Raw genomic sequence first — 56,060 nt, forward strand, 5'->3', positions numbered from 1 at the left:
AACGACTACGGCGCCTTGGGCGACACCTCGACCCTCGCCGACCCCTCGGTCGTCGACGACCTCATCGAAAACCGCGCGAACAAGGGGTGAGCGAGATGGAGGCAACCACCGTGACCCGCGCCCCCGTGCTCATCCTTCTCGGCCCTCCGGGGGCCGGGAAAGGCACCCAGGCGCGCAAGCTCGAGGACAAGTACGGGCTGGTGCAGCTCTCGACCGGCGATCTGCTGCGCGCCGCCGTGGCGCAGGGCACCGAGGCCGGCAAGGCCGCCAAGGCGGTGATGGAGGCCGGCGGGCTGGTCAGCGACGAGATCGTCATCGCCATCCTGCGCGACCGCATCAAGGCGCCCGACTGCACCAGCGGTGTGATCCTCGACGGCTTCCCGCGCACCACGGTGCAGGCCGAGGCGCTCGACGCGCTGCTGGCCGAGAGCGGGCAGAAGATCAACGCAGCGATCAGCCTCGAGGTGGACGATGCCGCCATGGTCGAGCGGATCTCGGGCCGCTACACCTGCGGCGCCTGCGGCGAGGGCTATCACGACAGGTTCAAGACGCCGAAAGAGGACGGCGTCTGCGACAATTGCGGCGCGACGGAAATGAAGCGCCGCGCCGATGACAAGGCGGAAACGGTGGCCTCGCGGCTCGAGGCCTACCACGCTTCGACCGCCCCGCTCATCGGCTACTACGAAGGCAAGAACGCCCTGAGCCGCATCGACGCGATGGGCAGGATCGAGGAGGTCGCCGCCGGGCTCGGCGCGATCGTGGAGAAAGCGACGGGCTGACCGTCGACGGCCGCTCAAAGGAGGGGCGGCTGCATTTTCAGGAGGAGGAACCGCCATGGCGGATCAATCAACGCACCATGCGCATGGCGCCGAGGAGGCCGGCAAGGCCTACTGGTCGGCCAACCTGCGCCTCATCTACATCAGCCTGGTCATCTGGGCGCTGTGCAGCTTCGGCTTCGGCATCCTGCTGCGCCCGATGCTCTCGGGCATCAAGGTCGGCGGGTCCGACCTAGGCTTCTGGTTCGCCCAGCAGGGCAGCATCATCGTCTTCCTGGCGCTGATCTTCTTCTACGCCTGGCGGATGAACAAGCTCGACCGTGAATACGGCGTGGACGAGGAGTAAGGCGCCATGGATCAGTTCACCATCAACCTGCTGTTCGTGGGCGCCTCCTTCGCGCTCTACATCGGCATCGCGATCTGGGCCCGCGCGGGCTCCACGTCGGAATTCTACGCCGCCGGGCGCGGCGTGCACCCGGTCACCAACGGCATGGCGACGGCGGCGGACTGGATGTCCGCGGCCTCCTTCCTGTCGATGGCGGGCCTCATCGCCTTCACCGGCTATGACAACTCGGCCTACCTGATGGGCTGGACCGGCGGCTACGTGCTGCTGGCGCTGCTGCTTGCGCCCTACCTGCGCAAGTTCGGCAAGTTCACCGTGTCGGAATTCATCGGCGACCGCTTCTACTCGCCGACCGCGCGTCTCGTGGCGGTGATCTGCCTGATCATCGCCTCGACCACCTACGTGATCGGCCAGATGACCGGCGTCGGCGTGGCCTTCGGCCGCTTCCTCGAGGTGGACAGCACCACCGGCCTGCTGATCGGCGCAGTGATCGTCTTCGCTTACGCGGTGTTCGGCGGCATGAAGGGCGTGACCTACACGCAGGTCGCGCAATACGTCGTGCTGATCCTCGCCTACACCATCCCGGCGATCTTCATCTCGCTGCAGCTGACCGGCAACCCGATCCCCGGCCTCGGCCTCTTCGGAACCGACCAGGCCTCGGGCGAGCCGCTGCTGGCCAAGCTCGACCAGATCGTGCGCGAGCTGGGCTTCGGCGAATATACCGCCCACAACGGCGACACGCTCAACATGGTGCTCTTCACCCTGTCGCTGATGATCGGCACCGCCGGCCTGCCGCACGTTATCATGCGGTTCTTCACCGTGCCCAAGGTGGCCGACGCACGCTGGTCCGCCGGCTGGGCACTGGTCTTCATCGCCCTGCTCTACCTGACGGCCCCGGCCGTGGGCGCGATGGCACGCCTCAACATCACCCAGCAGTTCTGGCCGGAAGGCACCGAGGGCAAGGCCGTCTCGATCGAGCAGATCGAGAACGACCCGGCCTATGACTGGATGGCAACCTGGCAGAAGACCGGTCTGCTGACCTGGAACGACACCAATGGTGACGGGCTGATCCAGTACTACAATGACAAGAACCCCGCGATGCAGGAAAAGGCCACGGCCGAAGGCTGGGCCGGCAACGAGCTGACCAAGTTCGACAACGACATCCTCGTGCTCGCCAACCCCGAGATCGCCAACCTTCCGGGTTGGGTGATCGGCCTCGTCGCTGCCGGTGGTCTTGCCGCCGCGCTGTCGACCGCCGCCGGCCTGCTGCTCGCCATCTCCTCGGCGGTCAGCCACGACCTGATCAAGGGTCAGATCAACCCCGCAATCTCCGAGAAGGGCGAGCTCATGTCGGCCCGCGTCGCCATGGCCGTGGCCATCGCCGTCGCGACCTGGCTTGGCATGAACCCGCCGGGCTTCGCGGCGCAGACCGTGGCGCTGGCCTTCGGCCTTGCCGCTGCCTCGATCTTCCCGGCGCTGATGATGGGCATCTTCTCGAAGGTGAACAACAAGGGCGCCGTGGCGGGCATGATCGCCGGCCTGCTGGTCACCCTGGTCTACATCTTCCTGCACAAGGGCTGGTTCTTCATCCCCGACACGGCGAGCTACTCGGACGCCGATCCCATGCTCGGCACGATCAAGTCGACCTCGTTCGGCGCAGTCGGGGCGCTGGTGAACTTCGTGGTGGCCTTCACGGTCTCGGCGATGAGCAAGCCGATCCCGCGCGAGATCTCGCAGCTGGTGGAAAGCGTGCGCATTCCGCGCGGTGCCGGTGCAGCCCAGGATCACTGAGCGGTGACCCCGCGCGGGGGCGCAGGCGCGCCCTCGCCCTAGGCAAATGTCCCGTCCCGCGCTATGCCGGGGCGGGATTTTTTCTTCCGCGATTGCCCCTTATCGCACCACCGGAGCGCCAAAATGCCGATTGAGCCCGACGACCTGCGCCGTTTCCTGACCTCGGTGCACCCCTATGACGCGCTGGACACCGATGCGCTCGACGTGCTGGTGCCGCAGTTCCTCACGCGCAGCTACAAGCCGGGCGAGGAAATCTACGCCGTCGGCGCGCAACTCGAGGGGCTCTACCTCGTCCACAGCGGCCAGGTGGAGATTCGCGACGAGAACGGCGTCGCCGTCTCGTTGCTGGGTCCGCGCAATTCCTTCGGCGAGCGCGGGCTGATGCGCGAGGGCCTGGCTGCCACCACCGCCAGCTCGCTCGATGACACGGTGCTGCTGCTGCTGCCCGCCTATGCCTTCCGCGAGCTGGTGGCCGAACATGCCGCCGCCCGCCGCTTCTTCGACCGTTCGCGCGCCGCGCGGCCGCGCAAGTCCGACCTCGCGCACAGCCGGGTCGAGACGCTGATGGCCCGCGCCCCGCTCACCGTGCCCCCCGAGACCCCCGCCCAGCAAGCGGCCCTGATGATGCGCGAAGAGGCGGTGTCGTCGCTCTGCGTCACCGAGGGGCGCGACCTCATCGGCATCGTCACCATCCGCGACATCTCGGCCAAGGTGGTTGCGGGCGGCATGGACATCAACGTCCCCGTCTCCGAGATCATGACCCATTCGCCGGTCACCCTGCCGCCCTCGGCGATCGGCTCGGACGTGCTGCACACGATGGTCGAACGCGGCATCGGCCATGTGCCGATCACCGACGCCGGGCGGCTAGTGGGCATCGTCACCCAGACCGACCTCACCCGCTTCCAGGCGGTCAGCTCGGCCGAGCTGGTCGCCGCCATCGCCCGCGCCCGCAGCCCCGAGCAGATGGCCGAGACCACCGCCCGCATCCCGCAGTTGCTGGCGCAGCTCGTCGCCAACGGCAATCGCCACGAGGTGACGACGCGGCTGATCACCGACATCGCCGACACGGTCACCCGCCGCCTGCTGGCGCTGGCCGAGGAGGACTTGGGCTCGGCCCCGGTGCCCTGGCTGTGGCTGGCCTGCGGTTCGCAGGGACGGCAGGAACAGACCGGCGTGTCGGACCAGGACAATTGCATGATCCTCGACGACAGCGCCACCGAGCGCGACATGGAATACTTCGCGGAGATGGCGAAGTTTGTCTGCGACGGCCTTGATAAAGCGGGATATTTCTACTGCCCTGGTGACATGATGGCGACCAACCCGCGCTGGCTGCAGACGCAATCGGTGTGGCGCAAGTACTTCCGGGGCTGGATCGAGACGCCCGACCCCGAGGCCCAGATGCTGGCCTCGGTGATGTTCGACCTGCGGCCCATCGGCGGCAGCAAGTCGCTGTTCGAGGACCTGCAGGCCGAGACGCTGGACGCCGCCTCGAGGAATTCGATCTTCACCGCCCACATGATTTCCAACTCGCTCAAGCACACCCCGCCGCTCGGCCTCTTGCGCGGCTTTGCCACGATCCGCTCGGGCGAGCACAAGAACACCGTCGATCTCAAGCACAACGGCGTGGTGCCCGTGGTCGATCTGGCGCGGGTCTACGCGCTGCAGGCACGGGTGCCCGAAGCCGGCACCCGCGCCCGGATCGAGGCGGCGATCGCCGCCGGCACCGTTTCCGGCTCGGGCGGTCAGGATTTGCTCGATGCCTATGATCTGATTGCCGAAACCCGCCTTGAGCATCAGGCAGCTCTGGTCAAGCGCGGCGAAAAGCCCGACAACTATCTGGCGCCGTCCGACCTGTCGGATTTCGAGCGCAGCCACCTGCGTGACGCCTTCGTGGTGATCAAGTCGATGCAATCGTCGATCGGTCACGGGCGCGGCATGCTGGGCTAGGGACCTGAGGGGGGAGAGATGTTCTACGAATTGATTGCCGTGCTGGTGGCCGGCCTTGCCGGGGCCGGCGTGGTGATGCTGCTCAGTCGCGCGACGGGCGGACGGCTGCCGCGCTGGATGATCCCCCTGGGAGCCGGGGCGGCGATGCTGATCGCCTCCATCGCCAGCGAATACAGCTGGTACGGCAGCACCGCCCAATCGCTGCCGGAGGGCTTCGAGATCGTCGAGACCCATGCCTCCACGGCGCTCTGGCGGCCGTGGACTTATGCCGTCCCGATGACCGACCGCTTCATCGCGGTGAACGCCGGCGGGCGGCGCGAAAATGCGCAGACGCCGGGCCTCTACCTCGCCGATCTCTATTTCTTCGCGCGCTGGCAGCCGACGCAGGTGGTCGAGGTCATGGTCGATTGCCCCGGCGGACGCCGCGCCGACCCCATGGGCGGCGATGGCGGCACGCCGCGCTGGCGCGAGGTCGGGTCCGAGGACAGCATCGTCGCCGCGGTCTGCCCGGAGGCGCGCACGTGACCCATCTGAGCCTGCGCCTGCGCATCTTCCTCTTCTTCGTCCTGATTGCGGTCGGCGGTGCGGGGATCATGGCGCTGGCGCTCTGGCTCGGCTACGGGCGCGCGCTCGGCACCACGCCCGGCAACGGCTTTGTCTTTGCCGGCATTCTTGCCATCTTCGGCCTGACTGCGCTGACCGTCGGCGTCTGGCTGCTCTTCGACGAGAATGTCGCCAAGCCGGTCGAGCGCATCGCCTCGGAGATGCGCGTGCGCGCGCATGCGGGGGTCGAGCGGCAGGTGGACACCCATGCCGCGCGCTACCTCGGCGATCTGGCGCATGCGGCCGAGGCGGTCTCGGCCCGGCTGACGGAAACCGCGCTGGCCTCGGCGCAGCGGGTGGCCGAGGAGACCGCGCAGCTCGCCGCCGACAAGGAACGGCTGACCGCCCTGCTCACCGAGATCCCCGTGGCCACCCTCATGGTCAGCCCCAATGGCCGCATCGTGCTCTACGATGGGCAGGCCGCCGAGGTGCTCGCCCAGATCCACGTGCCGCGGCTCGACGCGGCGGTGACCGATTATTTCCTCGCAGCCGGGGTCGAAGCCGCGGTGCGCGAGATGCATCGCACCGGCCGCGAGGTCACGCTCACCCTGCGCTCGGTCGACGAGGCGCAAAGCTACCTGGGGCGGATGAAACCGCTCGACGCAGGCGGCTATCTGCTGATCATCGAAGAGGCCGAGGCGCGCCTTCCGCCACAGGCCGAGCGCCCGATGGTTTTCGACTTCTCGCTGCTCACCGCACCGGCCCCTGCCGCGCTGGAGGACACGCCGCTGCGGGCCTTGACCTACGTGGTGTTCGACACCGAGACGACGGGACTGCTGCCGCACAAGGACGAGGTGGTGCAGATCGGTGCGGTGCGGGTCGTGAACGGGCGCATCGTTCCCGGCGAGCAGATCGACCAGCTGGTCGATCCCGGCATCCCGATCCCGCAATCCTCGACCAGGGTGCACAAGGTGACCGACGCCATGGTGCACGGCCAGCCGGACATCGCCGAGGCCGGGCGGCGCTTTCATCACTTCGCCCGCAACGCGGTGATCGTGGCGCATAATGCGCCCTTCGACATGGCTTTCCTGCGCCGCCACCAGTCCCGTATGGGGATCGACTGGACCAATCCGATCCTCGACACGGTGCTGCTGTCGGCGGTGCTTTTCGGCGCGAGCCAGACCCACACGCTGGATGCGCTCTGCGACCGGCTCTCCGTGTCCATCCCCCCCGCTCGGCGGCACACCGCGCTCGGCGATGCGCAGGCCACCGCCGAGGTGCTGGTCAGGATGCTGCCGATGCTGGAAGCGCAGGGAATGGCGACCTTCGGCGCGGTGCTGGCGCAGACCCGGCAGCACGGGCAACTTCTGGAAGACCTGAACTGAGGCTGTCGAGCGCCGCCTGCACGGCCTCGCGCGGAGCGGACCCAGATGGCAGCCGCGCCAGCGCCGCCAGCCGCGGCTCGAGGGCGCACATGGCGGCGTGTAGCGCGACCGCGCGCGGGATCACCCGGCCCGCACCCGCCCGCGGCAGCGGCCAGTAGGCGCAGACCGGCGGCGGCATTTGCGAACCGAGCGGCAGGGCATCCGCCGCGACGGTGTCGAGGGCGATCACCATATCCGCACCCCGTTCCATCGCGCCGCGCGGAACGTCGCCGGGCGGCGGCAGTCCCCAGACCCCGAGCAGCGCCAGCAGCAGCGGATCGAAGGCACAGGCGGGGTCAGCGCCCGCCGCCGACACGCGCGCCCCGCCCCTGAGCCGCCGCCGCGCCAGCGCCGCGGCCAGCGGCGACAGCAGCGCGCCGTCCGAGCAGAGAAACAGCAGCCGCGCCCTGGCCGACCTGCGCCTGCCCGGAACCTCGCGCTCCGGCACCGCGCCGGCCCGCCCCAGCGCCACATCCGCCCCGAGCCAGTCGATCACATGCGCCAGCGCGCCCGGCACCGCGTGGTAGAGCCGCAGCGGCCCCTGCGCACGCTGCACCAGCAGCCCCGCGTCGCAGAGCGCCGCCAGATGCGCCGAGAGCGTCGAGGGCGGCACCGCCAGCGCGCGCGCCAGATCGCCCGCAGCCAGGGGATGCGGCAGATGGCGGATCAGCAGCCGCAGCACCGTGACGCGCAGCGGGTTTCCGAGCAATCCGAGACGGGCGAGACAAAGCGGTTCCATGTCCTTCCGCATAGCTCAGGCGCCTTGAAGGCAAGGTTAACGCCACCGGCCCGCCTGACCTCCTCACGCGCCCACTTGACCTTTCCCCGGCGCGGCCCTAGCGCTCTGGGCATGGCACAGGCACCCCTTCTCCAGCTCTCCGACATCGCGCTCACCTTCGGTGGCGAGCCGGTGTTTTCCGGCCTCTCGCTCAACGTCCAGCCCGGCGACCGCGTCGCGCTGGTCGGCCGCAATGGCTCGGGCAAATCCACCCTGATGAAGGTCATGGCGGGCTTCGTCGAGCCCGACACCGGCGAGCGCATCGTGCCGCCGGGCATCTCGGTGGGCTACATGGAGCAGGAGCCGGACCTCTCGGGTTTCGAGACGCTGGGCGATTATGCCGCCGAGGGCCTCGGCCCGGCGGAAATGTACAAGGTCGAGGCAGCGGGCGAAGGGCTCGGCTTCGACCCCGCCCGCCCCGTCGCCACCGCCTCGGGCGGCGAGCGCCGACGCGCCGCGCTCGCCAAGCTGATGGCACAGGACCCGGACGTCATGCTGCTCGACGAGCCGACGAACCACCTCGACATCAACGCGATCGGCTGGCTCGAGGACGAGCTGAAGCGCACCCGCAAGGCCTTCGTCCTGATCTCGCACGACCGGCGCTTCCTCGAGAACCTCACCCGCGCCACGCTGTGGATCGACCGCGGCGCGGTGCGCCGTCAGGAGCAGGGCTTCGCTGCCTTCGAGGTTTGGCGCGACAAGACCTGGGCCGAGGAGGACGAGGCCCGCCACAAGCTCGACCGCAAGATCAAGGCCGAGGCGAAATGGGCGGTCGAGGGCATCTCGGCCCGCCGCACCCGCAACCAGGGCCGCGTGCGCGCGCTGCAGGCGCTGCGCGCAGAGCGCTCGTCGCAGATCCGTCGCCAGGGCACCGCGGCAATGGAGCTGTCCTCTGGCCCGACCTCGGGCAAGAAGGTGATCGAGGCCGTGGCGCTCACCAAGGGCTTCGGCGACAAGCAGATCGTCAAGGAGTTCTCGCTGACCGTGATGCGCGGCGACCGCGTCGCCTTTGTCGGTCCGAACGGCGTCGGCAAGACCACCCTCATCCGCATGCTGATGGGCGAGATCGCGCCCGACGCCGGCAGCGTCAAGCTCGGCACCAACCTGATGCCGGCGATCTTCGACCAGACCCGCGCCCGGCTCGACCCCGAGATGACGCTCTGGGAAAGCCTCACCGGCGATCCCGAGATGCGCGTTTCCGGCAAGGCCGACCAGGTGCTGGTACGCGGCCAACCCAAGCATGTCGTCGGCTACCTCAAGGAATTCCTCTTCGACGAGCGCCAGGCCCGCGCGCCCGTGCGGTCCCTCTCGGGCGGCGAGAAGGCCCGGCTGCTGCTGGCCAAGATCATGGCCAGCGAAAGCAACATGCTGGTGCTCGACGAACCGACCAACGATCTCGACGTGGAAACGCTCGACCTGTTGCAGGACCTGCTCGGAGACTATGACGGCACCGTGCTGCTGATCAGCCATGACCGCGACTTCCTCGACCGGGTGGCCAGCTCGACCATCGCCATGGAGGGCGACGGCCGTGCCGTCGCCTACGCCGGCGGCTGGAGCGACTACCAGGCGCAGAAGGCCGAGGCCGAGGCGGCGAGCGCACCGAAGGAGAAGCCCGTCGCCAAGCCCGGCAAGGACAGCTCCGCCGCGCCGAAACCCAAGGCGCAGCAGAAGGGCATGAGCTTCAAGGACAAGCACCGGCTGGAGGAACTGCCCGGCCTGATCGACCGGCTGACCGCCGAGATCGGCAAGCTTGAAGGGCTGCTGGCGGACCCCGAGCTCTTCACCCGCGAGCCGATGAAGTTCAAGAAAGCCACCGAGGCGCTGGACGAGCGGCAGGAAAAGCTCGCCGCCGCCGAGGAGGAATGGCTGGAACTCGCGGAGAAGGCCGAAGCGGCAGGCTGAACCCGCCGTCGCCGGCCAAATCTCTTCGAAGAGATTTGCAAGAGCCTTCGAAGGCTCTTGCCTCTTACTCGCCCGGCTGGTGCAGCGGCAGGCGCTTCTCGGCAATCACCATGACCCCCACGGTCAGCAGGATGCGCACCACGTGGTGCAGGCTGACCAGCGCCGGGTTGGCGGCAAGCGACAGCGCGATGATCGACATCTCGGTGACGCCGCCCGGCGCATAGGAGATCATCAGGTGCAGGAACGGGATGTCGGTCGCCCAGGTCAACCCCAGCGCGAAACTGCCGCCGAGCGCCAGCATCCACAGCACCGACAGAAAGCTGAGCCCGGCCGAACGCCGCAGCATCGCCGCGGTCATGCCGGTGAAGCGCACGCCGAGCGAGCTGCCCACCACCACCTGCGCCGCGGCGATCAGCCAGAACGGCAGGTGCATGTCCACTAGGCCGGACAAGGTCAGCGCCGCCGAGAGCAGCAGCGGCCCGGTGATCTGCCCCGCCGGCAGCTTGATCTTCGAGGCCACGAAGAGCCCGGCGAGCGCCGCCAGAACGACCACGAGCAGCTCCGCCGCCGTGGCGGGCCCCGTGGGCATGACGCTCTGGCCGGCGGCGCTGCCGACCGGATGACCGACCCACAGCGACAGCGCCGAGGGCAGGATCGAGATGACCAGGATGATGCGCAGGAACTGCTGCGCGGTCAGCAGCCGCAGATCCGCTCCCGCCCTCTCGCCGAGCACCAGGCTTTCCATCAACCCGCCCGGCGCGCCGGCGTAAAAGGCCGTTGCCCGATCATAGCCGCCAAGACGGTGGAAGATCAGGAAGTTGCCGAATTGCGCCAGCACCACGAAGGCGGCCAGCATCGACAGGGTCAGCGGCAGTTCGGGCAGCAGCGCGAAGATCTCGGGCGTGACCTGCGTGCCGATCATCACGCCGATGAGCCCGATGAACAGTGTCCGGAACCGCATCGGAAAGGCGTAGTCCGCCAGCGCGCGCCGGTGGAACAGCGCCACCGCGGCACCCGAGGTGAAGAGCGAGCCGAGCATATAGGGCATCGGCAGATGCGCCAACTGCGCGAGCCAGCCGCCAAGGCTGCCCGCAACCAGCAGGCAGCCGGTGGTGAGGATCATCCGGAGGGAGAGCGTCGAAAGGGTCATGTCCGGACATAAGCGCAACCCGCGGGAAGGTGCAACGGCGCAATCCCGGATCGCGCGACGAGGGGGCTCCGCCCCCGCCCTGCGGGCTCCCCCGGCGTATTTTGGAAGAGAAGAAGAGGCCTCCGCTTCTTCTCTTTCCAAATACGCCCTTGCCGCGCCGGTGCCGGGCGCGGCAAGGGGTCAGCGCGCCAGGTCGCTGGCGATGCGGGTGGCGAGCTGGTCGGTGGCACTGCCCGCCGCCGCGGCGATTCCGGCGGCGCTGGCCGCGGCCAAGGGTACGGTGATCTCGAAGCGGTTGACGCGTTCGCGGATCACCCTGTCGTAGGACGACAGCGCGTATTGCCCCTTGAGCCGGAACGTTCCCGCCTCACTCGCCACCGCCTCGGACACGCGCACATGCACCGCCGCCTGCGCCGGTTCCTCGAGCGGCCAGGGTTCGGCGGCCACGGTCGCGCCGCTGATCTGCCCGAGGCGCTCGGCCAACGCCTGGGTCATCGCGCGGCGCGGATCGTCGGCCCAGAGCGCACCCTCGACCTGGTTCATCGCGCCGGAGGTCTCTTCGAGCAGGATCTCGGAGGCATCGGCATAGGCCGGCAGCGAGACCTCGCGCACTTCGAGCGTGCCCACGGCGAGACGGACGCTGGCGGTGGGCGGGGCGGTCTCCATCCGGTAGCGCGGCTCGGAGCCGCAGGCGGCGGCAAGAAGCGGCAGCAGCAGAAGCGGGAGGGTCGTCTTGAGGCGCATTCGGGGTCTCCTGTCAGCGGCCGAAGAGCAGCGAGTTGGGGTTGCGTTCGATCGTGCGGGCAAGTTTGTTCAACGCCTCGGCGGCGGTCTGCACCTCGCGCAGGGCCGAAACGGTCTGGCGGTTGAAGGCAGAATTGCCGTCATAGCCCTTGATCACCTGCTCCGCCTCGGCGACGAGGCGCTGGATGCGCGCCGAGAGGTCGGGCAGCGTGGCCGCCGCCTCCTCCACCGCCGCGGCGGCGTCGCGCGCCGAGGCCAGCGTGGCATTGGTGTTCTCGATCACCCCGCCGGCGCGCAGCTCGGAAAGCGCGCCCTGCGCCTCCTGCAGCATGGCCGAGAGATCGGCGGGCAGCTGGCGGGTGCTGTCCTGGTCGACGAGCTTGCCCGCCCCGTCGAGGAACTGCCCGGCATCGGCCAGGAAGCTTTCCAGGTCGAGCGCCGTGGCCTTCTGAGTGAGCGCCCGCAGATCGGCGAGCAGGTCGGGCACGCCGGCCATGCTCTCATCCACCGAGCCCGCCACGCCGGTGACCTCTTCTGCCGCGGCCTCGGCCGCCTCGAGGGTCGACACCAGTTGCTGCACCGCGCCGGCGGCGCGCATGTCCTCGATCACCCCGCGCAGCTCGGCGACGGTGCCGCGCAGCTCGCCCGGAATGGCCTGGATTTCCTCGTTGCCGATCAGCCCGCGGGCGTCTTCGAGCAGGCCGATCACCGCCTCCGGGGCGTCGCGCAGACGCGGGTTGGCGGTGAAGTTCTCGATCGAGGCCAGGGTGTCGATCGCCTGGTCGAGCAGGTCCTCGACCGGCAGGTCGTTGATCCTCTGGAACAGGCCCTCGGCGGTGGCGGTGATGTCCGGCAGGTCCGACTCGACCGAGGGGATCAGCGGCGCGTCCTGGGCGAAGACGCCGAAGGTCGCGGGCTCGGCGTCCGGCACCTCGGCCAGTTCGACCACCAGCGACTGGCTGAACAGGCTCTGCGAGGCCAGCCGGGCGCGCAGCCCGTTCTTCACCGCGTTGGACAGGAAGGCGATGGTGTCGGACTGCGGCGCCTCTTCCTCGAGCCCCAGCGCGCGGGGATCGATCGAGAGCGTGGTGCGCAGGCGCACGGTCTGCTGCTCGCCCTCGCCGTCGATGAAAGCCCCGATGGCGGTGACCCGGCCAACGCGCAGCCCGCGGTAGGTGACCGAGGATCCGACCTCGAGCCCGCGCACGGATTCGTCGAATTCGGCGGTCAGCTCCACCGCGTTGGAAATGCTTTCCGAGAACAGGCTGTCGCGGGCCGCCGCCTCGTCATCGTAGAGGTCGAAGGCGTAGCCCGCCGGCACCGCGTTGCCGCCCGAGACCACGGTGTCGAAGGCGATCCCGCCGCGGATCAGCGCGGCCACCGAGCCGACCGAGAGGTTGAGACCCGATGGGCCGATGTTGACCGAGAAGCCCGAGGTGTCCCAGAACCGCGTTGCCGTGGTGATGCGGCGATCGTTCGGGGCCTCGATGAAGGCATCGACGACGACGCCGTTGCCGCGCTCGAGCAGCCGCGGGGTCTCGATCCGGCCGACCTCGATGCCGCGGTAGAAGATCGGCGCGCCGGCCGAGAGCTGCGTGCCATCATCGGCGCGGATGGTGATGCGCGTGCCCTTCACGCCGGGGCGCACCAGCGGGCTGGTGTCGAGGCCGCGGAAGCTGCGCGCAGTGGCCCCCTCCTCGGGCGCGAAGCCCGCCTCGATGTAGACCCCCGAGAGGACGGTCGAGAGCCCGGTGATCCCGGAGGTCGAGACCTCGGGGCGGACCACCCAGAACTCTGCGTCAGACGGCAGCGAATCCGCCACGTTGCGGTCGATCCGCGCGGTGACGCGCACCTCGGCCAGGTCGTCCGAGAAGACCACGTCCTCGACCGTTCCGACGACCACGTCACGGTAGCGGATGGTGGTCTCTTCGGCGGTGATCCCGGCGGCGTTCTCGAAGGTGATCTCGATCTTCGCGCCGCGTTCGGCAAAGCTCTGCCAGGCGATGAACAGCGTCACCGCGATGGCAGCCATCGGCACCAGCCAGACCAGCGAGAGGTTGCGCCAGACGGAGCGGCGCTTGGGCTCGATCTCCATCTGGGCCGGTTTCGGATCACTCATTGCTCGGGTTCCTCACTCGCGTCCCAGATCAGCCTCGGGTCGAAGCTCTGCGCCGAAAGCATTGTGAATGCAACGGAAAGCGCGAAACTGATCGCTGCTATTCCAGGATTGATCGCGGCGGCGAAGTCCAGTTGCACCAGCGATGCGAGGATGGCCACCACGAAGACGTCGATCATCGACCAGCGGCCGACGAATTCCACCACCTCGTAGAGATGCTGGCGCTTGCCGGGCGAGAGCTTCACCCGGTGGGTCACGCTCAGCGCCAGGTAGGCGATGGCGATGAACTTGGCGACGGGGATCATGATCGAGGCGAAGAAGACGATCCCGGCAATGCCGTAGGAGCCGTGGTGCACGAGATCGACCACCCCGCCGAAGATCGTGCTGTTGGTGGTCTTGCCCAGCAGCGTGGTCTTCAGCATCGGGTAGACATTGGCCGGCACGTAGATCACCAGCCCCGCCCCCAGCCAGGCCCAGACCCGCTGCAGCGAGGTCTCGTCGCGGCTCGACAGGCGCGAGCCGCAGCGGTCGCAGCGCTCGGGGCCCGGCACATGCACCTTGCCGCATTCGGTGCAGGCGATCATGCCCGCGCGGCGCGCGGTCAGGACCGGCGCGTCTCTAGCGTCTTCCATACGGTGACCCTGCACATGAAATTGTCCTTCAGCACGGTGACCAGCACCAGTGCCACGAAGGCCCAGAAGGCCGGGCCGATCGACAGATGCGCCAGCCCCGCCACCTTCACCAGCGCCACCGCGACGCCGACGATGAACACCTCGGCCATGGCCCAGGGGCGCAGGTGGTCGGCGAGGCGGAAGAAGAAATCGGCGTGCCGCGCCGGGCGGTGGCCAAAGGCCATCGGCGCCAGCACGTAGACCAGCGACAGGAAGCGCACCGTCGGCAAGATCACGATCAGCGAGGCCATGGCGATGGTCAGCGGCGCGGTCATCCCGTTCGAGAAGGCGAGGATGGTGTCGAGCAGCGAGCTGCGCTGCACCCGCCCCGCGACGGAAAGCTCGAGGAATGGAAAGAACATCGCGGCGATCATCAGCACCAGCGCCGAGAGCGCGAGCATGATGATCCGGGTCATCGCCATGCTGCGCGGCTGCTCCAGCACCGCGTGGCAGCGGGCGCAGCGGGCGGTCTCGCCCGTGGCGATCTCGCGCTCCTCGTGCAGCGCGTCGCAGAGCGGGCAGGCAATGAGGTGTCCGGCCTGCTCCGCGGTGAAAGCGGGCGGCGGGAGGGCCGGGTTGATCTGCGGCGGCAGCTCGGAGGCGACGACGTCGGCGAGGCTCATGCGCCCAATCTAGAGTGCGGCGAGCGGCATGGAAAGGGCTGTGGGGACAAAGCCTTCGCCCTGCCCGCCAAGCAGGCATTCAGGACGCACCGGCCGGATGTTGCGGAGCGCTCCATCGACAAGCGCAGGGGCGGCCTGCTACCACCAAGGGCAGAAAAACACTGCACCAAGGAGGTCGAGCCAGATGAAATGCTTCTACGCCCCGGAAACCGAGGGGCACGACCCGAGCTTCCGGCTCACCCACGGCACGGTGGTGCGCAACGCCGAGCGCGCCGAGCGCGCGAAGCTGCTGCTCAAGGGGCTGGACCAGCTCGGCCTCGGCACGGACAGCCCGCCCGAGGCGCCGCGCGCCGCGCTCGAGGCGGTGCATACGGCCGAGTTCCTGCGCTTTCTCGAAACCGGGTGGGACGCGTGGCAGAAGCTGCCGAATGCCGGCCCCGAGGTGGTGCCCAACGTCTTTCCGCGCGGGCCGGTGACCACCTACCCCGAAACAATCGTCGCCCGCGCCGGCTGGCACATGTCCGACACCTCTGCCCCGATCGGCCCGAAGAGCTGGGAAGCCACGCGCCGCGCCGCCGATTGCGCCGTGGCCGCCGCCGAGGCGGTGATGGCGGGTGAACGCGCCGCCTACGCGCTGTGCCGCCCGCCGGGGCACCACACCACCGCCGACGTGGCCGGCGGGCACTGCCTGATGAACGTCACCGCCATCGCCGCGCAGCACCTGCGCCGGGCACACAGCCACGTCGCGGTGCTCGACATCGACGTGCACCATGGCAACGGCACGCAGGCGATCTTCTACGACCGCGCCGACGTGCTGATGGTTTCGGTCCACGCCGAAACGCACGACTACTACCCGTTCTATACCGGTTACGCCCATGAAACCGGCATCGGCGACGGCAAGGGCTTCAATCTCAACCTGCCGCTGCCGCGCAGCACCACCACACCCGGCTGGCTCGCCGCCGTCGATCAGGGCATCGACCGGATCAGGGCCTATGCCCCCGGCGCGCTGGTCGTCAGCCTTGGCCTCGACGCGCATGAGAATGACCCCCTTGACGGCATGAAGGTGAGCTTCGATGGTTTCGCCGAAGCGGGACGCCGGATTGCCGAGGCGGGGCTCCCCACGGTGATCGTGCAGGAAGGCGGCTACCTGTCGCCCGACCTCACCACGTCGCTGACCTCCTTCATGGGAGGGTTTCTCGGCAAGGACCCGCGCGCAGCCTGATGGCGCGTCACACTGGAATTCGGAGTTAACAGATGAACAAGATCCCCAACTCGCTGCACGCCTCGGACATTGCCCACAGCATGCACCCCTACACGAACATGCGCCTCCACGAGGAGCAGGGGCCGATGATCATCACCCGTGGCGAAGGCGTCCACGTCTACGATTCCGAGGGAAAGGAATACATCGAGGGTCTTGCCGGCCTCTGGTCCGTCGCCGTCGGCTTCTCGCAGCCGCGTCTGGTCGAGGCCGCCGCCAAGCAGATGGCCGAGCTGCCCTACTACCACAGCTTCGCGCACAAGGCGCATGAGCCGTCGATCCGTCTGGCCGAGAAGCTTGCCGAGATGACCCCCGAGGGCATGGATCGGGTGTTCTTCACCAACTCCGGCTCCGAGGCGAACGACACCGTCATCAAGATGGTCTGGTTCTACAACAACGCGCTCGGCCGCCCCGAAAAGAAAAAGTTCCTTGCCCGCAACAAGGGTTATCACGGCATCACCATCGCCTCGGGTTCGCTGACCGGCCTGCCGGCGAACCACAAGGATTTCGACCTGCCGGCGATCCCGGTGACCCACCTCACCTGCCCGCACTACTGGAAGTGGGCCGAGGACGGCGAAACCGAGGCCGAGTTCACCGCGCGCCTGCTGAAAGAGGCCGAGGACACGATCCTTTCCGAGGGCCCCGAGACCATCGCCGCCTTCATCGGCGAGCCGGTGATGGGTGCCGGCGGCGTGATGACCCCGCCCGAGGGCTACTGGCCGGGCATCCGCGCGCTCTGCGACAAGTATGACATCCTGCTGGTCTCGGACGAGGTGATCAACGGCTTCGGTCGCTGCGGCACGCCCTTCGGCTGCCAGAAATACGGCTTTACGCCCGACATCATGGTGACCTCGAAGCAGCTCACGTCGTCCTACATGCCGCTGGCGGCGATCATCGTGAACGACAAGGTGTACAACACCATCGCCGATCACACCGCCAAGCTCGGCACCTTCGGGCATGGCTTCACCGGCTCCGGCCACCCCGTCGCCTGCGCCGTCGGCCTCGAGAACCTGAAGATCATCGAGGAACAGGACCTGATGGGCAATGCCGCCCGTCTAGAGGCAAAGTTCCAGGAGGGTCTGCGCAAATTTGCAGATCACCCGCTGGTCGGCGAGGTGCGTGGCGTCGGCCTCATCGGCGGCATCGAACTGGCCAAGGACAAGGAAAAGCGCCTCAGCTTCGAGCCCGCGGGCAAGGTCGCGCCGCAGGTGGTGAAATTCTGCGCCGAGGAAGGGCTGATCCTGCGCGCGGTCTACGAGACCGTCGCGCTCTGCCCGCCGCTGATCGTCACCGAGGAAGACATCGACCAGATCCTCGCCCGCCTCGGCCGCGCGCTCGACCGCGGCTGGGAGTGGGTGCAGGCCGAAGGGCTGGCCTGACCTGCCGCCGTACCGCATGCAGTGACAAGGGCGCCCCTCGGGGCGCCCTTCTTGCAAGGGTTTGGCACAGGGCTCGGCGCCGCCTCGTCCCAGCATCACACCCGACAGCCATCTCGCGCAGCTCGGTGTCGTTGCCGGGGTGCCCGCGCCTTGCTTCAGCGTTCTACTTCAGCCTGAAAAAGATCTCACGCTCCCCCGACAGGTTGAGATCGTCCGCACAGCCGATTTCGCGGGCGTCGCAGGTTCGCAGGAGGGCCCGCATCGGAAAATTCGACGCCTCCGTGGAGGTGTAGAGCCGGAGCCAGCGCGAGGCGGAGGTGGCAGCCGCCACCAGCTCCCGACCTATCCCCTGTCTGCGCGCAGCGGGTGAGACACAAACGATCGACAGCAGCGGCCAGCCCAAAAAGTCGCAAGGCGCAACCTTTGCATAGCCGGCGACTGCGCCTTGCAGCGTCGCGACCATGAGGCTGCCTTGTTGCATGTCCATGCGGCGGTCCCCGATGAACTCGTCAAAACTCTTGAGCGCCCGGTAATCGCGCATTTCACAAGGTCTGATAATCGTGCCTGGTCGCATGGGCCCTCCGCACGCCACCTTCACGCTTGCCGCCCGGAGATGCAATCTGAAGCCCTGCGCTCAAGCCCGGTCGATGCGCCGCGCCTATTCCGGGCGCTCGCATGAGCCGAGCCGTTCACCACGAGGGGCGAAAAGGGCTCTGCCCGCCCGCTCAGCCGACCTCTGGCCAGCGCGGGTGCAACGCGTCGATCCGGTAGTCATGCGCGTGCCGATGCCCGCCATCCGCCACCGGGTGCTCTTGCAGGTGTGGATGGTCGCCGGGCAGTTCCGGATGGTCGTGCGCCCTTGCCAGCGGGTCGCGCGCCGGCCAGACGCGCAGCGCCATCAGCGCGCCAGCCGCCGCGGCCAGCCCCAGGATCCCCAATGCATGCTCGGGGGCAAGCGCCGCGCCCAGCCAGCCGGCCAGAGGATAGGCCAGCAGCCAGCCCGCATGGCTGAGCGAGAACTGCGCCGCGAAGACGGCGGGCCGGTCGCCCGGTTGCGCCGAACGCGCCAGCACCAGCCCGCCCGGTGTCAGCACCAGCGACGAGACCGCGCCGAAGCCCGCCCAGAGCGCCAGAAGACCCGCCATCGGAAGGCCGGGCAGCAGGGCCAGGACTCCGCCCAGCAGCGCAAAGCCGATCACCCCCGCGGCCATGCAGAGCCGCTCCTCCAGCCATGCTACGAGGCGCGGGACCGCCAGCGCCCCGAGCGCCGCGCCGACCCCATACGCGGCCATGAGCCTTGTGTAGTGACGCTCGGCATCTCCTAGCCTCGCCCCGGCGAAGACCACCGTGTCAACGATCACCCAGGCCATGACCAGCGACAGGGCGACGTTCAGCACGAAGAGCCCGCGCAGTCGCGGCGTGTGAATGAAGATGCGCACCCCCTTGCCCAGCCGATCGAGAAAAGGCGCCTTCAGCGGCGCGACCCCGGCCGGAAAGGCCGTCAGCACCAGCAGCAGCGCCGAGCCGGCAAAACAGGCTGATGCAAGGAAGAACAGGTCAGATGCCGCGAGCAGCAGCAGCGCCGCCCCGGCGATCACCGGACTCAGAATCGATTCCAGCGTATAGGCCAGCCGCGACAGGGCCAGCGCGCGGGAATAGCGCTCCGGTTCTGGCAGCATGTCCGGCAGCACCGACTGAAAGAGCGGTGTGAACCCCGCCGAGACGGCAAAGAAGACGAAGGCCAGCGCCGCGATCTGCCAGGGGCCACCGGCAAGGCCCATCGCGCCAACCAGCGCCAGCCGGGCCAGATCGAGCGCCACCAGCGTGCCCCGGCGCGGCAGCCGCGACAGCAGTGCCTCGGCCAGGGGGGCGATCAGCACGTAGGCGATCATTTTCAGCCCCAAGATGCCGCCCAGAATCGTCCCACCCGATTCCGTGCCACCGACCGCGTAGGCGCTCAGCGACAGCGAGACCGTCATCACCCCGATTCCCAGCAACGAGAGGATCTGCGCGGCAAAAAGCCTGCGGAACCCTGAATGGCGTAGCGGTGATGTTTTCGGCAGCATGCGTAACCCCAGCAATCGCCCCGCGACGGAGCCAGGCCGATCATTGTGCCACGCAGCTTGGGGATCAAGCCCCGCTTTTGGCGCCCAAGACGAATATCGGGAGCAATGCCGCCCCCTCCGGATTGGGGCATCCCGCCGCCTCGCTGAAACAGATTCACATGTATTCAAACGGAAATATATGTGCTTCAATTGCTTGTCTCCGGTACAGCTTTTCAGCAATGAGACGCCATGGCAGCACGACAGTCACAGCTCGACGAGGCCCTCGCCCGAATTGCCGACGCAATTGACCCGGACTCCACGGTCGCGGTTCCTCAGCAATTGCGCGGCGCATTGGAGTTCGGCATCGCCGCCGGAGAGCTTCCGATCGGCGCGCGACTGCCCTCGGTGCGGGCGCTGGCGCGGCAGCTGAACCTCTCGCCGGTCACCGTCAGCAACGTCTATGCAGCGCTTCAGGCCGCGGGCCATGTCGAGGGGCGCGTCGGCTCGGGCACCTACGTGAGCCCGAACGCTCCCGTCGCCGACCCCGAGAAGTTCCACGCGCTCGAGCGGGCGATCACCAACCTGATCGCCCTCGCCCGCGACTGCGGCATCGACCGCGCCGAACTGGCGACCCGCATCGGCATGGACCGACCGCGCAACGCACGCCCGCTGCGGGTGCTCATGCTGGGCAATTTCGCCGAGGCGACGCGGGCCTATGCCGCCGACGTGCGACCGCATCTCGCGCCCGGCGACAGCATCGAGCCGATGCTGATCGACGAGGTGGCCGAGAGCCCCCCGCAGGATTTCGACATCGTGCTCTCGCCCCGGACGCTGCTGCCGCAGGCGCGCGCCCTGTTTCCGCGGGCGGAAGTACTCGGGCTGACGGTCATCCCGAACGAAGCGACCCGCGTCGCGCTTGCGGCGATCCCGCCCGAGGCGTCGGTGGTGGGCTACTCGTATTTCCCCACCTATGTCTCGATGATGAAAGCCAACGTGATGCGCTACGCGCCGCATGTCAGCCGCCTGAGCATGGTGGTGCGCGGCGACGAGAGCGAGGCCGCCCGCGCGCGCATCGCCGAAGCCGATGTGCTGGTCTATGCCACCGGGGCCGACTACCTGGCGGCGCGGCTCGCGCCGGGACAGAGCGCCTTCGAGTATCGCCACACACCCGACAGCCAGGAGCTGCGCAACGCGCTGCCGCCGCTGCTCGACCGCTGCCGGCGACGCGGCCTGCCGCTGTCCGCCGAGTAGAGCCGCGAAACGGACACGGGCGGCAGCCTATGCGCTGCCGCCCGTGCGAATTTGTGGCGTTCCTGTCCGATCCGGATCAGCGATAGGCGTGCAGCACGCCCTCTGCCGAGACCACGTAGAGCGTGCCATTGACCACGATCGGACGGGTCGTCGCACCGCCGTCGATCTGGGTGCTGCCGACAAGCTGGCCCGAGGCCGGATCGAACGCCCGGATCAGCCCGTCCGAGGAGGCGACGATCAGCCGCCCGCCCGCCAGGATCGGCCCGTGGTTCACATAGGCACTGTCGCGGCGCTTCTGGGGTTTCCTGACCGGCTTGTAGCCCGGCAGATCCACCGCCCAGATCTGCGCGCCGCTGCGCGCGTCGAGCCGCACCAGCTGGTTGATGTCAGACACGAGGAAGACCGAATCTCCCGCCGGCCAGACCATGTCGAGCGCGCCCATGCGCGCGGTCCACAGGCGCTCGCCGCCCGAGAGCGACAGCGCCACGACCCGGCCGGAATGGTTGCCCGCGTAAACCACGCCGTTCGCGATCAGCGGATCGCCGGTGATATCGGTGACCGACGCCAGCGCCTTGCCGTTGCGGCTGCCCGCGACATCGGCGGTCCAGCGGCGCAGCCCGCCCTGCTTGAAGGCCGCCTGCAGCGCGCCCGATCCGAAGGCGAAGACCACCATCTCGCCGTCCGTGGCCGGCGCCGGGGCTCCGGCGACATTGTTGAAGTCCTCGGGGTAGTCGATGCGCCAGCGGACGCGCCCCGTGGCGGTCTCGATCGCCCAGCCGGTGGAATCCGACGAGGTGACATAGGCCAGCCCGCCGCGCACGGTCGGGGCGCCGGTGGCGGTCCCGCCGAGCTGTTGGCTCCAGACCTCGCCCCCGGTGGCCGCGTCGAGCGCGGTCAACCGGCCGAAGCCCGAGGTGACGTAGAGCCGCCCGCCCTCGACCGCGAGGCCGCCGCCCTGCGCCTGCCGCGCCTGGTCGCGCGCCGGCACCAGGCTGCGCTGCCAGAGCAGCTGACCCGAGGTGCTGACGGCGCTCACCGTATGGGCGGAATCCATGGTGAAGATACGGCTACCGTCCGACACCGGGTCGACGTTCAGACGGTTGCGCTTGGTGTCGCCCTGGCCGATGTCGGTCGCAAAGACCGGCTGGAGCGGCAGCGCGAGCGCCGCGTGACCGCTGCGTGCGAAGGGCGACACGGGGCTTTGCGCCGCAACGCCGTTCGACATGCCGCCAAGCGAGATCGCCTGCGCGCGATTGGCCGGAGCGACATCATCCGCCCCGCCATTTACGAGAATTTCGCGTGCGCCGAGCCGCTCGCCGGGCAGCACCGCCTCGGGCCGTTCGCAGGCGGCAAGCGCCGTCAGCCCCAGAAGCGCTGCGGAAATCGTGGTGATGCGCAAAACACTGCCCCCGTCGTACTTGGTCCTTACCGTGGCCCCGCGGGCCGTGTCAGCCCGCATCGGGCGTGCCACCGAGGGCCACAATCAACTGTGCGGCGCGCTGGCGCAAGCCCGCGGTGATCTCGGAATCCTGCAGGATGCGCTGCAGTTTGCCGAGCGCCGCCTCAGTGTCGCCCGCCTTGATGTCAAGCAGGGCGAGCTGCTCTTCGGCGAGCAGGCGCAGCGGTTTTCCGGGCACCGCCAGCGCCTCGAGCCGGATGCGGCGCTCGTCGTCCGAAAGCCCCGAGTCCGTGCGGCTGACCGCTTTGTATGCCGCGATCTCGCGGTAAATCTCGGGCAGGGCGCCATCGGCCGCCGCATCGTCGAGCAGCTTGGTCGCGGCAGCGCCATCCTCGGCAGCGGCCAGTTCGCTCGCCGCCAGCAGGTCGGTCACGGCGGTTGCCTCGGCACCGGGCGCGCTGACCGCGGTCAGGGCCGCGGCACGGTCCGCCGGGGCCTCTGCCTCGAGCGCGCCGCGCAGCGCGTCACCGAAAGCCTCGGCCTGCGCCTGCCTTTGCACAGCACTGTATTCGCGCCAAGCCGCGCCGCCGACGATCGCCAGCACCGCCACCACGCCGACCCAGCCATAACGCTTGAGCAGCGCGAAGAGCTTGTCGCGGCGGACCTCCTCGGTCACCTCGTCGATGAAACTGTCGGTATTGCTCACGGGGCTGCCTCACCTTTCGATTGTTGCCCCCTCTTAGCGCGGCAGGCGCAGGCTGCCAAGGCCAAGCCCGCGCAGCCATTGCCCGATCGCTCCGGCGTCGGCCCCTGCCCGCCCGCGCGTGCCCCTGCGGCAGAAGGCCGCTTGAACGGTTTCCCAAATCCACTATTCTGAACTGAGGAGTTTAGTCACGTCTTCGCGCGCTCCCGGTCAGACCCCGGTTCCGGACCCTTTGCGGTCTGTCGGCTGATCCGGTGCGGCGCGCGGGCCGTAATGATCCCGGACAAGGGCCAGCACTTGGGAAGGCCATCATGAAACTGATTTCGATCCTGACCGCCATTTTGGTCGCAGCGGTGCTCTACGCGGTGGTTCTCGACCGCGACCGGCTCATGGGCTGGGCCCGCGGTGGCGCGCAGGAGCAGCAAGAGACCGCAACCGCGGCCTCCCAGGACCCCCCGGCAGCACCCGCCGAAGCAGCGACGGTGGCTGGCGCGGTCGCGGTGATGGCCCGACATTCCCAGGCGCAGGAGATCGACGACGCGGTTCTGCTGCGTGGCGAAACCCAGCCCTCGCGCGAGGTCGAAGTGCTGTCCGAGGCCTCGGGCCGGGTGATCTCGACGCCGCTGCGCAAGGGCAGCATGGTCGAGGAAGGCGCGGTACTTTGCGAACTCGACCCCGGCACCACAGGCGCGGCGCTCGTCGAGGCCGAGGCACGGCTTGCCGAGGCACGGGCGCAGCGCCCGCAAGTCGAGGCCGCGCTGCCCGAGGCCGAGGCCCTGCTGGCGCAGGCCGAGGCCGCCGTGGCCGAAGCCGAGATCAACCTCACCGCCGCGCGCGAACTGTCGCAGGGCGGCTATTCCTCGCGCACCTCCGTTGCCTCCGCCGAGGCCAAGATGCGGGCTGCCGAGGCCAGCGTGCGCAGCGCCGAAGCCGGGCTGGAAGCCGCCCGCGCCGGCACGGACAGCCTCGAGGCCTCGATCCAGAGCGCCGAGGCCGCCGTCGCCACCGCCCGCAAAGCCGTCGGGAACCTGACCATCACCGCGCCCTTCGGCGGCGTGCTGGAGAGCGACACCGCCGAACTCGGTCTGCTGATGAGCACCACCGGCAACGCCAGCTGTGCGCACATCTTGCAACTCGATCCGATCCGGCTGGTGGGCTACGCGCCCGAGGCCGACGTGGCGCGCATCCGTCTGGGCGCACGCGCCGGGGCGCAGCTGACCGGCGGGCAGACGCAGGCGGGCACCGTCACCTTCGTCTCGCGGCAGGCCGACGAGACCACCCGCACCTTCCGCATCGAGGTCACGCTGGAGAACCCCGATCTGACGCTGCGCGCCGGGCAGACAGCGCGCATTTTGATCGAGGCCGATGGCGCGCTGGCCCACCTGCTGCCGCAGAGCGCGCTGACGCTGAACGACGAGGGCCGCATGGGGCTGCGCACGGTCAGCGCCGAGCAGACCGCGCAATTCATGCCGGTGAGCATCCTGCGCGACACCCCCGAAGGCGTCTGGATCGCCGGATTGCCGGACAGTGTCGACGTGATCACCCTCGGGCAGGAATACGTCACCGACGGCGTGCCGGTCGCGCCGAGCTACCAGGAGATCCTCCAGTGACCGGCATCGTCGACTGGGCGGCGCAGCGCGCGCGCATGGTGCTCGCCTTCATCGTCCTGTCGATCGTCGCCGGGGCCTTCGCCTATATCACCCTGCCGAAAGAGGGCGAGCCGGACATCGAGATCCCGGCGCTCTTCGTCTCGGTCCCCTTCCCCGGCATCTCGGCCGAGGACGCCGAGACGCTGATGGTCAAGCCGATGGAGACCGAGCTTTCGGACATCGACGGGCTCGACAAGATCAGCGGCGTCGCCTCCGAGGGCTATGCCGGGGTCGCCATGGAGTTCGAGTTCGGCTGGAACCGCACCGAGACCATGGCCGAGGTGCGCGACGCGATGACCAAGGCGCAGGCCAAGTTCCCCGAGGGCGCCGAGCAATACACCATCTCCGAGATCAACTTCTCGGAGTTCCCGATCATCATCGTCTCGCTCACCGGCCCGCTGCCCGAACGCACCATGGCGCAAGTCGCCAAGGACCTGCAGGACCGCGTCGAGGCGCTGGATTCGGTGCTCGAAGCGGGCATCGCGGGCAATCGCGACGAGATGGTCGAGGTGGTGATCGACCCGCTGAAGCTGGAAAGCTACAACGTCACCGCCAGCGAGCTGATCCAGACCGTCCAGAACAACAACCAGCTGATCGCCGCCGGTGAAGTGCGCTCCGAGCGCGGCACCTTCTCGGTGAAGATCCCCTCGAGCTTCCGCGAGCCTCAGGACATCTTCAACCTGCCGATCAAGGTGAATGGCGACCGGGTGGTGACCCTCGGCGATCTCGCGGACATCCGCCTCACCTTCGAGGACCGCACCGGCACCGCGCGCTTCAGCGGCGACACGGCGGTGGCGCTGCAGGTGGTCAAGCGCAAGGGTTTCAACCTCATCGACACCGCCAGCGCGGTGCGCGCGACCGTGGCCGAAGCGCAGCGGGGCTGGCCCGAAGAACTGCGCGCCACGGTGACGGTCGAGGAAAGCAACGACCAGTCGCGCATCGTCGACTCGATGGTCAGCCAGCTCGAAGGCGCGGTGCTGACCGCCATCGCGCTGGTGATGATCGTGGTGCTGGGCTCGCTCGGCACCCGCGCGGCGCTGCTGGTCGGCTTCGCGATTCCCACCTCCTTCCTGCTGTGTTTCGTGCTGCTGGCGGTGATGGGCATCACCGTGTCGAACATCGTGATGTTCGGCCTGATCCTCGCCGTGGGCATGCTGGTCGACGGCGCCATCGTGGTGGTGGAATACGCCGACAAGCGCATCTCCGATGGCGTGGGGCCGATGCATGCCTATGTCGAGGCCGCCAAGCGGATGTTCTGGCCGGTGGTCAGCTCCACCGCCACCACGCTCTGCGCCTTCCTGCCGATGCTGTTCTGGCCCGGCGTCGCGGGCGAGTTCATGGGCATGCTGCCGGTCACGCTGATCTTCGTGCTCTCGGCCTCGCTGATCGTGGCGCTGGTCTACCTGCCGGTGATGGGCGGTGTTTCGGGGCGCTTCTCGCGCCTGCTGCACAATGCCTCTATGGCGCTGCGCAAGCGGGTGCAGGGCTGGCCCGCACGCGCGGCGCTGGTGGTGGTCGCGCTCGGGGGGATGCTGCTGGGGGCGCTGCTGGTGCTGAACCCGTCGTTCCTCGGGGTCACGCTGATGGAGGGGCGCGGCGCACGGGTGCCGGGGATCGTGGTCTTCCTGCTCTTCGCCGTCATGGCCTCGATCACCCTCGATGCGGCGCAGATCGAGCGCACGCAGAAGCGCGTGCGCAAGACCTACCGCCGGACGGTCTTCGGGCGGGTGATCCAGTTCGTCACCGGCAACCCCGTGATGCCGCTGGTGACCATCGGCGGGGTGATCTTCTTCGTCATCTCAGTCTTCGGCTACTACGGGCAGAACAACAACGGCACCGAGTTCTTCACCGAGAGCGAGCCCGAGCAGGCCATCGTCTACGTGCGCGCCCGAGGCAACCTCTCGTTGGCCGAGAAGGACGCGTTGGTTCAGCGTGCCGAGGCGATCGTGCTGCAGCATCCGGGCATCGAGACCGCCTTTGCCTTTGCCGGCGACGGCGGGCTGGAATCGAACACCGGCGGCGCGCAGCCGCCCACCGACACCATCGGGCAGATCCAGCTCGAGGTTGTCCCTTGGGAAAACCGCCGCGACCGGCCCGAGCTTGACGGCGACCTGGTGCTGGCCGAGCTGACCGAGCAGCTCGCGACGATCCCCGGTATCCAGACAGAGATCCTCAACCTCGCCATGGGCCCGGCCTCGGCCAAGCCGGTGCACCTGCGGATCAAGGGCGACAACTGGCAGGACCTGCTGGCCGCCACCGAGACCGCACGCGCCGAGTTCGACGCCATGGCCGGGCTGCGGCTGATCGAGGACACCCGCCCCCTGCCCGGCATCGACTGGCAGATCGACGTCGACGTGGAGGAGGCCGGGCGCTACGGCGCCGACGTGGCCACCGTCGGCGCCATGGTGCAGCTGGTGACGCGCGGCGTGACGCTCGACACCATGCCGGTGGACAGCTCGGACGAGGAGATCGACATCCGCGTCCGCCTGCCCGAGGAGGATCGCGTGCTCTCGACGCTCGACAATCTCAGGGTGCGCACCACCGATGGGCTGATCCCGCTGTCGCATTTCATCACCCGCACCCCGGTGCCCAAGCTGGCCGAGATCAACCGGGAAGGCCGCAAGCGCTACTTCGACGTGAAGGCGGGCGTGACCGAGGGGCTGGTGAAATTCACCTCGGGTGGTGAGACGCTCGGCTACGGGCGCGAGGTCGAGGGCGGTGCGCTCACCGTGCGAGGGGCCGGCTACGAAATCACCCGAACCGAAGACGGCCAAAGCGCCGAAGCGATCCGCGAGGCGGCCACCACCGGCGCGCTGGCCACGGTGCCGGTCACCGCCAACGAGCGCATTGCCACCCTGACCACCGCCTTGCAGGAGACCGACTTCCCGTCCGGCATCAGCTGGGAGTGGACCGGCGACCAGGAAGAGGAGGCGGAAAGCCAGGCCTTCCTGACGCAGGCCTTCGCCGCCGCGCTGGGGCTGATGTTCATCATCCTGCTGGCGCAGTTCAACAGCTTCTACAACTCGGTTCTGGTGCTGCTGGCGGTGGTGCTGTCCACGGCGGGCGTGTTCCTCGGGATGATCGTGATGGACCAGACCTTCTCGATCATCATGTCGGGCACCGGGGTCGTGGCGCTGGCGGGCATCGTGGTGAACAACAACATCGTGCTGATCGACACCTTCCAGGACTACTCGCGCTACATGCCCCGGATCGAGGCGATCATCCGCACCGCCGAGGACCGCATCCGGCCGGTGCTGCTGACCACGATCACCACCATCGCCGGGCTTTTCCCGATGATGATCGGCCTCAGCCTCGACTTCTTCGGCGGCGGCTATTCGATCGACGCGCCGACCTCGCTGTGGTGGAAGCCGCTGGCCTCGGCCGTTGTCTTCGGCCTGTCGATCGCCACGGTGCTGACGCTGGTCTTCACCCCGGCGATGCTGGCGCTGCGGGTGTGGCTGTCGACCTACGCGCATTGGCTGGCGCGGCTTCTGGCCATCGCCTCCTTCGGGCGTGGCAGCCGCGCGGCGCGGGACTGGGCGCTGCAACGCGAGGCCCGCAAGGTGAAGGCTCCGCTGATCCTCTGGGACGATCCGGATGCCGAGGGCACCGGTGCACCGGGCGCGAAGACCACCATGCGCGCGGCGGAATAGCGCGGGGCTCCGGCAGCGCCGAGATTTGGCGCGGCCGGGGGCAGCGCCTATATCTAAGGCAGGCGTCGGATAAGCCGCGCCTGCGATCCGGAGACCCCCGATGAAAACTGTGATTGCCGCCCTCGTCCTTGCCGCCCTGCCCTTGCCCGCGCTGGCGCAGCTCAAGGGCTGCGCGCCCGACAAGAACGGCATCACCCGCTGCCCCGGCGCATCGACATTTTCCACCGACCAACTGGGCATCACCCGCGAAACCCGCAGCGCCCCGCAGACCACGGATCGCAACGGCATCGTGCGGGACAATACCGGCGGCGGCTATTTCATCGCACCCGGCGATCCGACCGCCGACCGCGGCGGCAGCGTCAGCCCGGTCCGGCCGCCCAGCACGACCCGCCGCGCAGAGAAGAACTGCACCACCGATCGCGACGGGATCGTGCGCTGCGAGTGATCCTACGTCATTGACGTTCGCCCTCTGAAGGGGTCTCCGCGCGCGTTGCCGCCGCCGGAGGTTCTGCCTGCCCTGGATCGGGAGCGTCGCTTTCCGCGGCATAGAGCAACCACCACACCAGCAGTAGCGCCGCGACCACCAATCCGGCCCAGATCGCCATCAGAGCACCGCGGTGTTCCTCCTCCTGCGTTTCGCTGCGGGTCTTGGGTGATGACATGTCTCTCCTTTGCCTCCGCCCCGCAGGCCCTGCGGCGCGGCTCCGGCCTTCGTGCCCGCCCGCAGGCGCATTTCCCCTGCGCAGCGGTTGTAGCGTCCTGCTCATGGGCATAACGTCGCGCATGACTGCCGGTTCCGGCCGCAACTCCAAAGGCAAGGAGACGCCCATGAAGGACGCAAGCCCCCAAACCATCTACCTCAAGGATTACACCCCCTTCGGCTGGACCGCCGAGGAGGTGCATCTGACCTTCGTGCTTGCGCCCTCGGCGACCCGTGTCCGCTCGCGCATCCGCTTCGCGCCGAACCCCGAGGCACCGAAGCAGGACTTCTTCCTGCACGGCGAGCAGCTGAAGCCGATCTCCTTCGCCATCGACGGCACCCCTGTCACCCCCGAGATCAGCGACACCGGCCTCACCTGCGCGGTGCCCGAGGGCGGCTTCACCTGGGAGGCCGAGGTCGAGATCGCGCCGGTCGAGAATTTCGCGCTCGAAGGTCTCTACATGTCGAACGGCATGTACTGCACGCAATGCGAGGCCGAGGGGTTCCGCAAGATCACCTTCTACCCGGACCGCCCCGACGTGATGTCGGTCTTCACCGTGCGGATCGAGGGCGACGAGAGGGTCAAACTGTCGAACGGCAACCCGAAAGGCAGCGGCGAGGGCTGGGCCGAGTGGCACGACCCGTGGCCGAAGCCCGCGTACCTGTTCGCATTGGTCGCCGGCGATCTGGTCAACCATCCCGGCAGTTTCACCACCATGTCGGGCCGCGAGGTCGAGCTGAACCTCTGGGTGCGCCCCGGCGACGAGGGCAAATGCGCCTTCGGCATGGAGGCGCTGAAGAAGTCGATGAAGTGGGACGAGGAGGTCTATGGCCGCGAGTACGACCTCGACATCTTCAACATCGTCGCCGTCGATGATTTCAACATGGGTGCGATGGAAAACAAGGGGCTGAACATCTTCAACTCCTCCGCCGTGCTCGCCTCGCCCGAGACCGCCACCGATGCCAACTTCGAGCGCATCGAGGCGATCATCGCGCATGAGTATTTCCACAACTGGACGGGCAACCGCATCACCTGCCGCGACTGGTTCCAGCTGTGCCTGAAAGAGGGTCTGACGGTCTTCCGCGACGCGCAGTTCACCTCGGACATGCGCGGCGAGGAGGTGAAGCGCATCTCCGACGTGATCGACCTGCGCGGCCGCCAGTTCCCCGAGGACCAGGGGCCCCTCTCGCACCCGGTGCGCCCCGAGAGCTTCCAGGAGATCAACAACTTCTACACTGCCACAGTCTACGAGAAGGGCGCGGAGGTCATCGGCATGCTGAAGCGGCTGGTGGGCGACGAGGGCTATGCCAAGGCGCTCGACCTCTACTTCGAGCGGCACGACGGCGATGCGGCCACGATCGAGGACTGGCTGAAGGTCTTCGAGGAGGCCACGGGCCGCGACCTGACCCAGTTCAAGCGCTGGTACAGCCAGGCGGGCACGCCGCATGTGGCCGTGTCGGAGGCGTTCGCGGATGGCACCTACACGCTGACCCTCAAGCAGCACACGCCCCCCACCCCCGGCCAGCCCGAAAAGCTGCCGCAGGTGATCCCGGTGGCGGTCGGCCTGCTCTCGCCCAACGGCGACGAGGTGGTGCCGACCACGGTGCTGGAGCTGACCGAGGCCGAGCAGAGCTTCACCTTCGACGGCCTCAGCGCCAAGCCCGTGCCCTCGATCCTGCGCGGTTTCTCCGCCCCTGTCGTGCTGGAGCGTGAGAGCAGCCCCGAGGAGCGCGCCTTCCTGCTCGCCCATGACACCGACAGCTTCAACCGCTGGGAAGCCAACCGCGACCTCGCCCGCGAGTGCCTCGTGGCGATGATCACCGAACGTGCCGCGCCGGACGTGGCCTGGCTCGACGGGCTGGAGGCGGTGATCCGCGACAGCGCGCTCGATCCGGCCTACCGCGCGCTGATGCTCGGCACGCCGACCCAATCCGAGCTGGCGCAGGTGCTGCATGCGCGCGGCGTGACGCCCGACCCCGACGCGATCTGGACTGCCACCGAGACCCTCAAGACCACCCGCGCCGAGCGCTGGTCGAAACTGCTGCCCCAGCTCGCCGAAGAGGCCAAGGTCACCGAGCCCTACCAGCCCGACGCCGAGCAATCCGGCAAGCGCGCGCTTGGCGGCGCGGTGCTGGCGCTGACCACCCGGCTCGACGGCGGCGCGGCGGCGCAGGCGCAATACGACAGCGCCGACAACATGACGCTGCAACTCTCGGCGCTGGCCTGCCTCGTGCAGGCGGGCGCGGGCGCGGACGCGCTGGCGAAGTTCCGCTCCCAGTGGAACGGCGACCGTCTGGTGATGGACAAGTGGTTCGGCCTGCAGGTCGCCGCCTCGGGTCCGTCGGAAACCGCGGACCGCGCCAAGGCACTGACCGAGGATCCGGACTTCGACATGAAGAACCCCAACCGCTTCCGCGCGGTGATGGGCGCGCTGGCGATGAACCACGCCGGGTTCCACCGCATCGACGGCGCGGGCTACAGGCTGCTGGCGGACTGGCTGATCAAGCTCGACGAGAAGAACCCGCAGACCACCGCGCGCATGTGCTCGGCCTTCCAGACTTGGAAGCGCTACGACGCGACGCGGCGCGGGCTGATGCAGGCCGAACTCGAGAAGATCGCCGCCAAGCCGGGCCTGTCGCGCGACGTGACCGAAATGGTCACGCGGCTGCTGTCATGAGCCGGCTGCTGCTGGTCACCGGCGGCAGCGCCGGCATCGGGGCGGCCACGTGCCGCCTCGCTCCCGCGCGCGGCTGGGAGCGCGTGGTGGTCCACTACGGGCGCGACCGCGAGGCCGCCGAGGCGGTGGCCGAGGAGGTCCGCGCTGAGGGCGCCGAGGCGCATGTGCTGGGCGCCGATGTCGCGGACCCCGCGCAGGTGGTAGAGCTTTTCGCCGAGCTGACGGCGCTGGCACCGGGGCCGCTCGATCTGGTCAACAACGCCGGGATCGTCGCGCCCACCGGAGCGCTCGCCGATCTCACGCCCGAGCGCGTCCGCCGTGTCTTCGAGGTCAACGTTTTCGGCGCGATCGAGGTGGCCCGCCAGGCGGTGGCCTACATGCGCGCCCACGCGGGGGGCGGCATCGTGAACGTCTCCTCGGTGGCGGCGCGGCTCGGCTCGGCGCGGCAGTACATGGACTATGCCGCCTCGAAGGGCGCGATCGACACGTTCACGCTCGGCCTCGCCGATGAACTGGCCGCCGAAGGCGTCAGGGTCAACGCCGTGCGCCCCGGCCTGATCGAGACCGGTATCCACGCCAAGGGCGGCGAGCCGGATCGGCTGGCGCGCATCGGCCACACCCCGCCGCTGGGCCGCGCCGGCACCGCCGAGGAAGTGGCTGAAAGCATCCTGTGGCTTCTGTCGGACCGCGCGGGCTATGTCACGCGCAGCATCCTAGATGTCGGCGGCGGGCGCTGAGGCCCCGAAGAAATTCGGGCGGAACCATGTCTGGTCCCGCCCGTTGATACCTTGAAGCGATGTTCAGCAGATCAGCCGTCGGTCTCCAGAAGCTGTCCCTGGGTCGAGATGAAGGTGTTCGCATAGCTTGCGTCGAGCGGGCGCGATCTGGCCAGCGGACGGATGCCGGTGCCCGCCTCGTTGGAGGCCATGATGCCGGGCAGCAGGCTGACCGGGCGCTCGATCGGGCGCAGCGAGCGGCCAAGCCCCGTGCAATAGGCCTGCGAGCGGGTCCACTCGATCATGTCCTCGCGCTTCGCGCGGGAATGGAACGGCCCCCAATCGGCAGCCACCCCGCGCATGTTGGCGCTGACCACGCCGTCGCGGGCAACGGTACGTGCCATGATGCGCAGGCCGCAGGACAGGTTGGCGCGCGGATCCTTCAAACCGTCGACGGTGGTTGCCTGGCAGCCATAGAGCCGCGCGGTCGAAGGCAGGATCTGCATCAGGCCGATCCACTTGCCGCCGCCACCAACGGCGGTCGGCTTGAAGGTGCTCTCGTGCTTGACCAGCGCCGAGACGAGGCCCAGCCAGAACGCCTCGCGCTGTTCGCGCGAGCCGCTTTCGTAGGCGGGGCACCAAGTGTCGATGTCTGCCGGCACCACGTCGGGCAGCGCATTGGCGTGACCGCGGAGCGAGGAAAGTACCGCCAGCGACCAGGTGCTGCGGCCGCCGGAGGTTCCCCAGCGGGCCTTTGGAATGGTCATCCGCCGCGCCAGCGGGCGAGGCGAAACGGACACGGCGCGGAGCGACTCCGGGGCCTCGGACAACGCGTGGGGCGAGACGCGAGGCATCGTCGGAGCGGACACCGCGAAGGCTGCCTGCGTGACGGGTGCAGGGCCGGTATTCGCTTGGGCCATCGGCGCGATCATCAACGCCGCGAGGGCTGGAATGGAACGGTTCAGCATGGCGCAGAACTTGCCCATGACGGACAATCCGGGCAAGCCTGACGCTTCTTTATGGGCGGCGGATCGCCGATCCGAACAAAAGACATCTGATTTTCCGCAGATAATTCGAGAATCCCGATCTCCTGAAATCGAACAATTTGCCACCGTCACGCCCTTGCCTTGTCTCGGGACCTGCGCGTGTCTGCCCAGTTCCGGCCTGATTCTCCGGCGAGTCTCGCGCCCATGCCGCGTGATGTGACCCGCCTCTTTCCGCTTCTGCCGGGCATGCCCCGGCGCCGAGTCCCGGTGATCGGGAGCGGCCGCGAAGACGCGCCTGCGGCGGTTTCCGGAGGCGGCGATATCCTCATCCCGGCGCTCGACACGAGCCCCGATGAAAGCGCCTGTGACGACCTGCGCGGGCGCGGAATGCGGCTTGCCCGGCAGGAGCGCTGGTCGACACTCGACAGCACCCTGCGCGAGGCCGACCTCGCCCGCAGCCGTACCCCCGGCGGCATGCTGTCGAGTCGGCTGCTCTGCGAAGGTGCCGTCGAGGACGTCGTTGCGCGCGCGGCAGAGGCGGTGGCGCTCGGCGACCCCGCCGCGGCGCGGATGGCGGTGCTCGGCTTTGGCGGCGCGCTCGGCCCCACCATCGAGTCCCCCATGCGGGCGCTGCTCGCGGCTTCGGCACATATTGCCGTGGCCCGGCTCTGGCGCGAAGCGGGCATCTCCCCCCTGCCGGAGCCCCAGCGTCGCGCCGCTGTGCAACAGCACCTGGAGACGGCACATCTCGTGCTCCGCCCGCATGATCCGGAGGAGCTGGGCTCTGCGGCGCTTGCCGCCGCGCGCTGCGCGGTGCTGGAGGTGCTCCCCGCGCCCGCGTCGCATGTCGCGCGCAGCTACAAGACGCTGTTCAAGGCCGATCCGGGCGGCACGGAGCATCAGCGCGCCTTCGGGCTCGACCTGTCTCCGGCGCGCTTTGGAACCTGGTCACGGCTCGATCGCGCCGCGCGCGGGATGGTTGCCCGGGGCGGCGCGCATCGCGGGTGCGCGGCCTACACGTGGGTCTGGCTCGATGTGCTGGCGCAGCAGCCCGAGGGTTTCGGGCATGTGGACGCCGAACTTTTCGTCGAGGGGATGCACGACATCCTGCGGCCGGGCAGCGGCAGACCGCGGGATTGCCGACCGGACCAGCATCTTGCCAACCTGCTTGCCGCCTGGTGCAGCCGGCACACTTCGGCACGCCCCGAGCCGTGCCGCCAGCCCGGTGACCCTGCCCGCGCCCGCATCGGCGGCTGCCTCGGCTGGATCGTCACGGACCAGCTGCGGGAATTGCACCCTCTGCTCTGGGCCGCGACCGACGGTGCACGCCACGTGCCCGAGACGGAAAGGTCGGCGATCCGCACCCGCGGCACAGAAGCCGCTCGGGCCGCACTCCGCGGGGTTCTCGCCCATCAACTGGACCGTGGGCGCCGCGTCATCTTCACCGAGGATGGGCTTGGCCTTCAGCCGGACGGCCGCGGCTCCTGCACCCTTGCCCCCTGTGCCGCTCTGGCGTATCCCCGTCGCAACCTGAGAGACGAGGACCCCCCATGCTTGACCTGAGCTTCGAGCCCCCCAAACCCAAGGTCATCGCCGGCGCCAAATACGATTGGGAGCTGGTGATCGGGATGGAAATCCACGCCCAGATTTCCACCGAGGCGAAGCTGTTCTCCGGCGCCTCGACCAAATTCGGCGCCGAGCCCAACTCGAACGTCGCCTTCGTGGACGCGGCGATGCCCGGCATGCTGCCGGTGATCAACGAGTACTGCATCGAGCAGGCCGTGCGCACCGGGCTTGGCCTGAAGGCAGAGATCAACCTGAAATCCGCCTTCGACCGCAAGAACTACTTCTACCCCGACCTGCCGCAGGGCTACCAGATTTCCCAGCTTTACCATCCGCTTGTCGGCGAAGGTGAGGTGATCGTGGACATGGAGCCCGGCATCGCCCGCAAGGTGCGTATCGAGCGCATCCACGTCGAGCAGGACGCCGGCAAGTCGATCCACGACATGGATCCGGCGATGTCCTTCGTCGACCTCAACCGCACCGGCGTGGCGCTGATGGAGATCGTCTCCCGCCCCGACATCCGCGGCCCCGAGGAAGCGGCGGCCTATGTGGTCAAGCTGCGGCAGATCCTGCGCTACCTCGGCACCTGCGACGGCAACATGCAGAACGGCAACCTGCGGGCGGACGTCAACGTCTCGGTCTGCCGTCCCGGCCAGTATGAGAAGTACCAGGAAACGCAGGACTTCAGCCACCTCGGCACGCGCTGCGAGATCAAGAACATGAACTCGATGCGCTTCATCCAGCAGGCCATCGACTACGAAGCCCGCCGCCAGATCGCCATCCTCGAAAACGGCGGCAAGGTGGACCAGGAGACGCGTCTCTACGATCCGGACAAGGGCGAGACCCGCTCGATGCGCTCCAAGGAAGAGGCGCACGACTACCGCTACTTCCCCGATCCCGACCTGCTGCCGCTCGAAATCGAGCAGGCCTGGGTGGACGACATCAAGGCCTCGCTCCCGGAGTTGCCGGACGAGAAGAAGGCGCGCTTCGTCAATGACTTCGGCCTGTCGGAATACGATGCCGGCGTGCTCACCGCGGAAGTGGTGAACTCGGCCTATTTCGAGGACGTGCTGAAGGGCTGCGACGACGGCAAGCTGGCCGCCAATTGGGTGATCAACGAGCTCTTCGGCCGCCTCAAGAAGGAAGGCCACGACATCACCGAGAGCCCGGTCTCGCCGGCGCAGCTCGCCGGGATCATCTCGCTGATCAAGAAGGGCGACATCTCGGGCAAGATCGGCAAGGACGTCTTCGAGATTGTCTACACCGAGGGCGGCGACCCGGCGAAGATCGTCGAGGAGAAGGGCCTCAAGCAGGTCACCGATACCGGCGCCATCGAGGCCGCCGTGGACGAGGTGATCGCCGCCAACCCGGCGCAGGTCGAGAAGGCCAAGCAGAACCCCAAGCTCGCGGGCTGGTTCGTCGGCCAGGTGATGAAGACCACCGGCGGCAAGGCCAACCCCAAGGCGGTGAACGATATCGTCGCGGCGAAACTCGGGCTCTGACGACGTCGCTTCGCGAAATCGGAAAGGCCGCCCAAGCGGGCGGCCTTTTTCTTTGGTCAGATCACGCGGGCGGCGCGCCGGGCTGGGCCGCGCCCTACCCCCGCGCCGCGAGCAGCGCGCGCAGCTGGCTCGGGAAAAGCTGCAGGATCATCGTCTCGGTCATCGCCTCGCCCTCATGCGAGACATAGACCCGCAGGTCGATCGGTTCGTCGTCCTCCGCCGCGATCGCCGAGAAATCGAGGTCGAACATCGCCCGCCAGTTCTGCGTGCTGACCACGGGATAGGCCGCCTCGCCCGAGACCTTTCCGCGCGAGGCGGTGACAACCGGCAGCGTGTCGGGACCACGGTCCATCCCCTCCATCCCCAAACCGTCGAAGTCGCAGACGACCTTCACCGTATCCGCCGGGCGCGGCTGGCCGGGGATGCCGCCCTTGCCCATGCGCACCGCGATGAACCGCGCGGCCTGCGGCGGCACCGGGCAATCCTCGAGCCAGGAAAGCTGGTAGTTCATGCTGTAGGAACTTCCCGCAGCGGCGGGCTCCGCCGGGGTCCAGAAGGCGACGATATTGTCGTGGATCTCATCGTCCGTGGGCAGTTCGACCAGTGTCACGGCGCCCGGCCCCCAACCCTCCTGCGGTTTGATCCAGGCCGAGGCGCGGCGCTCGTAGAACACGCCATCATCCTCGTATTCGCTGAAGTTTCGCTCGCGCTGCATCAGCCCGAACCCGGCAAGATCAGTGGCGCCAAAGGCATTGGCCATGACCCGCGGCGGGTTGTTGAGCGGGCGCCAGATGCGCTCTCCGCCGCCGGTGTGGATTTCCAGCCCGTCGCTGTCATGCACCTCGGGACGCCAGTCGGCGGCGACGTGGCGGTTGTGCTTGCCGAACCAGAACATCGAGGTCAGCGGCGCAACCCCCAGACGCGCGACATCGCCGCGCAGGAAGATCTCGGCCGAGACGTCCTGGATCACCCCGTTGTCGCGCCGCGAGGCGATGCGGTAGGCGCCGGTGGCGCGCGGGCTTTCCAGCAGCGCGTAGGTGGTCACCGCCCCCTCCGCCCCCTGTTCCAGCCAGAAGCGGGTGAAGCGGGGAAATTCCTCGGGGCCGTCGGGGATCGCCGTGTCCATGGCCAGCCCGCGCACCGACAGCCCGAACTGCCCGGAATACCCCGCCGTGCGCCAATACGAGGCGCCTAGGAAGGCCATCCAGTCGAGCCGGTCGGCGGGGTCCTGCACCGCGAAACCGGCAAATCCTTCGGTTTTCTCGAGCCGATTGGCAGGGCTGCCCTGCGGGATCTCGAACAGATCGCGGGAAAACGGAACCTCGCGCGCGGTGCCCTCTTCGAGCGCGTAGACATGCACCGGCTCGGGGAAGTAGCGGCCCGGAAAGAAGAAGCGCACCGGCTGCGCATCTCCTTGCCCGGACCAGAGCGCCCGGTCCTCGCGGAAACGGATTGCACCATGCGCATCGTAGTCGATCTCCTGAAGGATCTCGGCATCCGGCACCGCCATCGGCGTGAAGTTTTCCTTCGCCAGATTTGACGCAAGCTCGCGCAGCATGTCGAAGCTGAAGGGCTTGGGCGGGCCGAGCGGGATGCCAGAGGCGATGGCCCCGGACTGCGCACGGGCGAAATCGGGCAGCACCGAAAAGGCGCCGGTAGCAAGCACGGATGCAAGGAAGGCGCGGCGGTCGAGCAGAGCGTCGGACATGCGGGTCTCCGGAAAACGAATATTCCTGAGCAAATTTGGCACTTTTCCGCGTCGCAGCAATCGCATTTGCCACGGATGCGCGAGGCTTTGCCGATTTTCCGACCTTACGTCAAGTAGGCGACACCGGGCAGCCCCCGCACACGGCCTCAGGCAAGGGCGCGCCCTTCCAGTTCGCGCGCGATGTCCTCGGCGAGCTGTGCCACCTTTTCGCGGCTGTCGGTTCGCTGCGCATAGGCACGCAGACCGAAGATCTCGGCCTGGAGCCGACTGGCGCAGCGCTGCGGGTCGGCCTCTGGACCGAGTTCACCGCGCTCCTGCGCCTCGCGGAAGGCATGGGCGAACATCGTCTCCATGCCGCGCATCAGATTTTCTGTCTGCACGCGCAGGCCCGGATCGTCGTCTGGCGTTTCAAGAAGCGTCTTGACCAGCATGCAGGCGCGCGAGGGAACGGTATCGCTGGCGCATCCGAGTTTGCGCACGTGGTTGGCGAGCCCCTGCAGACGGCGCGGCCCGGCCTCGAGGGTTTCGAGGAATTGCAGGCGCGAGGTTTCGGCGTAGAGCGCCAGCGTTTCGGAATACAGCGCCTCTTTCGAGCCGAAGGCGGCGTAGATCGAGCCGGGGCGCATGTCGAGCGCCAGCTCGAGGTCCTTGAGCGAGGTTGCGTGGTAACCTTTCGACCAGAAGAGTTCGAGCGCCTTGCCCAGCACCTCCTGCCTGTCGTGTCGCGCCTGTCTGGCCATTGCCCTGCCCGTTCCCTTCCCTCGCCCGCCGTCGGCTGCGATCCGCTTTGCCTGAACGAGCGCTCAAAATGTATCTTGAGTGATCACTCAAGTAAAGCTATCTCTCCCTCATCAATTTGAGCAATCGCTCAAGAATCAGGGAAAGACAGAGATGACCCAGTTCACCAAGCACACGCTCGACACCGCCCCCGAGGCGAGCCGACCTCTTCTGGAGCATTCGCAAAAAGCCTTTGGGCGCCTGCCCGGACTGCATTCGGTGATGGCCGAGGCCCCGGCGCTGCTCGACGGCTACAAGCATCTGCATCGGCTGTTCGCCGAGGAAACCAGCTTCGACAAGGACGAGATCACCGTGGTCTGGCAGACGATCAACGTCGAACACGCCTGCCACTACTGCGTGCCCGCCCACACCGGCATCGCCAAGATGATGCAAGTGGATGACGCGATCACCGAGGCGCTGCGCGACGAGACGCCATTGCCGAACGCCCGGCTCGAAGCACTGCGCGACTTCACCCTGCAAGTGGTCCGCCAGCGCGGCGCGTTGGACGAAGCCCAGGTGCAGGCCTTCCTCGACGCCGGGTACACGCAGCGGCAGATCCTCGAGGTGATCCTCGCCGTCGCGCAGAAGGTCATGTCGAACTACACCAACCATCTCGCGGACACCCCGGTGGATCAGGTGATGCAGAAGTTCGCCTGGGAAAAGAAGTCCGTGGCCGCGGCGTGAAGCCAAGGGCTGGCCGGGGTCATGGGTGCCCCGGCCAGGCACCCTCGCGCGCGAGCTGCCTGGCCTCGATCGCGTTCAACCGCTCGGCCGCCGCCTTGCAGCAGCCGCTCCGGCGAAGCGCTGCGCGCCAGGCGCGCAGTGCCGAGCGCGGCGACCAGGGCAGCGCCGCCTGAGCCAGCCAGGCCCTCAGCTCGGGCGGCAGCCGGTCATAGGCAGCCATGATATCGGTCTCGCGCCGGCGGCTGGGACTCGCCCCAAGGTTGCGCCGCTGGCCGCGCCTCACGACCCCTGCACCTCGCGCCAGGCGGGGAAGGGATCTGTCAGCCCATCCCAGTTCCCCGGTTCGAAAACCCCTTCGCAGACCAACGCCCCATCGAGCGCCGCGGTGATCGCCGCCCTGTCAAACCCCGCGCCGATGAACACCAGCTCTTGCCGCCGGTCGCCAAATGGCTCTTGCCAATGCTGCGCCAGATAGTCGCGAAACCCAGCGTGCGCCGGCATCCGCTCGGGCGGCACGCTCGCCCACCAGCGCCCCATCGGCCGCACGGAGCTGAGCGCCCCCGCCAACGAGAACTCTGCCAGCCAGTCCGGACGCGTGGCGATCCAGAAGTGCCCCTTGGCACGGATCACCCCCGGCAGCGGGCCGTTCAGCACCGCATGGATCTTCGCAGGCACGAAGGGCCGCCGGGCCCGGTAGACGAAAGACGAGACGCCGTATTCCTCGGTTTCGGGCACGTGGTCCGCAAAGCCGTACAGCTCCTTGGCCCAGAGCGGGTGCTCGTGCGCGGTCTCGAAATCGAAGCGCCCGGTGCCCATGATGCGGGCGGGATCGACCCGGCCATGGTCCGCCTCGACGATCTCCGCGTCGGGGTTGAGCGCGGTGATGATCAGCCGCGCCGCGGCCCGCGCGTCCTCGCCCGCGGTCGTGACCTTGTTGAGCACCACCACGTCGGCGAACTCGATCTGGTCGACCAGCAGGTCCACCAGCGTGCGCGTGTCCGCCTCGCCCAGACTCTCGCCGCGGTCGGCGAGGAAGTCATGGCTGGCGTAGTCGCGCAGCAGATTGGCAGCGTCCACAACGGTCACCATCGTGTCGAGCCGGGCGATGTCGGACAAGCTCTCGCCCGCCGCGTCGCGGAACTCGAAGGTCGCGGCGACCGGCAGCGGCTCGGAAATCCCGGTGCTTTCGATCAGGAGGTAGTCAAAGCGATGCTGCGCTGCGAGACGGCGGACCTCGGTCAAGAGATCGTCGCGCAGGGTGCAGCAGATGCAGCCGTTGGTCATCTCGACCAGGGTTTCCTCGGTCTGCGACAGCTCGGCCCCGCCCCCGCGCACAAGGTCGGCGTCGATGTTCACCTCTGACATGTCATTCACGATGACCGCGACACGGCGGCCTTCGCGATTGTTCAGCACCTGGTTGAGCAACGTTGTCTTGCCCGCTCCGAGAAAGCCCGACAGCACGGTGACAGGAAGACGCGGGTCGGCGGGGGTGGCGGATGTCGGCATGGTCGCTCTCGTGATTCGTTACGTTATAACGTACCATCTACCCGACACCGAACACCTCCTGCAAGTCCGCCCCCGCTTGCCATTCGGCGGCGCGCTGCCTAAGGGCGAACAAGACCCCACGTAAGGAGCCATCATGTCCCGATCCCCGCGCCGCCCCGGTCCCGACCTGCAGAACGTGACAACCGGGGCGATGGTGGCGATCGTCGGCGTGTTCAGCTCCTTCCCGATCGTGCTGCAGGGGCTGACCGCAGTGGGCGCGACCCCCGAGCAGGCAGGCGCGGGCCTTGCGGCGGCGGCGCTCTCCATGGCCATCGCGGGCATCGTTCTGGCCTGGTGGCGGCGCGAGCCCGTGTCCTGCGCCTGGTCCACCCCCGCCGTGGCGCTGCTGGCCGCCTCGCAGCCATTGGCCGACGGCTTTGCCGGGGCGGTGGCGGCCTTCATCGTGGCGGGCGGGCTGATCGCGCTTGCCGGGCTCTGGCCGGCGCTGGCGCGGCTGGTGACCTCGGTGCCCACGGCGCTGGCACAGGCAATGCTGGCGGGCGTGCTGGCGGGGCTCTGCATGGCACCGTTTCGCGGCCTCGCCGAGGCACCCGAGGTCGCCCTGCCGATCCTGCTCAGCTGGTTTCTCGTCGGGCGGGTGAAACGCATCCTCGCCGTGCCTGCGGCGGTGCTGGCGGCGCTGGGAGTGACGCTCTGGGCGCATGATTTCTCGCTGCCGATCACCGGCAGCTGGATGAGCCACCCTGTCTGGGTGACGCCGGTGTTCTCGCCCGAGGCAATCCTGAGCCTCGGCATCCCACTTTTCATCGTCACCATGGCAACGCAGAACATTCCCGCCGTGGCGGTGCTGCGCAGCTTCGGCTACACGCCGCCGCCCGGACCACTGTTGGCCGGGGTCGGCGGCATCTCGCTGCTGACCGCCCCCTTCGGCAACCCGGCGACCTGCCTCGCCGCGATCACCGCCACCATGTGCGCCAACGCCGACAGCCATCCGGACCCCTCGCGGCGCTACTGGTCGGCGGTGATGGCCGGTGTTTTCTACAGCCTTTTCGGTCTCTTCGCCGTGGCGGTGACGGCCGTGGCCGCGCTTGCCCCGGCGATGACGCTGCAGGTGCTGGCAGGCGTGGCCCTTCTGCCGGTCTTCGCCGCCTCGGCCAGCGGCGCACTGCGCGAAGAAGAGAGCCGCGAGGGGGCGGCGGTGACCTTTCTGGTGACCGCCTCGGGCCTCACGCTCTGGGGCCTCGGCGCGGCGGTCTGGGGGCTGGCGTTCGGGGGCATCGTCCTGGCGTTTCGCCCGCGCAAAAGCTGAGTTCGCGCAGGCATTTACCGCGGGAGTTGCAAAATGCACCTGCGCCCTTTCCTTCCCGGATCGGCGCAATAGTTCCGATGTCTACCGGGGCACCGTGAGGTCGCGGTTCCGCCCCCAGAATTGATCGGGGCCACGGGGACAAATGATTTTTTTGGGGATTTTGACCCCGATTTCATCGCTGACCCGAGAGTGTCGCACCGGCGCACTCTCGGGTATTTGCCGCGCCCTTTACTTGCCCATCCCCGCGCCGTACCCCTTTGGGGTCAGAACCAGGAAGGGACGCGCCCGGATGAAAACCCACGAGTACAAGGTGCTCCCCGCCCCCACCAAGGGAGAGAAGGCCAAGGCGGCCAAGGGACCAGAGGGGCGCTTTGCGGTCTCCATGTCACGGTTGCTGAACGAAATGGCCGAACAAGGCTGGGACTACATCCGCGCCGACACCCTGCCGAGCGAGGAGCGCAGCGGGCTGACCTCGAGCACCACGGTCTGGCGCACGCTGCTGGTCTTCCGCCGCCCGGTTCCTCAGGCCCCGGCGGCTGCCCCCTTCCACCACGAGCCGGTGGCGGTGCCGATCGCCCCCCCGCTCACGGCCTCGCCGCCGGAGGAGACCCCGGAGCCGGTGATGCCCACGCGCGAGCAGCAGGCGGACGACAAGGTCGGCTGAACGCGCCGCAGCGCCGCTCGATGCACAAAAAAAGGCGGGCCAGCGGGCCCGCCTTTCGCGTGTTTCAAGGGGTTCGTGCTCAGCCCATCATCGACAGCAGGACGAAGGTGCCACCGATGGCGACCCCCGAGATCGCCAGCCAGATCAGCAGGTAGCCCATGATGTCCCGCGCCGAGAGCCCGGCGACGCCAAGCAGCGGCAGCGCCCAGAACGGCTGGATCTGGTTGGTCCAGCCATCGCCCCATGTGAAGGCCATGATGGTCTGCGCCGGATCCGCGCCGAGCGCCGCCGCCGCTTCCATCATGATCGGGCCCTGGATCGCCCATTGGCCGCCCCCCGAGGGGATGAAGAAGTTCACCAGCCCGGCCGACAGGAAGGTCAGCAGCGGGAAGCTGGTCGGGGTGGCCACCGAGATGATCGCCTCGGAGAACTGGGTGACAAGGCCGGAGTCGGTCATCATGCCCGCGATCCCGGCGTAGAGCGGGAACTGCACGATGATGCCGCGCGCCGCCGCCACGGCCTTTTCCGCGGCCTTGAGATAGGACGCCGAATTCCTGTGCAGCAGCAGGCCTAGCGCGAGGAAGATCAGGATCACCGTGTCGAGCGTGATGGCGAAGCTGCCGTCGAAGACCTGGCCCAGCAGGTAGGCCGCCGTCAGCAGGCCGAGGAACAGCGTCGGCATACGCGAGGTCTCGATGCGGTCCGAGGGCGACATGGCGCTGCGGTCAAGCACCGACTCCGGGGCCTCCTCGGTCTCGTCGATCTGCAGCCTGTCGATCTTTGCGGGCTGCTTCTGGACCATGAAGAACAGCACCAGCAACACCAGCAGCGCGACGGTCATCGCGATATTCCAGGGCGCGTAGAGCGTTTCGGTCACCGGCACGAGGCCGATCTTTTCCTCAAGGAAGTGACCCGGCGTCGCGATCACCAGCGGGATCGAGGAGGACGGACCGCGCACCAGCTCGCCGCCATAGGCTGCCGCCACGATGAGCGGGAAGTGCACCGCCACGCGGCGGCCCATTTCGCGCGCGAGGATCGCGCCCGCGACCATGCCGAAGCCCCAGTTGAGATAGTAGCACACGAAGCTGGTGACGATGGTGATGACCAGCGCCTGCCGGGTGCTGCCGGCCAGATGGGTCAGCCCGGTCAGCATCTTCTGCACCGGCGGGGTCATCGCCAGCACGTAGCCGGTGAGCAGCACCAGTGTCATCTGCATGCCGAATTTGAACAGCTTCGAGAAGCCGTCGCCCCAGTAGCCGGCCATTGCCATGGGCGTCTCGCCCCCCGCGGCCATCCCCAGCACGAAGACGATCGCCGTCAGGATCAACGCGAGCACGAACGCGCTCGGAAGGTATCTCTGTACGATCCGCACCGAGAAGTTGGTAATGGCCTCCATGGAAGTCCTCCTGAATTCTTTCCGTTTTGCGGAAAGACGCATGAGCAGGAATCCGCACATGTGCAAGCAGGGGCACCCCAGGGTCCGACCTTGGGCCTTTCTCAAGATATCTCGCTATTTCAACGGTATGACTTCGGAATTCCATCGCATACCAATGCATTCTGAGATCACAGGCGGCGCAGGATACCCCAGACATACCGAGAAACCGCACTTCGGTGACGTCGCGTCAGGACGCCAAAAGTCCGGATTAATCCGCTCATTTCGAGACGACGTTTGCGCAAACCCGCAACATGGCTGCGACGCCCGTCACACAGCCGAAGACGCAGGGGCAGGCGCGCGAGTCGCCCGCGCCCCGCCCATGGGGATCAGCCCTGCACGTCGAGGGAGAGCGCGTGGATCGCCCCGACCAGATCGGATCCCAGCGCGGAATGCACGGCGCGATGGCGCTGGATGCGGCTCATCTCGGCGAGTTCCGCAGCACGCATGCGGACATGGAAATGGCTTTCGCCGCCCTCCTGGTATCCGGCATGGCCGGCATGCTTTTGACTTTCGTCAAGAACCTCCAGTTCGGTAGGATCAAAGGCCGCCCGCAGACGGGTTTCGATCTCGCTTGCTCGCGACATTTTTGGCTCCTGCCTCTTCAAACTCGGTCAGGATTGTCTAAACTCCCTCGTCCGAGTCGAAAAGGTGAGACCATGAGCAGACCCGACCCCTTCGGTTTCGACATGTCGATTAAGTCGGCTAAGAAAAAGAACCCGCGCGGACGACGCGGGATGACCGGCGAACAGGAAACCTCCACCCGCGTGTGCGAGCACGACGGATGCGAAGAGCCGGGCAAGTTCCGCGCTCCCAAGGCGCCGGACGTGCTCGATGAATTCAAATGGTTCTGCAAGGACCATGTGCGCGAGTACAACAACCAGTGGAACTTCTTCCACGGCAAGACCGAGGCCGAGATGAACGCTCAGGCCACGTCCGACAAGGTGTGGGAGCGCAAGACCAAGGATTACCGCGACCCCGAACAGCGGGCCTGGGCCCGTCTGGGCATCGAGGACGCGCATCAGGTGCTTGGCGACAACGCCACCCGCAACCCCGGCCGCAAGGCCCCGGGCGGCGGACGCCGCCTGCCCCCGACCGAGAAGCGCGCGCTCGAGATCCTCGATGTCGAGAGCGCCGAGACCAAGGCCGACGTGCGCAAGGCGTACAAGAAGCTGATCAAGGTGCTGCACCCGGACATGAACGGCGGCGACCGCTCTCAGGAAGAGCAGCTGCAGGAAGTCGTCTGGGCCTGGGACCAGATCAAGGACAGCCGCAACTTCAAGTGACGAACGGGCCCCGCGGGGCCCGTTTTCGTTGGGGCCGCGAGCCGCGTCTGTGCCGGCAACATTCACGATCCACGATATTCACAACCTATTGGTGTGATTTTCTCGACAGGTGACGTAAGGTTGTGATACCGTCATCGTATCGGCCCAGATTTCGGGCCGGACCAAGGTGACGCGAGCTCCCTGTCGTGTCCACTCACGGACCAAGTCGGCCTGCACACCGCTCCCCCTGGCCGTGCAGGCCCCTTGGGCCGACCCCCGCACCCCCGCACCCGACCTGACCGGCCCACCCGGTCAGGTCGGAACCCTTCCCCAGCGTAATCCCGTCAACTCGGCACGAAACGCAGCGCGATACCGTTGATGCAATGGCGTTTTCCGGTAGGTGGCGGGCCATCGTCGAAGATATGCCCCATGTGCCCGCCGCAGCGGCGGCAGTGGCATTCGGTGCGGATCATGAAAAGCGACAGATCGCGCCTGGTGGCAATCGCCCCCGGAAGCGCCGCGTAGAACGACGGCCATCCGGTGCCGCTGTCGAATTTTGCCTCCGAGCCGTAGAGCGGCAGGTCGCAACCCTTGCACAGGAAGTTCCCCGCGCGTTTCTCGCGGTCGAGCGGCGAGCTGAACGCGCGCTCGGTTCCGGCCTCGCGCAGCACCTTATACTCCGCCGGGGTCAGGCGGGCGCGCCACTCTTGCGGGCTGCGGGTGATCTCGAAGCTCTCCGCGGCGCGCGCCGGACCTCGACCGGCCACGAGCGTTGCAAGACCCGCGAGCACTCCTCGGCGTTTCATGGTTTCCTCCCTGGTCTCCTCGCGGCCGAGGATGCGCCTCGGAAATGCCGGAGGTCAAGCGGCGCAGCAGATGGCACGGGAAAGAGCGGATGGCACGGGGAACGTGTTTAACGGGACCGGCGCCACTTGCACCGGCCCCCTTTCGTCCAGAGCGGCGGCTTCGACCCGGCTGTCATGCCGCGGCGGCTGGCAACGCCTGCGGCAGGGGCAAGATAGATCTGGCTCTGGCCGGGGCGCCTTGGCGCGCGGCGCTCCCGCTTTCTACGGGCGGAACCGGGGATAGGGACGCAGCATCGTTCATTCCGCCGCATCAAAGCGGCGCGAGTTTGCCGAGCGCGATCACCGGGCCCGTGGGCCGCCCGTCCGGCGCACCACCCGGAGGCTCCAGCGAAAGCGCGAGCGTGGCCCCGGAGATCTGCCCCGCAAGCGCCCTCTCCAACACCAGATCGGTCGGCCCTTCAGGCGCCACGATGCCGAGCGGCACCGGCGCTTCGGCGCTGTCGGACAACATCCACAGTTGCAGAACCTGGTCCGGCGGATACGCCCCCGCCGTGCGATGCACCGTGAGCGTCCTGCGGCCCGCCGCGTAGTCGAGGCTGATCTCCAGCCCCTGCACCCCGGCACGCAGATCGGCGCGGAGATCCGGCAGCGCCGGACCGAGAAGACCCGTCACCATCGCCGCCCAGGCCAGCCCCGCCGCCAGCACCGCGCCGAGAAGATAGGGCAGCAGCTGCCGCCAGAGCGGCGGCTGCGCCGCTCCATGCAGCCGGGCTTCGAGCCGCGGCCAGAGGCTGGCGGGCGGCGCGACCTCGGAGATGTCGGCGGTCAGCGCGGCAAAGCAGGCGCACCAGCTTGCGACCTCGCGCGCCAGCGCAGGGTCGCGCGCCAGCCGCGCCTCGAAAGCCTGCCGCTCCGGCACGGGCAGCAGCCCCAGCACGTATTCTGCCGCGGTGGCCTCTTCCCCTCCGGGCGGGCCGGGCTGCGGCGTCCCGGTCATCGGCTCAGGCACTCCCGCAGGCTCAGAAGGCTGCGCCGCAGCCAGGTCCTGACGGTATTGAGCTTGACCCCGGTGGCGGCAGCGAGCTCGGCGTAGGTGGCCCCCTCAAGATAGGCGCGGCGCACCATCTCGGCACGCTCGGGCGGCAGCTCGTCCATGCAGAGTGCCAGCGCCTGCGCCTCGTCGCGCGCCTCGGCCTGCTGGGCCGGGCCCGGCGCCGGGTCGGCAAGCCGGTCATCAAGCTCGATCGGCTGCACCACGCGCCCGGCGTCGCTGCGCCGGCGACGATCGACCGCGGCATTGCGCGCCAGGGTGATCAGCCAGGTCATCGGGGAGTAGCCATTGACCCGATAGCTGCCGGCATTGTTCCAGACCTTGACGTAGGTATCCTGCAACGCCTCCTCGGCCTGCGCCCTGTCCTGCAGCACCCGCAGGCAGACCCCGAACAGTTTTGCCGAGGTGCGCTCGTAGAGCCGGGCAAAGGCGGTGCGGTCGGCCATGGCGACCCGCGCGATCAACTCCTCGAGGTCGGGATGGGGTGAACTTGCCACGTAACGCGCCTGTTTGGTTCCTGCACTTGCCGCAGATTAGTGCCCGGAAAGCGGCAGGCGCAAATACATTCCGTGCCCGGCTTGCCACCCCGATCCGCGGCTGGCCCGGCCATCACGCAAACCCGGCTGCGGCCCCCTTGCCCTTGCCTGCGATATGGGGCACGACGGTGCGCAAGACTTTCTAACGACCGGACAGGGGCACGACCATGGCGGATGGCACGATCGACATCAATGCGAAACCCACCGAGGAAATCTCGGTCCGCGAGGTGTTCGGCATCGACACGGACATGGTGGTCCACGGCTTCCCCGACCGCACCGACCGCGTTCCGGATCTCGACAGCACCTACAAGTTCGACCCCGACACCACGCTGGCGATCCTCGCGGGTTTCCGCAACAACCGCCGGGTGATGATCCAGGGCTACCACGGCACCGGCAAGTCGACCCACATCGAGCAGGTCGCCTCGCGGCTGAACTGGCCCTGCGTGCGCGTCAACCTCGACAGCCACATCTCCCGGATCGACCTGATCGGCAAGGACGCCATCAAGCTGGTCGACGGCAAGCAGGTCACCCAGTTCCAGGAAGGCATCCTGCCCTGGGCGCTGCGCAACCCGACCGCCATCGTCTTCGACGAATATGACGCGGGCCGCGCCGACGTGATGTTCGTGATCCAGCGCGTGCTGGAAACCGACGGCAAGCTGACCCTGCTGGACCAGAACCAGGTGATCACGCCGCACAAGTACTTCCGCATCTTCGCGACCGCGAACACCGTCGGCCTCGGTGACACCACCGGGCTCTACCACGGCACCCAGCAGATCAACCAGGGCCAGATGGACCGCTGGAGCCTCGTCGCGACGCTGAACTACCTCAGCATCGACGCGGAGGTGAACATCGTGCTGTCGAAGGCGCCGCACTACAACAACGAGAAAGGCCGCAAGACCATCCGCCAGATGGTCACCGTGGCCGACTTCACCCGCCGTGCCTTCATGAACGGCGAGCTCTCGACCGTGATGTCGCCGCGGACCGTGATCGCCTGGGCCGCCAACGCCGAGATCTTCCGCAACGTCGGCTATGCCTTCCGCCTGTCGTTCCTCAACAAGTGCGACGAGCTCGAGCGCCAGACCGTGGCCGAGTTCTACCAGCGCTGCTTCGACGAGGAACTTCCCGAGAGCGCGGCCTCGCTGTCGCTGGCCTGATCCGGGACGATCGGGGGCTCTGCCCCCGTCCGCTGACGCGGACTCCCCCGGGATACTTCCGCCTAGAAGAACGCGAAAAGACCAGGGGGCGCGGGCCGATCGAGCCCGCGCCCCTTGGGTTAAAGGGCTGGGCCGGGTGCGGCCAGGAGGACGGCGCATGGGAAAAGCTTTGCATATCGGGCTGATCGGCGGCATCGGTGTCGCCGCCACGGTGGTCTATTACCAGCGGCTGGCGGCGGCCGTGGCGGCGCTCGGCGCGCCGCTCGAGCTGACCATCGTACAGGCGGATGTCCAGGAGTTGATCCGCAACAACCTCGCCGACAAGCGTGCCGCACAGGCCGAGGTCTACGCACGGCTGATCGACCGGCTCGCGGCAGCGGGCTGCGACTGCGCTGCGATCACCTCGCTTGGCGGGCATTTCTGCTTCGAGGAAACCGTTGCCCGCGCCAGCCTGCCGCTGGTCTCGGCCGTGGCGCCGCTGGACGATTTCTTTGCCCGTGAGGGACTCTTGCGGGTCGGCTTGCTTGGCACGCGGGTGGTGATGCGCACGCGGCTCTACGGGCAGCTCGCCCGCACCGAGGCGGTGGCGCTTGATGGCGAGACCGAGGCGCTGGGGCAGCGCTACCAGGAGATGGCGGTGGCCGGGTCCTGTTCCGAGGCCGACCGCGCGGCTTTCTTCGAGGCCGGGCGGCGCATGGTGGAGGACATGGGCGCCGAGGCCATCGTGCTGGCGGGCACCGATCTCAACCTCGCCTTCGACGGCCGCCATGATCCGGGCTACCGGGTGATCGATGCGCTCGACGTGCATGTCGATGTGCTTGCAGGGCTGGCCACCGGGAGGGCGGCGCTGTGAAGGGTCTTGTCGCCGCACTGATGCTCGCCGCCGGAGCCGCCCACGCCCATCCCGAAGCCGCCGATTGCGCGGCGCTCTGGCAGGGCGCGGCGCTGGAAATCGCCGATGATCCCTCTCCCGGCGACTCGTCCGAGAGCGCCAGCCTGCTGGCGCGCCAGTTCAGCCTGAGCGCCGCCGCGGGCGGGCTCACCGGCCCGACGCTGCGCGCCGCGATCCTCGAGGCCCTGCCCGGCTACCGGCTGCTCTACCGCGGCGTGCTTGCCGGCGATGCGCAGAGCCGCGCGCTTTTCGAACGCCGCTCGGAGGATTGCAGCCACCTTCTGCCGCAGGGCTGAACGCCGCGCGGCGCAGAATGGCGCGCATCCCCTCTTGCCAATTCCCCGCCACGGCGCGAAACCTGTGAGCATGGCACGCGACACCGACAACCCCGCAGATCCGTTCAAGAAGGCTTTGGCCGAGGCCACCAAGGTCATGGCCGACGACCCCGAGCTCACGGTCAACTATTCCGTCGACCCCTCAGGCGTCTCGGGGGACATCATGCGGCTGCCGCAGGTGTCACGCCGGATGACCCGCGACGAGGTGCTGCTGGCCCGCGGCACCGCCGATGCGCTGGCGCTCTACCGCCGCTACCACGACGGCGCCACCCACACGCGCTACGCGCCGCAGGGCGAGATGGCGCGCGAGCTCTACGAGGCGATGGAGACCGCCCGCTGCGAGGCGATGGGCGCGCGTGACATGCCGGGCACCGCGGGCAATATCGACGCCAAGATCGGCCACGAGGCCGCGCGCCGCGGCTACGGGCAGATCACCCAGGCCTCGGAGGCGCCGCTGCCGGTCGCCGCGGGCTACATGATCCGCCATCTCGCCACCGGGCGCGACCTGCCGAAGGACGCCGCCCACGTGATGGAACTCTGGCGCGGCTTCATCGAGGAGCAGGCCGGCGGCACGCTCGAGGATCTGCAGGCCAAGCTCGCCGATCAGGCGGCCTTTGCCCGCTTCGCGCGGCAGATCATCACCGACCTCGGCTACGGCGACCAGCTCGGCGAAGATCCCGACCAGCTCGACGACGAGGCGCAGGACGAGGCCGACCCCGGCAGCGAGGACCAGGAACAGCCCGATTCGACCGGTCAGGACGACCAGCAGCAGGACGAGGCCGAAGCCTCGCCCGAGCAGTCGCAGGAGCAAACCCAGGACCAGAGCCAGGCGCAGGTCTCGGCCGACGACATGGCTGACCAGGAGATGGGCGAGGAGGCCGAGCTGCCCGAGGGCGACGCGCCGATGGAGCCGCCGCCCCCCGCCCCCGTGTCCGAGGCAGATCCCGGCTACAAGGTTTACGATTCGACCCACGACGAGGAAATTCCCGCCGAGGAGCTGGCCGACCCGCAGGAACTGGAGCGCCTGCGCGCCTATCTCGACCAGCAGCTCGAGCCGCTGAAGGGCGCGGTCTCGCGGCTGGCCAACAAGCTGCAGCGCCGGCTGCAGGCGCAGCAGAATCGCTCGTGGGAGTTTGACAAGGAAGAGGGCGTGCTCGATGCCGGCCGGCTGGCCCGCGTCGTCGCCAACCCCACCACGCCGCTCTCGTTCAAGGTCGAGAAGGACACAGAGTTCCGCGACACGGTGGTGACGCTGCTGATCGACAACTCCGGCTCGATGCGCGGCCGCCCGATCTCGATCGCCGCGATCTGCGCCGACGTGCTGGCGCGCACCCTCGAGCGCTGCTCGGTGAAGGTCGAGATCCTCGGCTTCACCACCCGCGCCTGGAAAGGCGGGGTGGCGCGCGAGAAATGGCTGGCCGAGGGCCGCGAACAGCAGCCTGGCCGCCTCAATGATCTGCGCCACATCATCTACAAGAGCGCCGACGCGCCCTGGCGCCGGGTGCGCGACAATCTCGGGCTGATGATGAAGGAAGGCCTGCTGAAGGAGAACATCGACGGCGAGGCGCTGGAATGGGCGCATAAGCGCATGGCGCATCGCCCCGAAGCGCGCAAGATCCTCATGGTGATCTCCGACGGCGCGCCGGTGGACGATTCCACCCTGTCGGTGAACCCCGCCAACTACCTCGAGAAGCACCTGCGCGACGTGATCGCCATGGTCGAGCGCAAGAAGCAGGTCGAGCTGCTGGCGATCGGCATCGGTCACGACGTCACGCGCTACTACGAGCGCGCGGTGACCATCACCGACGTCGAGCAGCTGGCCGGTGCGATGACCGAACAGCTCGCCGCGCTCTTCGATTCCGACCCACGGGCGCGGGCGCGCGTCATGGGCATCCGCCGCGCCGGCTGAGACCGCAGGACCGAGGGGCCGGCCCCTCGGGCTCCCCGGGAAATTTGCACCTAGAAGAAAGCCCGGCATCCGGCCTTCTTCTAGGTGTAAATATCCCGGGGTGAATTGGCCGTCAGGCCAAGAGGGGCAGCGCCCCTGCCCTGACCACATGACACCCCCGTCCCACGACCGCAGGAGACCTCCGCATGTTCCAGACTTTCGAACAGAGCGCTTCCCCCGAACAGGGACCGCCGCGGCTCGCGGCGCTGCGCGCCGAACTGGCCGCAGAAGGGCTCGATGGCTTCCTGGTGCCGCGCGCCGACGCGCATCAGGGCGAATATGTCGCGCCGCGCGACGACCGGCTGGCCTGGCTGACCGGCTTCACCGGCTCCGCGGGGCATTGCGTGGCGCTGGCGCAGAAGGCCGGGGTGTTTGTCGACGGCCGCTACCGGGTGCAGGTCAAGGCGCAGGTGGCATCCGAGTTCACCCCGGTCGACTGGCCCGAGGTCGGGCTGGCCGAATGGATCGCCGAGGCGCTGCCCGAAGGCGGCACGGTCGGCATCGATCCCTGGCTCTTCTCCGTCGAGCAGATGCGGGGACTCGAGCGCGGGCTGGGGCCGGTGGCCCTGCGCCGCTGCGACAATCTTGTCGACCGCATCTGGCAGGATCAGCCGGCGCCGCCGCTGGGACCTGCCTTTGTCCAGCCCGTGGATCTGGCCGGCGAGGCGCACGAGGAGAAGATCCTGCGGCTCGGCAAGGCGCTCGGCAGCGTCGATGCCTGCGTGATCACTCTGCCTGACAGCCTGGCATGGCTGTTGAACATCCGCGGCTCGGACGTGGCGCGGAACCCGGTCCCGCATGGCTTTGCCATCCTGCACGCCGAGGGCCGCGTCAGGCTGTTCATGGCGGCCGAGAAGCTGACCGGGCTGGGCGATCACCTCGGCCCGCGCGTCTCCGTGGCCGCGCCCGCGGATTTCCTGCCGGCGCTCGCGGCTTTGGAGGGGACCGTGCAGATCGATCCCGCCAGCTGTCCCGTCGCCGTGCTGGACGCGCTCGAGGGGCGCGACATCGCCGAGGCCGCCGACCCCTGCCTGCTGCCCAAGGCACGCAAGAACGCCGCCGAGCTCGCCGGGGCACGGGCGGCGCATCTGCGCGATGGCGCGGCCATGGTGCGCTTCCTGCACTGGCTTGACCGCCAGACGCCGGGCGCCTTCACCGAGATCGACGCGGTGGTTGCGCTCGAGGAGGAGCGCCGCGCCACCAATGCGCTGCGCGACATCTCCTTCGAGACCATCTCGGGGGCCGGGCCAAACGGCGCCATCGTGCACTACCGGGTCACCGAGCAGACCAACCGTACCACCGCCGCGAACGAGTTGCTGCTGATCGACAGCGGCGGACAATATGTCGATGGCACCACCGACATCACCCGCACCATGGTGCTGGGCGAGGCCGGGCCCGAGGAGAAAGACGCCTTCACCCGCGTGCTGAAGGGCATGGTGGCGCTGTCGCGGCTGCGCTTCCCGGCGGGGCTGGCGGGGCGCGACATCGACGCGCTGGCGCGCGCCGCGCTTTGGGAGGCCGGGCTCGACTACGGCCATGGCACCGGCCATGGCGTCGGCTCGTACCTGTCGGTGCACGAGGGGCCGCAGCGCATCGCGCGCACCGGCACGGTGCCGTTGGAGCCGGGGATGATCCTTTCCAACGAGCCGGGCTTCTATCGCGAGGGATCTTATGGTATCCGCATCGAGAACCTCATCGCGGTGGAACCCGCGCCCCCCCTTCCTGGCCAGAACGTAGCCAAGATGCTGCGCTTCGAAACGCTGACTTGGGTGCCGATCGATCGGCGTCTGATCGAGACGGGGCTGCTGACCGCCGCGGAACGTGACTGGCTTGACGCCTATCACGCCGGGGTTCTCGAACGCATCGCTCCGCTTGTCACAGGCGCCGTGCGGGACTGGCTCGAGGCGGCTTGCGCGCCGCTTTGACACAGGACTGTCGCATCGGCGTTGGTATATGATGATCGGATAACGGGAGAGACATGATGTTGAAACAGATTGCCGTCCGCCCCGCCTCGGGCACCTGGGTCATCCGCGCCGGTGGCGCCGTGCTTGGGGAAAGCAGCCGCGCCCTCGAGCTGACCGAGGGTCAGAAGCCCCTGACCATCTATTTCCCGCGCGAGGACGTGGCCATGGCCTTCCTCGAGCCGAGCGCCTATCGCAGCACCAGTGCCGCGCTTGGCGACGCCGAGCATTACCACATCGCCTCGAAGAGCCGCACCTATGACAACGCGGTCTTCTCCTACATGGACCCGAAGGCGGACGCGGCGGAGATCAAGGGCTACCTTGCTTTCGACCTGCAGGATGGCGTGGCCGTCGAGCAGATCTGAGCCGCAGGGCCATGCAGACCCAAGGGCCGGCCCGCAACGGGCCGGCCCTTTTGGCGAAGGCAGGACCGACGCATGTTCGCGTCCCCGTCGCGCGCCCTTCTGCAGGGCACGCTCCGCTGACGCGGCGCGGTCGTTTCTCCACATCGACATTTCCAAGAGAGGACAGGGCCATGACCTCGGAAGTCCTAGAGATACCGCCGGGCAACGCGCTCTTCGAAGGCTACCGTGCCGCCTTCGAGGCATATGGGTTCTCGCCCGCCGTGAAGTCGAAGGGGATGCTCTTCATCTCCGGACAGGTCGGCGCGCGCCCGGATGGCAGCGCCGGCGAGGGTGTTGCCGAGCAGACCGAATGGGCCTTGAGGCGCATCGAGGAACTGCTGCGGATCGCCGGGCTGGATTTCACCGATCTTGTGGACGTCACCAGTTACCACGTGGATATCGAGACGACGCTCCCGGCCTTCATCGAGGTCAAGCGCCGGTTCATCCGGAGCCCCTATCCGGCGTGGTCGATCATCGGCATATCCGGGCTCAGCCGGCCCGAGCTCAAGGTCGAAATCCGCGCCGTCGCCGCCTTGCGGGATTGACCGGTCGCCGGAGCGGCCTGCGCCGCCCTACCCCTTGCGCAGGTTGTCGCGCAACCGGCTCACCTGATCGCGCAGGGCCAACAGCTCCTCTACACTCATGCCGCTCTGCGCGGCGATGCAGCCCGCGATATGCGCGGTACGGTCCCGCATCTGCTGCCCGTCCTCGGTCAGCGTGATGCGAACCTGCCGCTCATCCTCGGCGTCGCGGCGGCGGGTGAGCAGCCCCATGGCCTCCAGCCGCTTCAGCAACGGCGTCAGCGTGCTCGATTCGAGTTGCAACTGCCGCGACAGCAACCCGACGGTCGGCGGCGCCTCGGCGGACCACAGCGCGCTCATCACGAGGTACTGCGGGTAGGTCAGCCCGAGCTTTTCCAGATGTGGCCGGTAGGCCTGGCTCATGGCGTGCACCGCCGAATAGAGCGAGAAACAGACCATGTCCTGCGGCGAAAGCGGCTGCGGCACGGTGGTTTCGGGGTCAGATGGCGTGGGGCTCCGGGTCATCTGCCGAATATAAATCGCGCGCGATCCTTTCTCAAGCGATTGACTTTCGTCGTGGTGCAAATATCTATCGTGTACGATATAATCGACCACAAATGATTACCCCATGTCTCTCGATGTGAAATACCGGACCGAAGCGCAGGCATCCGGCGGCGGCCGCGATGGCGTCACGAAGCTCGCCTCGGGCATGCTGACGGTGACCATGAACAGCCCCAAGGAGCTCGGCGGCTCTGGCAAGGGGCACAATCCCGAAGAGCTCTTCGCTATGGGTTACGCCGCGTGCTTCCTCAGCGCG

51 protein-coding genes (1 of these 51 running past the window's edge) are annotated in these 56,060 nt (G+C 68.1%); 29 read left to right on the forward strand and 22 right to left on the reverse strand.

The genetic code is table 11. The features are described from left to right. Window positions 1–95 precede the first annotated feature (95 nt). From IQ782_RS16030 to IQ782_RS16055, 6 genes are all read left to right on the forward strand, one after another. Window positions 96–779: an adenylate kinase gene (locus IQ782_RS16030; RefSeq protein ID WP_194135673.1), complete on the forward strand. Its 684-nt coding sequence runs from the start codon at window positions 96–98 to the stop codon at window positions 777–779. Window positions 780–834: 55 nt separating this feature from the next. After that, window positions 835–1,122 (forward strand): DUF4212 domain-containing protein, encoded by a 288-nt coding sequence (locus IQ782_RS16035; RefSeq protein WP_194135674.1) that lies wholly within the window; start codon window positions 835–837, stop codon window positions 1,120–1,122. 6 nt (window positions 1,123–1,128) lie between these two features. Beyond that, a complete protein-coding gene (locus IQ782_RS16040; RefSeq protein WP_194135675.1) occupies window positions 1,129–2,910 on the forward strand; it encodes a sodium:solute symporter family protein in 1,782 nt (593 codons plus the stop codon). 123 nt (window positions 2,911–3,033) lie between these two features. After that, on the forward strand, window positions 3,034–4,857 hold the full coding sequence (locus tag IQ782_RS16045) for a DUF294 nucleotidyltransferase-like domain-containing protein (protein WP_194135676.1): 1,824 nt from the start codon (window positions 3,034–3,036) through the stop codon (window positions 4,855–4,857). A gap of 18 nt (window positions 4,858–4,875) precedes the next feature. Continuing rightward, on the forward strand, window positions 4,876–5,382 hold the full coding sequence (locus IQ782_RS16050; RefSeq protein ID WP_194135677.1) for a hypothetical protein: 507 nt from the start codon (window positions 4,876–4,878) through the stop codon (window positions 5,380–5,382). Then, window positions 5,379–6,785, forward strand: a complete 1,407-nt coding sequence (locus tag IQ782_RS16055; protein WP_338092596.1) for an exonuclease domain-containing protein — start codon at window positions 5,379–5,381, stop codon at window positions 6,783–6,785. The genes IQ782_RS16050 and IQ782_RS16055 overlap by 4 nt, the downstream gene beginning before the upstream one ends. On the opposite strand, the gene IQ782_RS16060 is transcribed toward IQ782_RS16055, so the two are convergent. Further along, the gene (locus IQ782_RS16060) at window positions 6,685–7,563 is read right to left on the reverse strand and encodes an ArsR/SmtB family transcription factor (protein ID WP_194135678.1); all 879 of its coding nucleotides are present in this window, start codon (window positions 7,561–7,563) and stop codon (window positions 6,685–6,687) included. The genes IQ782_RS16055 and IQ782_RS16060 overlap by 101 nt on opposite strands. Before the next feature lie 111 nt (window positions 7,564–7,674). Between IQ782_RS16060 and IQ782_RS16065 the strand changes: the two genes are divergently transcribed. Continuing rightward, window positions 7,675–9,504 (forward strand): ABC-F family ATP-binding cassette domain-containing protein, encoded by a 1,830-nt coding sequence (locus IQ782_RS16065; protein WP_194135679.1) that lies wholly within the window; start codon window positions 7,675–7,677, stop codon window positions 9,502–9,504. Between the two features lie 64 nt (window positions 9,505–9,568). Here IQ782_RS16065 and IQ782_RS16070 read toward each other — a convergent pair whose 3' ends face one another. The 5 genes from IQ782_RS16070 to IQ782_RS16090 form a co-directional block, all read right to left on the reverse strand. Then, window positions 9,569–10,654, reverse strand: coding sequence for an AbrB family transcriptional regulator (locus IQ782_RS16070; protein ID WP_194135680.1), 1,086 nt, complete (start codon window positions 10,652–10,654; stop codon window positions 9,569–9,571). Between the two features lie 180 nt (window positions 10,655–10,834). After that, entirely contained in the window at window positions 10,835–11,398 is a 564-nt protein-coding gene (locus IQ782_RS16075) for a PqiC family protein (protein ID WP_194135681.1), read from the reverse strand. A 13-nt stretch (window positions 11,399–11,411) separates the two neighbouring features. Further along, complete coding sequence (locus IQ782_RS16080) at window positions 11,412–13,517, reverse strand: MlaD family protein (protein WP_194135682.1); 2,106 nt, start codon at window positions 13,515–13,517, stop codon at window positions 11,412–11,414. Then, window positions 13,514–14,146, reverse strand: a complete 633-nt coding sequence (locus tag IQ782_RS16085; protein WP_194135683.1) for a paraquat-inducible protein A — start codon at window positions 14,144–14,146, stop codon at window positions 13,514–13,516. The genes IQ782_RS16080 and IQ782_RS16085 overlap by 4 nt, the downstream gene beginning before the upstream one ends. Further along, window positions 14,116–14,808 carry a paraquat-inducible protein A gene (locus tag IQ782_RS16090; RefSeq protein WP_194135684.1) on the reverse strand — a complete coding sequence of 231 codons (693 nt, stop codon included), beginning with the start codon at window positions 14,806–14,808 and terminating at the stop codon, window positions 14,116–14,118. The genes IQ782_RS16085 and IQ782_RS16090 overlap by 31 nt, the downstream gene beginning before the upstream one ends. A 184-nt stretch (window positions 14,809–14,992) precedes the next feature. Between IQ782_RS16090 and IQ782_RS16095 the strand changes: the two genes are divergently transcribed. Both IQ782_RS16095 and IQ782_RS16100 read left to right on the forward strand, forming a co-directional pair. Further along, window positions 14,993–16,030, forward strand: coding sequence for a histone deacetylase family protein (locus tag IQ782_RS16095; RefSeq protein ID WP_194135685.1), 1,038 nt, complete (start codon window positions 14,993–14,995; stop codon window positions 16,028–16,030). Window positions 16,031–16,062: 32 nt separating this feature from the next. Continuing rightward, on the forward strand, window positions 16,063–17,445 hold the full coding sequence (locus IQ782_RS16100; RefSeq protein ID WP_194135686.1) for an aspartate aminotransferase family protein: 1,383 nt from the start codon (window positions 16,063–16,065) through the stop codon (window positions 17,443–17,445). A gap of 163 nt (window positions 17,446–17,608) precedes the next feature. Here IQ782_RS16100 and IQ782_RS16105 read toward each other — a convergent pair whose 3' ends face one another. Together IQ782_RS16105 and IQ782_RS16110 are read right to left on the reverse strand one after the other, a co-directional pair. Next, the gene (locus IQ782_RS16105; protein ID WP_194135687.1) at window positions 17,609–17,986 is read right to left on the reverse strand and encodes a GNAT family N-acetyltransferase; all 378 of its coding nucleotides are present in this window, start codon (window positions 17,984–17,986) and stop codon (window positions 17,609–17,611) included. A 184-nt stretch (window positions 17,987–18,170) separates the two neighbouring features. Further along, a complete protein-coding gene (locus IQ782_RS16110; protein ID WP_194135688.1) occupies window positions 18,171–19,511 on the reverse strand; it encodes an MFS transporter in 1,341 nt (446 codons plus the stop codon). A gap of 228 nt (window positions 19,512–19,739) precedes the next feature. Between IQ782_RS16110 and IQ782_RS16115 the strand changes: the two genes are divergently transcribed. Continuing rightward, on the forward strand, window positions 19,740–20,741 hold the full coding sequence (locus IQ782_RS16115; protein WP_194135689.1) for a GntR family transcriptional regulator: 1,002 nt from the start codon (window positions 19,740–19,742) through the stop codon (window positions 20,739–20,741). A 76-nt stretch (window positions 20,742–20,817) separates the two neighbouring features. On the opposite strand, the gene IQ782_RS16120 is transcribed toward IQ782_RS16115, so the two are convergent. Together IQ782_RS16120 and IQ782_RS16125 are read right to left on the reverse strand one after the other, a co-directional pair. Further along, on the reverse strand, window positions 20,818–22,200 hold the full coding sequence (locus tag IQ782_RS16120) for a PQQ-like beta-propeller repeat protein (RefSeq protein ID WP_194135690.1): 1,383 nt from the start codon (window positions 22,198–22,200) through the stop codon (window positions 20,818–20,820). Continuing rightward, a complete protein-coding gene (locus IQ782_RS16125) occupies window positions 22,190–22,846 on the reverse strand; it encodes a hypothetical protein (protein ID WP_194135691.1) in 657 nt (218 codons plus the stop codon). Before IQ782_RS16125 ends, IQ782_RS16120 begins: the two co-directional genes overlap by 11 nt. Before the next feature lie 308 nt (window positions 22,847–23,154). Between IQ782_RS16125 and IQ782_RS16130 the strand changes: the two genes are divergently transcribed. The 3 genes from IQ782_RS16130 to IQ782_RS16140 all read left to right on the forward strand — a co-directional run bounded on the left by IQ782_RS16130 (window position 23,155) and on the right by IQ782_RS16140 (window position 28,590). Further along, entirely contained in the window at window positions 23,155–24,453 is a 1,299-nt protein-coding gene (locus tag IQ782_RS16130; protein ID WP_194135692.1) for an efflux RND transporter periplasmic adaptor subunit, read from the forward strand. Beyond that, window positions 24,450–28,145 carry an efflux RND transporter permease subunit gene (locus IQ782_RS16135; RefSeq protein ID WP_194135693.1) on the forward strand — a complete coding sequence of 1,232 codons (3,696 nt, stop codon included), beginning with the start codon at window positions 24,450–24,452 and terminating at the stop codon, window positions 28,143–28,145. Before IQ782_RS16130 ends, IQ782_RS16135 begins: the two co-directional genes overlap by 4 nt. A gap of 100 nt (window positions 28,146–28,245) precedes the next feature. Continuing rightward, a complete protein-coding gene (locus IQ782_RS16140) occupies window positions 28,246–28,590 on the forward strand; it encodes a hypothetical protein (protein ID WP_194135694.1) in 345 nt (114 codons plus the stop codon). A gap of 7 nt (window positions 28,591–28,597) precedes the next feature. On the opposite strand, the gene IQ782_RS16145 is transcribed toward IQ782_RS16140, so the two are convergent. Then, window positions 28,598–28,807 (reverse strand): hypothetical protein, encoded by a 210-nt coding sequence (locus IQ782_RS16145; RefSeq protein WP_194135695.1) that lies wholly within the window; start codon window positions 28,805–28,807, stop codon window positions 28,598–28,600. Window positions 28,808–28,973: 166 nt separating this feature from the next. Between IQ782_RS16145 and pepN the strand changes: the two genes are divergently transcribed. Together pepN and IQ782_RS16155 are read left to right on the forward strand one after the other, a co-directional pair. After that, complete coding sequence (gene pepN / locus IQ782_RS16150) at window positions 28,974–31,523, forward strand: aminopeptidase N (protein ID WP_194135696.1); 2,550 nt, start codon at window positions 28,974–28,976, stop codon at window positions 31,521–31,523. Then, the gene (locus IQ782_RS16155; protein ID WP_194135697.1) at window positions 31,520–32,260 is read left to right on the forward strand and encodes an SDR family oxidoreductase; all 741 of its coding nucleotides are present in this window, start codon (window positions 31,520–31,522) and stop codon (window positions 32,258–32,260) included. Before pepN ends, IQ782_RS16155 begins: the two co-directional genes overlap by 4 nt. Window positions 32,261–32,331: 71 nt before the next feature. Here the strand turns inward: IQ782_RS16155 and IQ782_RS16160 are convergent, their stop codons facing one another. Then, window positions 32,332–33,243: a transglycosylase SLT domain-containing protein gene (locus IQ782_RS16160; RefSeq protein ID WP_240989340.1), complete on the reverse strand. Its 912-nt coding sequence runs from the start codon at window positions 33,241–33,243 to the stop codon at window positions 32,332–32,334. A 249-nt stretch (window positions 33,244–33,492) separates the two neighbouring features. Between IQ782_RS16160 and IQ782_RS16165 the strand changes: the two genes are divergently transcribed. Then, window positions 33,493–34,788, forward strand: coding sequence for a hypothetical protein (locus IQ782_RS16165; protein WP_194135698.1), 1,296 nt, complete (start codon window positions 33,493–33,495; stop codon window positions 34,786–34,788). Further along, window positions 34,776–36,290 carry an Asp-tRNA(Asn)/Glu-tRNA(Gln) amidotransferase subunit GatB gene (gene gatB / locus IQ782_RS16170; protein WP_194135699.1) on the forward strand — a complete coding sequence of 505 codons (1,515 nt, stop codon included), beginning with the start codon at window positions 34,776–34,778 and terminating at the stop codon, window positions 36,288–36,290. The genes IQ782_RS16165 and gatB overlap by 13 nt, the downstream gene beginning before the upstream one ends. Before the next feature lie 94 nt (window positions 36,291–36,384). Here gatB and IQ782_RS16175 read toward each other — a convergent pair whose 3' ends face one another. Further along, entirely contained in the window at window positions 36,385–37,998 is a 1,614-nt protein-coding gene (locus tag IQ782_RS16175; protein ID WP_194135700.1) for an OpgD/OpgG family glucan biosynthesis protein, read from the reverse strand. A gap of 146 nt (window positions 37,999–38,144) precedes the next feature. Further along, complete coding sequence (locus IQ782_RS16180; RefSeq protein WP_194135701.1) at window positions 38,145–38,738, reverse strand: TetR/AcrR family transcriptional regulator; 594 nt, start codon at window positions 38,736–38,738, stop codon at window positions 38,145–38,147. Between the two features lie 151 nt (window positions 38,739–38,889). Here IQ782_RS16180 and IQ782_RS16185 point away from each other — a divergent pair, with 151 nt between their 5' ends. Next, window positions 38,890–39,459: a carboxymuconolactone decarboxylase family protein gene (locus IQ782_RS16185; RefSeq protein ID WP_194135702.1), complete on the forward strand. Its 570-nt coding sequence runs from the start codon at window positions 38,890–38,892 to the stop codon at window positions 39,457–39,459. Window positions 39,460–39,478: 19 nt separating this feature from the next. Here the strand turns inward: IQ782_RS16185 and IQ782_RS16190 are convergent, their stop codons facing one another. Continuing rightward, on the reverse strand, window positions 39,479–39,742 hold the full coding sequence (locus IQ782_RS16190; protein WP_338092597.1) for a DUF6525 family protein: 264 nt from the start codon (window positions 39,740–39,742) through the stop codon (window positions 39,479–39,481). Next, entirely contained in the window at window positions 39,739–40,965 is a 1,227-nt protein-coding gene (locus IQ782_RS16195; RefSeq protein ID WP_194135704.1) for a GTP-binding protein, read from the reverse strand. Before IQ782_RS16195 ends, IQ782_RS16190 begins: the two co-directional genes overlap by 4 nt. Window positions 40,966–41,098: 133 nt before the next feature. On the opposite strand from IQ782_RS16195, the gene IQ782_RS16200 reads away from it, so the two are divergent. Beyond that, complete coding sequence (locus tag IQ782_RS16200) at window positions 41,099–42,274, forward strand: benzoate/H(+) symporter BenE family transporter (protein ID WP_194135705.1); 1,176 nt, start codon at window positions 41,099–41,101, stop codon at window positions 42,272–42,274. A gap of 289 nt (window positions 42,275–42,563) precedes the next feature. Further along, window positions 42,564–42,938, forward strand: a complete 375-nt coding sequence (locus IQ782_RS16205; protein ID WP_194135706.1) for a DUF4177 domain-containing protein — start codon at window positions 42,564–42,566, stop codon at window positions 42,936–42,938. Window positions 42,939–43,017: 79 nt separating this feature from the next. Here the strand turns inward: IQ782_RS16205 and IQ782_RS16210 are convergent, their stop codons facing one another. After that, window positions 43,018–44,334, reverse strand: a complete 1,317-nt coding sequence (locus IQ782_RS16210; protein WP_194135707.1) for a short-chain fatty acid transporter — start codon at window positions 44,332–44,334, stop codon at window positions 43,018–43,020. Window positions 44,335–44,699: 365 nt separating this feature from the next. Continuing rightward, on the reverse strand, window positions 44,700–44,957 hold the full coding sequence (locus IQ782_RS16215; RefSeq protein WP_194135708.1) for a BolA family protein: 258 nt from the start codon (window positions 44,955–44,957) through the stop codon (window positions 44,700–44,702). Between the two features lie 72 nt (window positions 44,958–45,029). Between IQ782_RS16215 and IQ782_RS16220 the strand changes: the two genes are divergently transcribed. After that, window positions 45,030–45,656: a J domain-containing protein gene (locus IQ782_RS16220; RefSeq protein WP_194135709.1), complete on the forward strand. Its 627-nt coding sequence runs from the start codon at window positions 45,030–45,032 to the stop codon at window positions 45,654–45,656. A gap of 323 nt (window positions 45,657–45,979) precedes the next feature. Here the strand turns inward: IQ782_RS16220 and msrB are convergent, their stop codons facing one another. The 3 genes from msrB to IQ782_RS16235 form a co-directional block, all read right to left on the reverse strand. Beyond that, a complete protein-coding gene (msrB, locus tag IQ782_RS16225) occupies window positions 45,980–46,441 on the reverse strand; it encodes a peptide-methionine (R)-S-oxide reductase MsrB (protein WP_194135710.1) in 462 nt (153 codons plus the stop codon). Window positions 46,442–46,751: 310 nt separating this feature from the next. Next, window positions 46,752–47,438, reverse strand: coding sequence for an anti-sigma factor (locus IQ782_RS16230; RefSeq protein ID WP_194135711.1), 687 nt, complete (start codon window positions 47,436–47,438; stop codon window positions 46,752–46,754). Beyond that, window positions 47,435–47,938, reverse strand: coding sequence for a sigma-70 family RNA polymerase sigma factor (locus IQ782_RS16235; protein WP_194135835.1), 504 nt, complete (start codon window positions 47,936–47,938; stop codon window positions 47,435–47,437). Before IQ782_RS16235 ends, IQ782_RS16230 begins: the two co-directional genes overlap by 4 nt. Before the next feature lie 257 nt (window positions 47,939–48,195). On the opposite strand from IQ782_RS16235, the gene cobS reads away from it, so the two are divergent. From cobS to IQ782_RS16270, 7 genes are all read left to right on the forward strand, one after another. After that, a complete protein-coding gene (gene cobS / locus IQ782_RS16240) occupies window positions 48,196–49,182 on the forward strand; it encodes a cobaltochelatase subunit CobS (RefSeq protein WP_108965094.1) in 987 nt (328 codons plus the stop codon). A 157-nt stretch (window positions 49,183–49,339) separates the two neighbouring features. Continuing rightward, a complete protein-coding gene (locus IQ782_RS16245; RefSeq protein WP_420832676.1) occupies window positions 49,340–50,035 on the forward strand; it encodes an aspartate/glutamate racemase family protein in 696 nt (231 codons plus the stop codon). Next, on the forward strand, window positions 50,032–50,370 hold the full coding sequence (locus IQ782_RS16250; protein ID WP_194135712.1) for a hypothetical protein: 339 nt from the start codon (window positions 50,032–50,034) through the stop codon (window positions 50,368–50,370). Before IQ782_RS16245 ends, IQ782_RS16250 begins: the two co-directional genes overlap by 4 nt. A 70-nt stretch (window positions 50,371–50,440) precedes the next feature. Further along, entirely contained in the window at window positions 50,441–52,318 is a 1,878-nt protein-coding gene (gene cobT, locus IQ782_RS16255; RefSeq protein WP_194135713.1) for a cobaltochelatase subunit CobT, read from the forward strand. Between the two features lie 185 nt (window positions 52,319–52,503). After that, window positions 52,504–54,282 carry an aminopeptidase P family protein gene (locus IQ782_RS16260; RefSeq protein ID WP_194135714.1) on the forward strand — a complete coding sequence of 593 codons (1,779 nt, stop codon included), beginning with the start codon at window positions 52,504–52,506 and terminating at the stop codon, window positions 54,280–54,282. A 56-nt stretch (window positions 54,283–54,338) separates the two neighbouring features. Next, the gene (locus IQ782_RS16265; protein ID WP_194135715.1) at window positions 54,339–54,683 is read left to right on the forward strand and encodes a DUF427 domain-containing protein; all 345 of its coding nucleotides are present in this window, start codon (window positions 54,339–54,341) and stop codon (window positions 54,681–54,683) included. A 170-nt stretch (window positions 54,684–54,853) separates the two neighbouring features. Continuing rightward, on the forward strand, window positions 54,854–55,267 hold the full coding sequence (locus tag IQ782_RS16270; RefSeq protein WP_194135716.1) for a RidA family protein: 414 nt from the start codon (window positions 54,854–54,856) through the stop codon (window positions 55,265–55,267). A gap of 27 nt (window positions 55,268–55,294) precedes the next feature. Here the strand turns inward: IQ782_RS16270 and IQ782_RS16275 are convergent, their stop codons facing one another. Beyond that, window positions 55,295–55,768, reverse strand: a complete 474-nt coding sequence (locus IQ782_RS16275; protein ID WP_240989341.1) for a MarR family winged helix-turn-helix transcriptional regulator — start codon at window positions 55,766–55,768, stop codon at window positions 55,295–55,297. A 103-nt stretch (window positions 55,769–55,871) separates the two neighbouring features. On the opposite strand from IQ782_RS16275, the gene IQ782_RS16280 reads away from it, so the two are divergent. Next, window positions 55,872–56,060, forward strand: partial view of an organic hydroperoxide resistance protein gene (locus tag IQ782_RS16280; protein WP_194135717.1) — the start only. 240 nt of this gene lie beyond the right edge of the window; 189 of the gene's 429 nt are visible here — the first part of the coding sequence; its start codon is at window positions 55,872–55,874; the stop codon falls past the right edge of the window.

It is taken from the genome of Salipiger mangrovisoli (assembly GCF_015223355.1).
Taxonomy (GTDB): Bacteria; Pseudomonadota; Alphaproteobacteria; order Rhodobacterales; family Rhodobacteraceae; genus Salipiger; species Salipiger mangrovisoli.

Bases quoted from the DNA above. Each gene is read 5' to 3' on its own strand.
- IQ782_RS16035 (WP_194135674.1), top strand. From the start codon at position 835: ATGGCGGATCAATCAACGCACCATGCGCATGGCGCCGAGGAGGCCGGC.
- IQ782_RS16075 (WP_194135681.1), bottom strand. From the start codon at position 11,398: ATGCGCCTCAAGACGACCCTCCCGCTTCTGCTGCTGCCGCTTCTTGCC.
- IQ782_RS16145 (WP_194135695.1), bottom strand. From the start codon at position 28,807: ATGTCATCACCCAAGACCCGCAGCGAAACGCAGGAGGAGGAACACCGC.
- IQ782_RS16220 (WP_194135709.1), top strand. From the start codon at position 45,030: ATGAGCAGACCCGACCCCTTCGGTTTCGACATGTCGATTAAGTCGGCT.
- cobS (WP_108965094.1), top strand. From the start codon at position 48,196: ATGGCGGATGGCACGATCGACATCAATGCGAAACCCACCGAGGAAATC.
- IQ782_RS16185 (WP_194135702.1), top strand. From the start codon at position 38,890: ATGACCCAGTTCACCAAGCACACGCTCGACACCGCCCCCGAGGCGAGC.
- IQ782_RS16090 (WP_194135684.1), bottom strand. From the start codon at position 14,808: ATGAGCCTCGCCGACGTCGTCGCCTCCGAGCTGCCGCCGCAGATCAAC.
- IQ782_RS16210 (WP_194135707.1), bottom strand. From the start codon at position 44,334: ATGGAGGCCATTACCAACTTCTCGGTGCGGATCGTACAGAGATACCTT.
- IQ782_RS16065 (WP_194135679.1), top strand. From the start codon at position 7,675: ATGGCACAGGCACCCCTTCTCCAGCTCTCCGACATCGCGCTCACCTTC.
- IQ782_RS16100 (WP_194135686.1), top strand. From the start codon at position 16,063: ATGAACAAGATCCCCAACTCGCTGCACGCCTCGGACATTGCCCACAGC.
- IQ782_RS16130 (WP_194135692.1), top strand. From the start codon at position 23,155: ATGAAACTGATTTCGATCCTGACCGCCATTTTGGTCGCAGCGGTGCTC.
- IQ782_RS16200 (WP_194135705.1), top strand. From the start codon at position 41,099: ATGTCCCGATCCCCGCGCCGCCCCGGTCCCGACCTGCAGAACGTGACA.
- cobT (WP_194135713.1), top strand. From the start codon at position 50,441: ATGGCACGCGACACCGACAACCCCGCAGATCCGTTCAAGAAGGCTTTG.
- IQ782_RS16215 (WP_194135708.1), bottom strand. From the start codon at position 44,957: ATGTCGCGAGCAAGCGAGATCGAAACCCGTCTGCGGGCGGCCTTTGAT.
- IQ782_RS16050 (WP_194135677.1), top strand. From the start codon at position 4,876: ATGTTCTACGAATTGATTGCCGTGCTGGTGGCCGGCCTTGCCGGGGCC.
- IQ782_RS16085 (WP_194135683.1), bottom strand. From the start codon at position 14,146: ATGGAAGACGCTAGAGACGCGCCGGTCCTGACCGCGCGCCGCGCGGGC.
- IQ782_RS16060 (WP_194135678.1), bottom strand. From the start codon at position 7,563: ATGGAACCGCTTTGTCTCGCCCGTCTCGGATTGCTCGGAAACCCGCTG.
- IQ782_RS16175 (WP_194135700.1), bottom strand. From the start codon at position 37,998: ATGTCCGACGCTCTGCTCGACCGCCGCGCCTTCCTTGCATCCGTGCTT.
- IQ782_RS16245 (WP_420832676.1), top strand. From the start codon at position 49,340: ATGGGAAAAGCTTTGCATATCGGGCTGATCGGCGGCATCGGTGTCGCC.
- IQ782_RS16140 (WP_194135694.1), top strand. From the start codon at position 28,246: ATGAAAACTGTGATTGCCGCCCTCGTCCTTGCCGCCCTGCCCTTGCCC.
- IQ782_RS16260 (WP_194135714.1), top strand. From the start codon at position 52,504: ATGTTCCAGACTTTCGAACAGAGCGCTTCCCCCGAACAGGGACCGCCG.
- IQ782_RS16155 (WP_194135697.1), top strand. From the start codon at position 31,520: ATGAGCCGGCTGCTGCTGGTCACCGGCGGCAGCGCCGGCATCGGGGCG.
- IQ782_RS16275 (WP_240989341.1), bottom strand. From the start codon at position 55,768: ATGACCCGGAGCCCCACGCCATCTGACCCCGAAACCACCGTGCCGCAG.
- IQ782_RS16270 (WP_194135716.1), top strand. From the start codon at position 54,854: ATGACCTCGGAAGTCCTAGAGATACCGCCGGGCAACGCGCTCTTCGAA.
- IQ782_RS16120 (WP_194135690.1), bottom strand. From the start codon at position 22,200: ATGCGGGCTGACACGGCCCGCGGGGCCACGGTAAGGACCAAGTACGAC.
- pepN (WP_194135696.1), top strand. From the start codon at position 28,974: ATGAAGGACGCAAGCCCCCAAACCATCTACCTCAAGGATTACACCCCC.
- IQ782_RS16115 (WP_194135689.1), top strand. From the start codon at position 19,740: ATGGCAGCACGACAGTCACAGCTCGACGAGGCCCTCGCCCGAATTGCC.
- IQ782_RS16045 (WP_194135676.1), top strand. From the start codon at position 3,034: ATGCCGATTGAGCCCGACGACCTGCGCCGTTTCCTGACCTCGGTGCAC.
- msrB (WP_194135710.1), bottom strand. From the start codon at position 46,441: ATGAAACGCCGAGGAGTGCTCGCGGGTCTTGCAACGCTCGTGGCCGGT.
- gatB (WP_194135699.1), top strand. From the start codon at position 34,776: ATGCTTGACCTGAGCTTCGAGCCCCCCAAACCCAAGGTCATCGCCGGC.
- IQ782_RS16095 (WP_194135685.1), top strand. From the start codon at position 14,993: ATGAAATGCTTCTACGCCCCGGAAACCGAGGGGCACGACCCGAGCTTC.
- IQ782_RS16070 (WP_194135680.1), bottom strand. From the start codon at position 10,654: ATGACCCTTTCGACGCTCTCCCTCCGGATGATCCTCACCACCGGCTGC.
- IQ782_RS16030 (WP_194135673.1), top strand. From the start codon at position 96: ATGGAGGCAACCACCGTGACCCGCGCCCCCGTGCTCATCCTTCTCGGC.
- IQ782_RS16205 (WP_194135706.1), top strand. From the start codon at position 42,564: ATGAAAACCCACGAGTACAAGGTGCTCCCCGCCCCCACCAAGGGAGAG.
- IQ782_RS16110 (WP_194135688.1), bottom strand. From the start codon at position 19,511: ATGCTGCCGAAAACATCACCGCTACGCCATTCAGGGTTCCGCAGGCTT.
- IQ782_RS16265 (WP_194135715.1), top strand. From the start codon at position 54,339: ATGTTGAAACAGATTGCCGTCCGCCCCGCCTCGGGCACCTGGGTCATC.
- IQ782_RS16080 (WP_194135682.1), bottom strand. From the start codon at position 13,517: ATGAGTGATCCGAAACCGGCCCAGATGGAGATCGAGCCCAAGCGCCGC.
- IQ782_RS16105 (WP_194135687.1), bottom strand. From the start codon at position 17,986: ATGCGCGATTACCGGGCGCTCAAGAGTTTTGACGAGTTCATCGGGGAC.
- IQ782_RS16195 (WP_194135704.1), bottom strand. From the start codon at position 40,965: ATGCCGACATCCGCCACCCCCGCCGACCCGCGTCTTCCTGTCACCGTG.
- IQ782_RS16040 (WP_194135675.1), top strand. From the start codon at position 1,129: ATGGATCAGTTCACCATCAACCTGCTGTTCGTGGGCGCCTCCTTCGCG.
- IQ782_RS16230 (WP_194135711.1), bottom strand. From the start codon at position 47,438: ATGACCGGGACGCCGCAGCCCGGCCCGCCCGGAGGGGAAGAGGCCACC.
- IQ782_RS16235 (WP_194135835.1), bottom strand. From the start codon at position 47,938: ATGGCCGACCGCACCGCCTTTGCCCGGCTCTACGAGCGCACCTCGGCA.
- IQ782_RS16180 (WP_194135701.1), bottom strand. From the start codon at position 38,738: ATGGCCAGACAGGCGCGACACGACAGGCAGGAGGTGCTGGGCAAGGCG.